Annotated in this window: 65 protein-coding genes and 1 tRNA gene (2 of these 66 running past the window's edge); 57 read left to right on the top strand and 9 right to left on the bottom strand. The window is 59.0% G+C overall.

Features of this window, described 5'->3' with window-relative positions; all coding sequences use genetic code 11:
- The 35 genes from rpoC to bfr all read left to right on the top strand — a co-directional run.
- Positions 1–2891: the 3' portion of a DNA-directed RNA polymerase subunit beta' gene (gene rpoC / locus IAE38_RS08140; protein ID WP_028633701.1), read on the top strand. 1309 nt of this gene lie to the left of the window's left edge; the window shows 2891 of its 4200 coding nt (coding positions 1310–4200); its start codon lies beyond the left edge, outside the window; it ends in the stop codon at positions 2889–2891.
- 210 nt (positions 2892–3101) lie between these two features.
- Entirely contained in the window at positions 3102–3473 is a 372-nt protein-coding gene (rpsL, locus tag IAE38_RS08135; RefSeq protein ID WP_003255492.1) for a 30S ribosomal protein S12, read from the top strand.
- A gap of 106 nt (positions 3474–3579) precedes the next feature.
- On the top strand, positions 3580–4050 hold the full coding sequence (gene rpsG / locus IAE38_RS08130; protein ID WP_003246741.1) for a 30S ribosomal protein S7: 471 nt from the start codon (positions 3580–3582) through the stop codon (positions 4048–4050).
- Positions 4051–4080: 30 nt separating this feature from the next.
- A complete protein-coding gene (gene fusA / locus IAE38_RS08125; protein ID WP_028695406.1) occupies positions 4081–6225 on the top strand; it encodes an elongation factor G in 2145 nt (714 codons plus the stop codon).
- A 27-nt stretch (positions 6226–6252) separates the two neighbouring features.
- Positions 6253–7446: an elongation factor Tu gene (gene tuf / locus IAE38_RS08120; protein ID WP_038411791.1), complete on the top strand. Its 1194-nt coding sequence runs from the start codon at positions 6253–6255 to the stop codon at positions 7444–7446.
- A 141-nt stretch (positions 7447–7587) separates the two neighbouring features.
- On the top strand, positions 7588–7899 hold the full coding sequence (gene rpsJ, locus IAE38_RS08115) for a 30S ribosomal protein S10 (RefSeq protein WP_003186070.1): 312 nt from the start codon (positions 7588–7590) through the stop codon (positions 7897–7899).
- Between the two features lie 80 nt (positions 7900–7979).
- Positions 7980–8615: a 50S ribosomal protein L3 gene (gene rplC / locus IAE38_RS08110; RefSeq protein ID WP_028633080.1), complete on the top strand. Its 636-nt coding sequence runs from the start codon at positions 7980–7982 to the stop codon at positions 8613–8615.
- Positions 8616–8627: 12 nt separating this feature from the next.
- Complete coding sequence (gene rplD, locus IAE38_RS08105) at positions 8628–9230, top strand: 50S ribosomal protein L4 (protein WP_003255485.1); 603 nt, start codon at positions 8628–8630, stop codon at positions 9228–9230.
- Positions 9227–9526: a 50S ribosomal protein L23 gene (gene rplW / locus IAE38_RS08100; protein WP_003255484.1), complete on the top strand. Its 300-nt coding sequence runs from the start codon at positions 9227–9229 to the stop codon at positions 9524–9526. The genes rplD and rplW overlap by 4 nt, the downstream gene beginning before the upstream one ends.
- Positions 9527–9540: 14 nt before the next feature.
- Positions 9541–10365 (top strand): 50S ribosomal protein L2, encoded by an 825-nt coding sequence (rplB, locus tag IAE38_RS08095; protein ID WP_027915105.1) that lies wholly within the window; start codon positions 9541–9543, stop codon positions 10363–10365.
- Between the two features lie 16 nt (positions 10366–10381).
- A complete protein-coding gene (gene rpsS / locus IAE38_RS08090; protein WP_010486981.1) occupies positions 10382–10657 on the top strand; it encodes a 30S ribosomal protein S19 in 276 nt (91 codons plus the stop codon).
- 11 nt (positions 10658–10668) lie between these two features.
- Entirely contained in the window at positions 10669–11001 is a 333-nt protein-coding gene (rplV, locus tag IAE38_RS08085; protein ID WP_003103908.1) for a 50S ribosomal protein L22, read from the top strand.
- A 13-nt stretch (positions 11002–11014) separates the two neighbouring features.
- Positions 11015–11701 (top strand): 30S ribosomal protein S3, encoded by a 687-nt coding sequence (gene rpsC / locus IAE38_RS08080; RefSeq protein ID WP_023535026.1) that lies wholly within the window; start codon positions 11015–11017, stop codon positions 11699–11701.
- Positions 11702–11713: 12 nt separating this feature from the next.
- Positions 11714–12127 (top strand): 50S ribosomal protein L16, encoded by a 414-nt coding sequence (gene rplP, locus IAE38_RS08075; RefSeq protein WP_003255479.1) that lies wholly within the window; start codon positions 11714–11716, stop codon positions 12125–12127.
- The gene (rpmC, locus tag IAE38_RS08070; protein ID WP_002555481.1) at positions 12127–12318 is read left to right on the top strand and encodes a 50S ribosomal protein L29; all 192 of its coding nucleotides are present in this window, start codon (positions 12127–12129) and stop codon (positions 12316–12318) included. The genes rplP and rpmC overlap by 1 nt, the downstream gene beginning before the upstream one ends.
- A gap of 2 nt (positions 12319–12320) precedes the next feature.
- Complete coding sequence (rpsQ, locus tag IAE38_RS08065; protein ID WP_023534981.1) at positions 12321–12587, top strand: 30S ribosomal protein S17; 267 nt, start codon at positions 12321–12323, stop codon at positions 12585–12587.
- A 23-nt stretch (positions 12588–12610) separates the two neighbouring features.
- On the top strand, positions 12611–12979 hold the full coding sequence (gene rplN, locus IAE38_RS08060; protein WP_002555479.1) for a 50S ribosomal protein L14: 369 nt from the start codon (positions 12611–12613) through the stop codon (positions 12977–12979).
- Positions 12980–12990: 11 nt separating this feature from the next.
- A complete protein-coding gene (gene rplX / locus IAE38_RS08055; RefSeq protein WP_003255476.1) occupies positions 12991–13305 on the top strand; it encodes a 50S ribosomal protein L24 in 315 nt (104 codons plus the stop codon).
- 20 nt (positions 13306–13325) lie between these two features.
- Positions 13326–13865 carry a 50S ribosomal protein L5 gene (rplE, locus tag IAE38_RS08050; RefSeq protein WP_003255474.1) on the top strand — a complete coding sequence of 180 codons (540 nt, stop codon included), beginning with the start codon at positions 13326–13328 and terminating at the stop codon, positions 13863–13865.
- 13 nt (positions 13866–13878) lie between these two features.
- Positions 13879–14184, top strand: coding sequence for a 30S ribosomal protein S14 (rpsN, locus tag IAE38_RS08045; protein WP_009397499.1), 306 nt, complete (start codon positions 13879–13881; stop codon positions 14182–14184).
- Positions 14185–14393: 209 nt separating this feature from the next.
- Positions 14394–14786, top strand: a complete 393-nt coding sequence (rpsH, locus tag IAE38_RS08040; protein WP_008089805.1) for a 30S ribosomal protein S8 — start codon at positions 14394–14396, stop codon at positions 14784–14786.
- 12 nt (positions 14787–14798) lie between these two features.
- Positions 14799–15332: a 50S ribosomal protein L6 gene (gene rplF, locus IAE38_RS08035; protein ID WP_003255469.1), complete on the top strand. Its 534-nt coding sequence runs from the start codon at positions 14799–14801 to the stop codon at positions 15330–15332.
- Positions 15333–15342: 10 nt separating this feature from the next.
- A complete protein-coding gene (rplR, locus tag IAE38_RS08030) occupies positions 15343–15693 on the top strand; it encodes a 50S ribosomal protein L18 (protein ID WP_009397496.1) in 351 nt (116 codons plus the stop codon).
- 3 nt (positions 15694–15696) lie between these two features.
- On the top strand, positions 15697–16197 hold the full coding sequence (gene rpsE, locus IAE38_RS08025; protein WP_003255465.1) for a 30S ribosomal protein S5: 501 nt from the start codon (positions 15697–15699) through the stop codon (positions 16195–16197).
- A gap of 2 nt (positions 16198–16199) precedes the next feature.
- A complete protein-coding gene (rpmD, locus tag IAE38_RS08020) occupies positions 16200–16376 on the top strand; it encodes a 50S ribosomal protein L30 (RefSeq protein WP_023535007.1) in 177 nt (58 codons plus the stop codon).
- A gap of 3 nt (positions 16377–16379) precedes the next feature.
- A complete protein-coding gene (rplO, locus tag IAE38_RS08015) occupies positions 16380–16814 on the top strand; it encodes a 50S ribosomal protein L15 (RefSeq protein WP_028633079.1) in 435 nt (144 codons plus the stop codon).
- On the top strand, positions 16815–18146 hold the full coding sequence (gene secY / locus IAE38_RS08010) for a preprotein translocase subunit SecY (RefSeq protein WP_003257108.1): 1332 nt from the start codon (positions 16815–16817) through the stop codon (positions 18144–18146).
- Between the two features lie 28 nt (positions 18147–18174).
- Positions 18175–18291, top strand: coding sequence for a 50S ribosomal protein L36 (gene rpmJ / locus IAE38_RS08005; protein WP_201162780.1), 117 nt, complete (start codon positions 18175–18177; stop codon positions 18289–18291).
- A 131-nt stretch (positions 18292–18422) separates the two neighbouring features.
- On the top strand, positions 18423–18779 hold the full coding sequence (gene rpsM, locus IAE38_RS08000) for a 30S ribosomal protein S13 (RefSeq protein WP_003257112.1): 357 nt from the start codon (positions 18423–18425) through the stop codon (positions 18777–18779).
- A gap of 18 nt (positions 18780–18797) precedes the next feature.
- On the top strand, positions 18798–19187 hold the full coding sequence (gene rpsK / locus IAE38_RS07995) for a 30S ribosomal protein S11 (protein ID WP_003255454.1): 390 nt from the start codon (positions 18798–18800) through the stop codon (positions 19185–19187).
- Between the two features lie 15 nt (positions 19188–19202).
- Complete coding sequence (gene rpsD, locus IAE38_RS07990) at positions 19203–19823, top strand: 30S ribosomal protein S4 (protein WP_201162781.1); 621 nt, start codon at positions 19203–19205, stop codon at positions 19821–19823.
- A 22-nt stretch (positions 19824–19845) separates the two neighbouring features.
- Entirely contained in the window at positions 19846–20847 is a 1002-nt protein-coding gene (locus IAE38_RS07985; RefSeq protein ID WP_028633078.1) for a DNA-directed RNA polymerase subunit alpha, read from the top strand.
- Positions 20848–20889: 42 nt separating this feature from the next.
- On the top strand, positions 20890–21276 hold the full coding sequence (gene rplQ, locus IAE38_RS07980; protein WP_003255451.1) for a 50S ribosomal protein L17: 387 nt from the start codon (positions 20890–20892) through the stop codon (positions 21274–21276).
- A gap of 171 nt (positions 21277–21447) precedes the next feature.
- A complete protein-coding gene (locus IAE38_RS07975; protein ID WP_201216944.1) occupies positions 21448–22887 on the top strand; it encodes a catalase in 1440 nt (479 codons plus the stop codon).
- 163 nt (positions 22888–23050) lie between these two features.
- On the top strand, positions 23051–23515 hold the full coding sequence (bfr, locus tag IAE38_RS07970) for a bacterioferritin (RefSeq protein ID WP_028633076.1): 465 nt from the start codon (positions 23051–23053) through the stop codon (positions 23513–23515).
- Positions 23516–23545: 30 nt separating this feature from the next.
- On the opposite strand, the gene uvrA is transcribed toward bfr, so the two are convergent.
- Positions 23546–26380, bottom strand: coding sequence for an excinuclease ABC subunit UvrA (gene uvrA, locus IAE38_RS07965; protein ID WP_028633075.1), 2835 nt, complete (start codon positions 26378–26380; stop codon positions 23546–23548).
- A gap of 129 nt (positions 26381–26509) precedes the next feature.
- On the opposite strand from uvrA, the gene IAE38_RS07960 reads away from it, so the two are divergent.
- The 18 genes from IAE38_RS07960 (at position 26510) to IAE38_RS07875 (ending at position 46321) form a co-directional block, all read left to right on the top strand.
- Positions 26510–27904 carry an MFS transporter gene (locus IAE38_RS07960; RefSeq protein WP_201216941.1) on the top strand — a complete coding sequence of 465 codons (1395 nt, stop codon included), beginning with the start codon at positions 26510–26512 and terminating at the stop codon, positions 27902–27904.
- Positions 27905–27913: 9 nt separating this feature from the next.
- Entirely contained in the window at positions 27914–28465 is a 552-nt protein-coding gene (locus IAE38_RS07955) for a single-stranded DNA-binding protein (RefSeq protein WP_028633073.1), read from the top strand.
- 951 nt (positions 28466–29416) lie between these two features.
- Positions 29417–30172 carry a HalD/BesD family halogenase gene (locus IAE38_RS07950; RefSeq protein ID WP_201216938.1) on the top strand — a complete coding sequence of 252 codons (756 nt, stop codon included), beginning with the start codon at positions 29417–29419 and terminating at the stop codon, positions 30170–30172.
- Between the two features lie 12 nt (positions 30173–30184).
- Complete coding sequence (locus IAE38_RS07945) at positions 30185–30643, top strand: VOC family protein (RefSeq protein WP_201162787.1); 459 nt, start codon at positions 30185–30187, stop codon at positions 30641–30643.
- Positions 30640–31086, top strand: a complete 447-nt coding sequence (locus tag IAE38_RS07940; RefSeq protein WP_201162788.1) for a DUF3291 domain-containing protein — start codon at positions 30640–30642, stop codon at positions 31084–31086. Before IAE38_RS07945 ends, IAE38_RS07940 begins: the two co-directional genes overlap by 4 nt.
- A 10-nt stretch (positions 31087–31096) precedes the next feature.
- Entirely contained in the window at positions 31097–31972 is an 876-nt protein-coding gene (locus IAE38_RS07935) for an iron-containing redox enzyme family protein (RefSeq protein ID WP_201162789.1), read from the top strand.
- Positions 31969–33201 (top strand): ATP-grasp domain-containing protein, encoded by a 1233-nt coding sequence (locus IAE38_RS07930; protein ID WP_201162790.1) that lies wholly within the window; start codon positions 31969–31971, stop codon positions 33199–33201. Before IAE38_RS07935 ends, IAE38_RS07930 begins: the two co-directional genes overlap by 4 nt.
- A 40-nt stretch (positions 33202–33241) precedes the next feature.
- Positions 33242–34492, top strand: coding sequence for a cation:proton antiporter (locus tag IAE38_RS07925; protein WP_201216935.1), 1251 nt, complete (start codon positions 33242–33244; stop codon positions 34490–34492).
- A gap of 66 nt (positions 34493–34558) precedes the next feature.
- Positions 34559–35428, top strand: coding sequence for a DMT family transporter (locus IAE38_RS07920; RefSeq protein WP_201162792.1), 870 nt, complete (start codon positions 34559–34561; stop codon positions 35426–35428).
- A gap of 85 nt (positions 35429–35513) precedes the next feature.
- Positions 35514–36494, top strand: coding sequence for a LysR family transcriptional regulator (locus tag IAE38_RS07915; RefSeq protein WP_201162793.1), 981 nt, complete (start codon positions 35514–35516; stop codon positions 36492–36494).
- 2 nt (positions 36495–36496) lie between these two features.
- Entirely contained in the window at positions 36497–36706 is a 210-nt protein-coding gene (locus tag IAE38_RS07910) for a rubredoxin (RefSeq protein ID WP_201162794.1), read from the top strand.
- A gap of 426 nt (positions 36707–37132) precedes the next feature.
- A complete protein-coding gene (fdnG, locus tag IAE38_RS07905) occupies positions 37133–40201 on the top strand; it encodes a formate dehydrogenase-N subunit alpha (protein WP_201162795.1) in 3069 nt (1022 codons plus the stop codon).
- Positions 40201–41151, top strand: coding sequence for a formate dehydrogenase subunit beta (gene fdxH / locus IAE38_RS07900; protein ID WP_201216933.1), 951 nt, complete (start codon positions 40201–40203; stop codon positions 41149–41151). Before fdnG ends, fdxH begins: the two co-directional genes overlap by 1 nt.
- Positions 41148–41804, top strand: coding sequence for a formate dehydrogenase subunit gamma (locus IAE38_RS07895; RefSeq protein WP_201162797.1), 657 nt, complete (start codon positions 41148–41150; stop codon positions 41802–41804). Before fdxH ends, IAE38_RS07895 begins: the two co-directional genes overlap by 4 nt.
- A 4-nt stretch (positions 41805–41808) precedes the next feature.
- Entirely contained in the window at positions 41809–42735 is a 927-nt protein-coding gene (fdhE, locus tag IAE38_RS07890; protein ID WP_201216930.1) for a formate dehydrogenase accessory protein FdhE, read from the top strand.
- Between the two features lie 137 nt (positions 42736–42872).
- Positions 42873–44300: an L-seryl-tRNA(Sec) selenium transferase gene (gene selA, locus IAE38_RS07885; RefSeq protein WP_201216927.1), complete on the top strand. Its 1428-nt coding sequence runs from the start codon at positions 42873–42875 to the stop codon at positions 44298–44300.
- Positions 44297–46219 (top strand): selenocysteine-specific translation elongation factor, encoded by a 1923-nt coding sequence (gene selB / locus IAE38_RS07880; protein ID WP_201216952.1) that lies wholly within the window; start codon positions 44297–44299, stop codon positions 46217–46219. The genes selA and selB overlap by 4 nt, the downstream gene beginning before the upstream one ends.
- 6 nt (positions 46220–46225) lie before the next feature.
- Positions 46226–46321, top strand: a tRNA-Sec gene (locus IAE38_RS07875).
- A gap of 3 nt (positions 46322–46324) precedes the next feature.
- Here IAE38_RS07875 and IAE38_RS07870 read toward each other — a convergent pair.
- Both IAE38_RS07870 and IAE38_RS07865 read right to left on the bottom strand, forming a co-directional pair.
- Positions 46325–47311, bottom strand: coding sequence for an asparaginase (locus IAE38_RS07870; RefSeq protein ID WP_201216924.1), 987 nt, complete (start codon positions 47309–47311; stop codon positions 46325–46327).
- A gap of 72 nt (positions 47312–47383) precedes the next feature.
- Positions 47384–48826 (bottom strand): alanine/glycine:cation symporter family protein, encoded by a 1443-nt coding sequence (locus IAE38_RS07865; protein WP_060482347.1) that lies wholly within the window; start codon positions 48824–48826, stop codon positions 47384–47386.
- Between the two features lie 178 nt (positions 48827–49004).
- On the opposite strand from IAE38_RS07865, the gene IAE38_RS07860 reads away from it, so the two are divergent.
- From IAE38_RS07860 to IAE38_RS07850, 3 genes are all read left to right on the top strand, one after another.
- Complete coding sequence (locus tag IAE38_RS07860) at positions 49005–49814, top strand: helix-turn-helix domain-containing protein (RefSeq protein WP_201216921.1); 810 nt, start codon at positions 49005–49007, stop codon at positions 49812–49814.
- 138 nt (positions 49815–49952) lie between these two features.
- Positions 49953–50837, top strand: coding sequence for a sugar nucleotide-binding protein (locus tag IAE38_RS07855; protein ID WP_201216918.1), 885 nt, complete (start codon positions 49953–49955; stop codon positions 50835–50837).
- Positions 50830–51774, top strand: coding sequence for an NAD-dependent epimerase/dehydratase family protein (locus tag IAE38_RS07850; RefSeq protein ID WP_201216915.1), 945 nt, complete (start codon positions 50830–50832; stop codon positions 51772–51774). The genes IAE38_RS07855 and IAE38_RS07850 overlap by 8 nt, the downstream gene beginning before the upstream one ends.
- Before the next feature lie 53 nt (positions 51775–51827).
- Here IAE38_RS07850 and IAE38_RS07845 read toward each other — a convergent pair whose 3' ends face one another.
- The 5 genes from IAE38_RS07845 to IAE38_RS07825 form a co-directional block, all read right to left on the bottom strand.
- A complete protein-coding gene (locus IAE38_RS07845; protein ID WP_028633060.1) occupies positions 51828–52511 on the bottom strand; it encodes an OmpW/AlkL family protein in 684 nt (227 codons plus the stop codon).
- A gap of 109 nt (positions 52512–52620) precedes the next feature.
- Positions 52621–53133, bottom strand: a complete 513-nt coding sequence (locus IAE38_RS07840; RefSeq protein WP_201162845.1) for a DUF3299 domain-containing protein — start codon at positions 53131–53133, stop codon at positions 52621–52623.
- A gap of 65 nt (positions 53134–53198) precedes the next feature.
- Positions 53199–54464 carry an ABC transporter permease gene (locus IAE38_RS07835; protein ID WP_201162804.1) on the bottom strand — a complete coding sequence of 422 codons (1266 nt, stop codon included), beginning with the start codon at positions 54462–54464 and terminating at the stop codon, positions 53199–53201.
- On the bottom strand, positions 54464–55174 hold the full coding sequence (locus IAE38_RS07830) for an ABC transporter ATP-binding protein (protein ID WP_201162805.1): 711 nt from the start codon (positions 55172–55174) through the stop codon (positions 54464–54466). The genes IAE38_RS07835 and IAE38_RS07830 overlap by 1 nt, the downstream gene beginning before the upstream one ends.
- Positions 55175–55756 carry a DUF2796 domain-containing protein gene (locus IAE38_RS07825; RefSeq protein WP_201216912.1) on the bottom strand — a complete coding sequence of 194 codons (582 nt, stop codon included), beginning with the start codon at positions 55754–55756 and terminating at the stop codon, positions 55175–55177.
- Between the two features lie 132 nt (positions 55757–55888).
- Between IAE38_RS07825 and IAE38_RS07820 the strand changes: the two genes are divergently transcribed.
- The gene (locus tag IAE38_RS07820) at positions 55889–56233 is read left to right on the top strand and encodes a hypothetical protein (RefSeq protein WP_201216910.1); all 345 of its coding nucleotides are present in this window, start codon (positions 55889–55891) and stop codon (positions 56231–56233) included.
- Between the two features lie 42 nt (positions 56234–56275).
- On the opposite strand, the gene trxA is transcribed toward IAE38_RS07820, so the two are convergent.
- Positions 56276–56323, bottom strand: partial view of a thioredoxin gene (gene trxA, locus IAE38_RS07815; protein ID WP_201162808.1) — the end only. Its footprint extends 825 nt past the window's final position; 48 of the gene's 873 nt are visible here — the last part of the coding sequence; its start codon lies off the right edge, out of view; it ends in the stop codon at positions 56276–56278.

Raw genomic sequence — 56323 nt, 5'->3', positions numbered from 1 at the left:
TCGAGCCGGTTCTGATCGAAGGCAAGGCCATTCAGCTGCACCCGCTGGTGTGTGCGGCGTACAACGCCGACTTCGACGGTGATCAGATGGCCGTTCACGTGCCGCTGACGCTGGAAGCCCAGCTCGAAGCGCGCGCACTGATGATGTCGACCAACAACATTCTGTCGCCAGCCAACGGTGAGCCAATCATCGTTCCGTCGCAGGACGTTGTACTGGGTCTGTACTACATGACCCGTGAAGCCATCAACGCCAAGGGCGAAGGTCGCGTATTCGCCGACCTGCAGGAAGTCGACCGCGTATTCCGCGCCGGCGAAGCCGCCCTGCACGCGAAAATCAAGGTTCGTATCAACGAAACCGTGAAAGACCGCGATGGCAGCGTGACCAAGAATACCCGTATCGTCGATACCACCGTCGGCCGAGCGCTGTTGTTCCAGGTTGTTCCGGCAGGCCTGCCGTACGACGTGGTCAACCAGCCGATGAAGAAAAAGGCGATCTCCAAACTGATCAACCAGTGCTACCGCGTGGTGGGTCTGAAAGAGACCGTTATCTTCGCTGACCAGCTGATGTACACCGGTTTCGCTTATTCGACCATCTCCGGTGTTTCCATCGGTGTGAACGACTTTGTCATCCCGGATGAGAAAGCCCGCATCATCGGTAACGCTACCGATGAAGTGAAAGAGATCGAGAGCCAGTATGCGTCCGGCCTGGTAACCCAGGGCGAGAAGTACAACAAGGTCATCGACTTGTGGTCCAAGGCGAACGACGAAGTGTCCAAGGCGATGATGGCCAACCTCTCGAAAGAGAAGGTCATCGACCGTGAGGGCAATGAAGTCGATCAGGAGTCCTTCAACTCCATGTACATGATGGCTGACTCCGGTGCGCGGGGTTCCGCTGCCCAGATCCGTCAGCTGGCCGGTATGCGTGGCCTGATGGCCAAGCCTGACGGCTCCATCATCGAGACGCCAATCACGGCGAACTTCCGTGAAGGCCTGAGCGTACTTCAGTACTTCATCTCGACGCACGGTGCTCGTAAGGGTCTGGCGGATACCGCACTGAAGACCGCGAACTCGGGTTACCTGACCCGTCGTCTGGTAGACGTTGCGCAGGACCTGGTGGTAACCGAGATCGATTGCGGTACCGACCAAGGCCTGGTGATGACGCCGCACATCGAAGGTGGCGACGTTGTAGAGCCGCTGGGTGAGCGCGTACTGGGCCGTGTCATTGCCCGTGACGTGTTCAAGCCAGGCACCGAGGATGTAATCGTGCCGGCCGGTACGCTGGTCGACGAGCAGTGGGTCGAGTTCATCGAGCTGAACAGCATCGACGAAGTGATCGTGCGTTCGCCGATCAACTGCGAAACCCGCTACGGCATCTGCGCCAAGTGCTACGGCCGTGACCTGGCTCGCGGTCACCAGGTGAACATCGGTGAAGCTGTCGGCGTTATCGCTGCACAGTCGATCGGTGAGCCGGGTACCCAGCTGACCATGCGTACGTTCCACATCGGTGGTGCTGCAAGCCGTACCTCGGCTGCCGACAGCGTCCAGGTGAAGAACGGCGGTATGGTTCGTCTGCACAACCTGAAGCAGGTCGAGCGCGCTGACGGTAACCTGGTTGCCGTATCCCGTTCGGGCGAACTGGCGATTGCCGATGAGTTCGGCCGTGAGCGTGAGCGTTACAAGCTGCCTTACGGTGCGGTAATTTCGGTCAAGGAAGGTGACAAGGTCGAAGCTGGCGCAATCGTCGCCAAGTGGGACCCGCACACCCACCCGATCGTGACCGAGCTGAAAGGTACCGTGACCTTCGTGGGCATGGAAGAAAACATTACCATCAAGCGCCAGACCGACGAGCTGACCGGCCTGACCAACATCGAAGTCCTGGACGTCAAGGATCGCCCTGCCGCTGGCAAGGAAATCCGTCCGGCGATCAAGATGGTCGATGCCAACGGCAAGGATCTGTACCTGCCAGGTACTGACGTACCGGCGCAGTACTTCCTGCCTGCCAACGCCTTGGTGGGTGTTGCTGACGGTGCGCAGATCGGTGTGGGTGACGTTATTGCGCGTATTCCGCAAGAAACGTCCAAGACCCGTGACATCACCGGTGGTCTGCCGCGCGTTGCCGACCTGTTCGAAGCGCGCCGTCCGAAAGAAGCCTCGATTCTGGCTGAAGTCAGCGGCACCATCGCGTTCGGTAAAGAAACCAAGGGCAAGCGTCGCCTGGTCATTACCCCGACCGACGGCAGCGATCCGTACGAAGAGCTGATTCCGAAGTGGCGCCACCTGAACGTCTTCGAAGGCGAACAGGTAAACCGCGGCGAAGTTATCTCCGACGGCCCGAGCGATCCGCACGACATCCTGCGTTTGCTGGGTGTGAGCGCGCTGGCGAAGTACATCGTCAACGAGATCCAGGACGTTTACCGTCTGCAGGGCGTGAAGATCAACGACAAGCACATCGAGACCATCCTGCGTCAGATGCTGCGCAAGGTCGAGATCTCCGAGTCGGGCGATTCCAGCTTCATCAAGGGCGACCAGATGGAACTGACTCAGGTGCTGGTAGAGAACGAGCGCCTGGCTGGCGACGACAAGTTCGTCTCCAAGTTCACCCGTGTGCTGCTGGGTATCACCAAGGCGTCGCTGTCGACCGAGTCGTTCATCTCCGCGGCTTCCTTCCAGGAAACCACCCGCGTGCTGACCGAAGCGGCGGTAACCGGCAAGCGCGATTACCTGCGCGGCCTGAAAGAGAACGTGGTCGTGGGTCGTCTGATCCCGGCCGGTACCGGTCTGGCCTACCACAGCGAGCGCAAGCGTCGCCGTGAAGCAGACAAGCCGCTGCGTGTGAGCGCCAGTGAGGTTGAAGCCGCACTGACCGAAGCACTGAACTCCAGCGGTAACTGAGTACAGGGCAGGGCCCCGGCAGCCTCGAACGACCATCGCTGACATGAAATGTTGCCGATGATCGGGCGAGGACGGCCGGGGCTTCGTCTTGACTGGGTGCAAGATCCTCTTTAGACTTTTGTACCCTTAAATTTGGTGAGGCTCCGTCTCGCCAATTTTTGGCTTTCTTGCAAGACAATAGCGTCGCAAGACAATCAGTGGAGCTAGTAGATGGCAACTATCAACCAGCTGGTACGTCAGCCGCGTAAGCGTTCGGTCGAAAAGTCCGACGTTCCTGCGCTGCAGAACTGCCCGCAACGTCGTGGCGTGTGCACCCGTGTGTACACCACCACGCCGAAAAAACCTAACTCGGCACTGCGTAAAGTATGCCGTGTGCGTCTGACCAACGGTTTCGAGGTTTCCTCGTACATCGGTGGTGAAGGCCACAACCTGCAAGAGCACAGCGTCGTCCTGATCCGTGGCGGCCGTGTAAAAGACTTGCCAGGTGTTCGTTACCACACCGTTCGCGGCTCTCTGGATACTTCGGGCGTTAAAGGCCGTAACCAGGGTCGTTCGAAGTACGGTACCAAGCGTCCGAAGTAATCGGCCGTTTGCAGACATCCATTTTTTTGAGTCGATAAGAGTAAGGTCGGGCAGGGGTCGCAGACCCACGTCCCGGGCTAACCTGAAGACCGTTTGAGGGCTTATCATGCCAAGACGTCGTGTAGCAGCAAAACGTGAGATTCTCGACGATCCTAAGTACGGATCGCAGATTCTCGCCAAGTTCATGAACCACGTGATGGAAAGCGGCAAGAAGGCCGTAGCCGAGCGCATCGTTTACGGTGCCCTGGATACTGTCAAAGCGCGCAAGAACAGCGACCCCCTGGAAATCTTCGAGAAAGCTCTCGACGCCATCGCTCCGCTGGTCGAAGTTAAGTCCCGTCGTGTCGGCGGTGCTACTTACCAGGTTCCGGTTGAAGTTCGTCCCTCCCGTCGTAACGCTCTGGCAATGCGCTGGCTCGTAGACTACGCCCGCAAGCGCGGCGAGAAGTCGATGGCTCTGCGCCTGGCCGGCGAGCTGCTGGATGCTGCTGAAGGCAAGGGTGCTGCAGTCAAGAAGCGTGAAGACGTGCACCGTATGGCCGAGGCCAACAAAGCGTTCTCGCACTACCGCTTCTAATTCAAGCATCAATCATTTTGCGAGGGCTTTATGGCTCGTACTACAGCAATTAACCGCTACCGCAACATTGGTATTTGCGCCCACGTTGACGCGGGCAAAACTACCACTACCGAGCGGATCCTGTTCTACACAGGTTTGAGCCACAAAATGGGCGAGGTGCACGACGGCGCCGCGACCACCGACTGGATGGTGCAGGAGCAGGAGCGGGGTATTACCATTACCTCCGCTGCCGTTACCACCTTCTGGAAAGGTTCTGTTGGTCAGTATGACAACTACCGCGTTAACGTCATCGATACCCCCGGCCACGTTGACTTCACCATTGAAGTAGAACGTTCGCTGCGCGTACTCGACGGCGCGGTCGTCGTGTTCTGCGGTACCTCCGGCGTTGAGCCGCAGTCCGAAACCGTATGGCGTCAGGCCAACAAATACGGTGTTCCACGTATCGTCTACGTGAACAAGATGGACCGTGCCGGTGCCAACTTCCTGCGCGTCGTAGGCCAGATCAAGAACCGCCTGGGTCACACCCCGGTTCCGATCCAGCTGGCCATCGGTTCGGAAGATAACTTCCAGGGTCAGGTCGACCTGATCAAGATGAAGGCTATCTACTGGAACGAAGACGACAAAGGCACCACCTATCGCGAGGAAGAGATTCCTGCCGATATGCTGGAGCTGGCTGAAGAGTGGCGCAACAACATGGTTGAAGCCGCCGCCGAAGCCAACGAAGAACTGATGAACAAGTACCTTGAAGAAGGTGAGCTGACCGTCGAAGAGATCAAGGCAGGCCTGCGCGCGCGCACCCTGGCCAGCGAAATCGTTCCGGCTGTCTGCGGTTCGTCGTTCAAGAACAAGGGCGTTCCCCTGGTTCTCGACGCCGTCATCGAGTTCCTGCCTGCTCCGACCGAGATCCCTGCAATCCAGGGTATCAACCCGGACGACAAGGACCTGGACAAAGAAGACCCGGCTGTCCGCAAGGACGAGCGTCACGCTGACGACGACGAGCCGTTCTCGGCCCTGGCGTTCAAGATCGCGACTGACCCGTTCGTGGGTACGCTGACCTTCGTCCGCGTTTACTCGGGCGTTCTGAGCTCCGGTGACTCGGTCATCAACTCGGTCAAAGGCAAGAAAGAGCGCGTTGGCCGTATGGTGCAGATGCACGCCAACCAGCGTGAAGAGATCAAAGAAGTTCGCGCTGGTGACATCGCGGCGCTGATCGGCATGAAAGACGTAACCACGGGCGAAACCCTGTGCAACGCCGACAAGCCAATCATTCTCGAGCGTATGGACTTCCCTGAGCCGGTTATCTCGCTCTCCGTAGAGCCGAAAACCAAGGCTGACCAGGAGAAGATGGGCATCGCACTGGGCAAGCTGGCCCAGGAAGACCCGTCGTTCCGCGTCAAGACCGACGAAGAGACTGGCCAGACCATCATCTCCGGTATGGGTGAGCTGCACCTGGACATCCTCGTTGACCGCATGAAGCGCGAATTCAACGTCGAAGCCAACATCGGCAAGCCGCAGGTTTCGTACCGCGAGAAGATCACCAAGTCCAACGTTGAGATCGAAGGCAAATTCGTTCGTCAGTCGGGTGGTCGTGGTCAGTTCGGTCACTGCTGGATCCGTTTCTCGGAGCCGGAAGTTGACGCGAAGGGCAACATCACCGAAGGTCTGGAATTCAAGAACGAAGTCGTGGGTGGTGTAATTCCGAAGGAATTCATTGCCCCGATCCAGAAGGGTATCGAAGAGCAGATGAAAAACGGCGTCGTTGCCGGTTATCCTCTGATCGGCCTCAAGGCCACGGTATTCGACGGTTCGTACCACGACGTCGACTCCAACGAAATGGCGTTCAAAATCGCTGCTTCGATGGCAACCAAGCAACTGGCCCAGAAGGGCGGTGGCGTGGTTCTCGAGCCGATCATGAAAGTCGAAGTTGTAACCCCGGAAGACTACCTGGGTGACGTGATGGGTGACCTGAACCGTCGTCGTGGTCTGGTACAGGGTATGGATGAATCGGTCTCCGGCCGCGTCGTCCGCGCTGAAGTTCCGCTCGGAGAGATGTTCGGTTACGCGACCGACGTTCGTTCCATGTCTCAGGGTCGCGCAAGCTACTCCATGGAATTCTCCAAATACGCCGAAGCTCCGTCGAACATCGTCGAAGCACTCGTTAAAAAACAAGGCTAATCCCCTTTAGGCAAGAGGTTCACTGTCGTGGCTAAAGAAAAATTTGATCGTTCCCTTCCCCACGTTAACGTCGGCACTATCGGCCACGTTGACCACGGTAAGACCACTCTGACCGCAGCTCTGACTCGCGTCTGCTCCGAAGTATTCGGTTCGGCAGTCGTTGAGTTCGACAAGATCGACTCGGCTCCAGAAGAAAAAGCGCGCGGTATCACCATCAACACCGCTCACGTTGAGTACAACTCGACCATTCGTCACTACGCTCACGTTGACTGCCCAGGTCACGCTGACTACGTGAAGAACATGATCACCGGTGCTGCCCAGATGGACGGCGCGATCCTGGTTTGCTCGGCCGCCGATGGTCCGATGCCACAAACCCGTGAGCACATCCTGCTGTCCCGTCAGGTTGGCGTTCCGTACATCGTGGTCTTCCTGAACAAGGCTGACCTGGTAGACGACGCTGAGCTGCTGGAACTGGTCGAGATGGAAGTTCGCGACCTGCTGTCCACCTACGACTTCCCAGGCGACGACACCCCGATCATCATCGGTTCGGCTCGTATGGCGCTGGAAGGCAAAGACGACAACGAAATGGGCACTACCGCTGTCAAGAAGCTGGTAGAGACTCTGGACAGCTACATTCCTGAGCCAGTTCGTGCCATCGACCAGCCATTCCTGATGCCGATCGAAGACGTATTCTCGATCTCGGGCCGTGGTACCGTTGTAACTGGCCGTATCGAGCGTGGCATCGTCCGCGTTCAGGATCCGCTGGAAATCGTTGGTCTGCGTGACACCACCACCACCACCTGCACCGGTGTTGAGATGTTCCGCAAGCTGCTGGACGAAGGCCGTGCTGGCGAGAACTGCGGCGTTCTGCTGCGTGGTACCAAGCGTGACGACGTTGAGCGTGGCCAGGTTCTGGTCAAGCCAGGTTCGGTCAAGCCGCACACCAAGTTCACCGCAGAAGTCTACGTCCTGTCGAAGGAAGAAGGCGGCCGTCACACGCCGTTCTTCAAAGGCTACCGTCCTCAGTTCTACTTCCGTACCACTGACGTGACCGGTAACTGCGAACTGCCGGAAGGCGTTGAAATGGTAATGCCAGGTGACAACATTCAGATGACTGTCACCCTGATCAAAACCATCGCAATGGAAGACGGTCTGCGCTTCGCTATCCGTGAAGGCGGTCGTACCGTCGGCGCCGGCGTTGTGGCCAAAATCATCGAGTAATCACTCGACCGATTGAAAAAACCCCCGCTCAGCGGGGGTTTTTTTTATTGGGTTGACACTAATTGGGGGCGTCTATAGAATCACGCCTCCTTTTAGCGGGCGTAGTGCGTCCGTTGGGAACAGCCTGGAGTCTGAAATCCAATGCAAAATCAGCAAATCCGAATCAGGTTGAAGGCTTTCGACCATCGCCTGATCGACCAATCCACCCAGGAAATCGTGGAAACCGCGAAACGTACTGGTGCACAAGTGCGTGGTCCAATTCCACTGCCTACCCGCAAAGAGCGTTTCACCGTTCTGGTCTCCCCGCACGTCAACAAAGACGCGCGTGACCAGTACGAGATCCGCACTCATAAGCGTGTTCTGGACATCGTCCAGCCAACGGATAAAACCGTTGATGCGCTGATGAAGCTTGATCTGGCGGCAGGTGTGGAAGTACAGATCAGCCTCGGCTAAGACTTCGGTCTAGTCGTGTAACGCTCTGAAATGGGCGGCCATAGCGGGTGAAAGCCCCGTACACTCATGAGGTTTACAACATGACTATTGGTGTAATCGGTCGCAAGTGCGGTATGACCCGCATTTTCACCGAAGAAGGTGTCTCCATTCCGGTCACGGTCATCGAGATCGAGCCGAATCGTGTCACCCAGTTCAAAACTGAAGAAACCGATGGCTACCGTGCAGTGCAAGTCACTGTCGGCGAGCGTCGTGCTTCGCGTGTGACTGCCGCTCAGGCAGGCCACTTCGCCAAGGCCAACGTTGCCGCTGGTCGCGGTGTTTGGGAGTTCCGTCTTGAAGAAGGCGATTTCCAGGCTGGCGATCTGATCAAAGCTGAACTCTTCGCTGCAGGCCAGCTGGTAGACGTTACTGGTCAGTCCAAAGGTAAAGGCTTCGCCGGTACCATCAAGCGCTGGAACTTCCGTGGCCAGGACAACACCCACGGTAACTCCGTGTCGCACCGTGTCCCAGGTTCCATCGGCCAGTGCCAGACTCCTGGTCGTGTGTTCAAGGGCAAGAAAATGTCCGGTCACATGGGCGCCGAGCGCGTGACTGTGCAGTCCCTGGAAGTTGTTCGCGTAGACGCTGAGCGCAACCTGCTGCTCGTCAAAGGTGCCGTTCCAGGCGCTACTGGCGGCGACGTGGTTGTACGTCCAGCTGTCAAGGCTCGCGGTTAAGGGGAAACTGACATGCAACTTAATGTAAATGACGCTCAGGCGATCGAAGTTTCCGAACTGACTTTCGGTGGCGAATTCAACGAGACGCTGGTTCACCAAGCAGTCGTGGCCTACATGGCCGGCGGCCGTCAGGGCACCAAGCAGCAAAAGACCCGTTCCGACGTGGCTGGTGGCGGTAAGCGCCCATGGCGTCAGAAGGGTACTGGCCGTGCTCGTGCTGGTACCACTCGTGGTCCGATCTGGCGTGGCGGTGGTGTTACCTTCGCAGCTCGCCCTCAAGATCACTCGCAGAAGCTCAACAAGAAGATGTATCGCGCTGCCCTGCGCTCCATCCTCGCTGAGCTGGTGCGTAGCGACCGTCTGGTCGTGGTTCAGGACTTCGCTGTTGAAGCGCCGAAAACCAAAGATCTGCTGAACAAGCTGAACGGCATGGGTCTGAGCGATGTGTTGATCGTTTCCGACGCTGTTGATCAGAACCTGTACCTGGCTGCTCGTAACCTGCCGCACGTCGATGTACGTGACGTACAAGGTTCCGACCCGGTCAGTCTGATCGCATACGAGAAAGTGTTGATCACTGTCTCGGCCGTGAAGAAATTCGAGGAGCTGCTGGGATGAACCAGGAACGCGTATTTAAAGTCCTCCTTGGCCCGCACGTTTCCGAGAAGGCTACCGTTCTGGCTGAGAAGAAAGGCCAGTTCGTATTCAAGGTTGCTACCGATGCAACCAAGCTGGAAATCAAGAAAGCTGTCGAAGGCCTGTTCAACGTAAAAGTTGAAAACGTGTCGACTGTTAACGTTCTGGGTAAAACCAAGCGTACCGCACGTGGTCTGGGCAAGCGTAATGACTGGAAGAAGGCGATCGTCTCCCTTCAGCCAGGCCAAGATCTCGATTTCAGCAGCAGTGCTGAGTAAGGAAGGGGTGCATCATGGCAATCGTTAAATGCAAACCGACTTCCCCTGGCCGCCGTTTCGTGGTCAAGGTGGTCAACAAGGAGCTGCACAAAGGCGCTCCTCACGCACCGCTGCTCGAGAAGAAATCGAAGTCTGGTGGTCGTAACAACAATGGCCGTATTACCACGCGTCACGTAGGTGGTGGTCATAAGCAGCATTACCGTCTGGTCGACTTCCGTCGCAACGACAAAGATGGCATCCCCGCCACTGTCGAGCGTATCGAATACGATCCAAACCGTACTGCTCACATCGCCCTGCTGTGCTACGCAGACGGTGAGCGTCGCTACATCATCGCCCCTAAAGGCGTGAGCGCTGGCGACCAGCTGATCGCAGGTGCACTGGCCCCAATCAAGGCCGGTAACTCCCTGCAGCTGCGCAACATTCCAGTAGGTAGCACCATTCACGGCATCGAACTGAAGCCGGGTAAAGGTGCACAGATCGCTCGTTCCGCTGGTGCCTCGGCTCAGCTGATCGCTCGCGAAGGTGTCTACGTGACCCTGCGTCTGCGCTCTGGTGAAATGCGTAAAGTCCTGGCTGAGTGCCGTGCGACACTGGGCGAAGTCTCGAACTCCGAGCACAGCCTGCGTTCGCTGGGTAAAGCTGGTGCCAAACGCTGGCGCGGCGTTCGCCCAACCGTTCGTGGTGTTGCCATGAACCCGGTTGACCACCCACATGGTGGTGGTGAAGGTCGTACCTCCGGTGGTCGTCATCCGGTATCGCCATGGGGCTTCCCAACCAAGGGTGCTAAAACCCGTGGTAATAAGCGTACCGACAACATGATCGTCCGTCGTCGCAAGTAACTAGAGGGATACGACAGTGCCACGTTCTCTGAAAAAAGGTCCTTTTATCGATCTTCACCTCTTGAAGAAGATCGAAGTGGCGGTGGAGAAGAACGATCGCAAGCCAGTTAAAACCTGGTCGCGCCGTTCGATGATCCTGCCACAAATGGTCGGTCTGACCATCGCCGTACACAACGGTCGTCAACACGTCCCCGTTCTGGTGAACGAAGACATGGTCGGCCACAAACTGGGCGAGTTCGCCGGTACCCGCACCTACCGCGGGCACGTGGCTGACAAGAAAGCCAAGCGTTAAGGGGTAAGGAAATGGAAGTAGCCGCTAAGTTGTCGGGCGCTCGCATCTCCGCCCAGAAAGCCCGCTTGGTCGCCGACCAGATCCGCGGGAAGAAGGTGGGCGAAGCGCTCAACCTGTTGGCCTTCAGCAGCAAAAAAGCCGCTGAAATCATGAAGAAAGTCCTCGAGTCGGCCGTAGCCAACGCCGAACACAACGAAGGCGCAGACGTTGATGACCTGAAGGTCTCCACCGTTTTCGTCAACGAAGGGCGTTCGCTGAAGCGCATCATGCCACGTGCCAAAGGCCGTGCTGATCGCATCGTCAAGCGGTCTTGCCATATCACTGTCAAGGTTGCGGACAAGTAACGGAGTCGATCAGATGGGTCAGAAAGTACATCCCACTGGCATTCGCCTGGGAATCGTCAAGGAGCACACCTCCGTCTGGTACGCAGACGGTGCTACTTACGCAGATTACCTGTTGAAGGATCTGAAAACGCGTGAGTACCTCCACGACAAACTAAAAAGCGCGTCCGTAAGCCGTATCGATATTCATCGTCCGGCTCAAACTGCACGCATCACCATCCACACCGCTCGTCCCGGTATCGTTATCGGCAAGAAGGGTGAGGATGTCGAGAAGCTGCGTCAGGACCTGACCAAGCAGATGGGTGTGCCTGTGCACATCAACATCGAAGAGATCCGCAAGCCGGAACTCGACGCCATGCTGGTTGCGCAAAGCGTAGCTCAGCAGCTGGAACGCCGCGTAATGTTCCGTCGCGCCATGAAGCGCGCCGTGCAGAACGCCATGCGTATTGGTGCCAAGGGCATCAAGATCCAGGTGAGCGGTCGTCTCGGCGGCGCTGAGATTGCTCGTACCGAGTGGTATCGCGAAGGTCGTGTGCCTCTGCACACCCTGCGTGCCGATATCGACTACAACACCTACGAAGCTCACACCACTTACGGTGTGATCGGTGTGAAGGTTTGGATCTTCAAAGGCGAAGTAATTGGTGGTCGCCAAGAAGAACTGAAACCACAAGCACCAGCGCCTCGTAAAAAAGCTGCTAAGTAAGGGGTACGCCAAATGTTGCAACCAAAGCGTACAAAATTCCGCAAGCAGATGACTGGCCACAACCGTGGTCTGGCGCTGCGCGGTAGCAAAGTCAGCTTCGGCGAATTCGCCCTGAAAGCTGTTGCTCGCGGTCGCCTCACCGCTCGCCAGATCGAGTCCGCACGTCGTGCGCTGACCCGTCACGTAAAACGTGGCGGCAAGATCTGGATCCGTGTGTTCCCGGACAAGCCGATCTCCAAAAAGCCTCTTGAGGTTCGTATGGGTAAAGGTAAGGGTTCCGTGGAGTACTGGGTTGCCCAGATCCAGCCAGGTAAAGTCCTGTACGAGATCGAGGGTGTTTCTGAAGAGCTGGCGCGCGAAGCTTTCGCCCTGGCTGCTGCAAAGCTGCCTCTCGCCACCTCCTTTGTTAAGCGGACGGTGATGTGATGAAAGCGAATGAACTTCGTGAAAAATCGGCACAGCAGCTGAACGAGCAACTGCTCGGCTTGCTGCGCGACCAGTTCAATCTGCGCATGCAGAAAGCAACTGGCCAGTTGGGGCAGTCGCACCTGCTCTCGCAAGTTAAGCGTGACATCGCTCGCGTGAAAACTGTGCTCAACCAGCAGGCAGGTAAGTGATCATGGCTGAAGCTGAAAAAACCGTCCGTACGCTGACTGGCCGTGTCGTCAGCGACAAAATGGACAAGACCATCACCGTTCTGATCGAGCGTCGCGTCAAGCACCCGATCTACGGTAAATACGTTAAGCGTTCGACTAAGCTGCACGCGCACGACGAAACCAACCAGTGCAAAATCGGCGACAAGGTTTCCATTACCGAAACCCGTCCGCTGGCCAAGACCAAGTCCTGGGCACTGGTTGAAGTCCTCGAACGCGCTGTTGAAGTCTAAGGGCTAGGGGTCGGAGAAATTTTATGATTCAGACTCAATCCATGCTCGATGTGGCCGATAACAGCGGCGCTCGTCGCGTCATGTGCATCAAGGTGCTCGGCGGTTCGCACCGTCGTTACGCCGGCATCGGTGACATCATCAAAGTTACCGTCAAGGAAGCGATTCCGCGCGGTAAGGTCAAAAAAGGCCAGGTGATGACCGCTGTTGTTGTGCGCACCCGTCACGGTGTTCGTCGCGCCGACGGTTCCATCATTCGTTTCGACGGCAACGCTGCTGTTCTGCTGAACAACAAGCAAGAGCCGATCGGCACTCGCATCTTCGGGCCAGTGACCCGTGAACTTCGTACCGAGAAGTTCATGAAGATCGTCTCGCTCGCCCCTGAAGTGCTGTAAGGAGATCCGACATGCAAAAGATTCGTCGTGACGACGAGATCATCGTGATCGCCGGCAAAGACAAAGGTAAGCGCGGTAAGGTGCTGAAGGTTCTCGCTGACGACCGTCTGGTCATCGGTGGCGTGAACCTGGTCAAGCGTCATACCAAGCCTAACCCGATGGCGGGCGTTCAGGGCGGTATCGTCGAGAAAGAAGCGCCTCTGCACGCTTCCAACGTTGCCATCTTCAACGGTGAAACCAACAAGGCTGACCGCGTTGGTTTCAAAGTAGAAGACGGTAAGAAAATTCGTGTCTTCAAGTCGACCCAAAAAGCGGTTGATGCTTGAACACTGCTAGGTAGAAGACCATGGCACGACTGAAAGAGATTTACCGGAACGAAATCGCTCCTAAGCTTAAGGAAGAACTTAAGCTGTCGAACGTGATGGAAGTTCCGCGCGTTACCAAAATCACCCTGAACATGGGTCTGGGCGAAGCCATCGGTGACAAGAAAGTCATCGAGCACGCTGTTGCCGACCTGGAAAAGATCACCGGTCAAAAGCCGGTTGTGACCTTCGCTCGCAAATCCATCGCTGGCTTCAAAGTCCGCGAAGGCTGGCCGATCGGTGTCAAGGTGACCCTGCGTAGCGACAAGATGTACGAATTCCTGGACCGCCTGCTGGCGATCTCCCTGCCTCGGGTTCGCGACTTCCGCGGCCTGAATGCCAAGTCCTTCGATGGCCGTGGCAACTACAGCATGGGCGTGAAAGAGCAGATCATCTTCCCGGAAATCGATTACGACAAGATCGATGCTCTGCGCGGTTTGGACATCACCCTGACCACCACTGCTCGTTCGGACGACGAAGGCCGCGCTCTGCTGCGTGCTTTCAAGTTCCCGTTCCGCAACTGATTGGAGTAGGAAAATGGCCAAGAAGAGCATGAAAAACCGCGAGCTGAAGCGTCAGCTCACGGTAGCCAAGTACGCTAAAAAGCGTGCCGAGCTGAAAGCGACCATCGTCAACCTGAACGCTTCTCCTGAAGAGCGTTTCGCTGCCGTTGTCGCGCTGCAGAAGCAACCGCGTGATGCCAGCGCTGCCCGCCTGCGCAACCGTTGCCGCCTGACCGGTCGTCCTCACGGTGTATACCGTAAGTTCGGCCTGGGCCGTAACATGCTGCGTCAAGCTGCAATGCGTGGTGACGTACCAGGTCTGGTCAAGGCCTCCTGGTAAGCACTGCTGGTGTGATCCCGGTGGAAGGGGAGCAATCTTCCGACCGCCGGTGACCTCGCCCACAAACAAGCCCCTCTATGGGGCTTGTTTCGTTTCTGCGTTGTGTCTAGAATGACCGGCTCACCTGGGCCTGGGTACTTTACCCTGCCTGCTCAGGTGGTTGTGATAGCCGCAAGGCTAATAATTCTTGTATCAGGAGCATCTAGCCCATGAGTATGCAGGACCCGTTAGCGGACATGCTAACTCGCATCCGTAATGCCCAGATGGCTGAAAAGTCCGTCGTAAGCATGCCTTCTTCTACCCTGAAGGTCGCGGTTGCCAAAGTTCTGAAGGACGAAGGTTACATCGCCGGCTACCAGGTAACTGGTGAGGCCAAGCCTTCCTTGTCGATCGAACTGAAGTACTTCGAAGGCCGTCCGGTCATCGAGGAACTGAAGCGCTCCAGCCGTCCAGGCCTGCGCCAGTACAAGTCCGTCACAGACCTGCCGAAAGTACGTGGCGGTTTGGGCGTGTCTATCGTCTCCACCAACAAAGGTGTGATGACTGATCGCGCTGCGCGCGCTGCCGGTGTCGGCGGCGAAGTTCTGTGCACAGTGTTCTAAGGGGAGATAGGCATGTCTCGCGTCGCTAAGAACCCCGTTAAGCTGCCATCAGGCGTCGAAGTCAAATTCGCCGGCCAGCAGCTTTCGGTGAAGGGTGCCAAGGGCACTCTCGAACTGAACGTTCACTCGTCTGTTGAAGTTACCGAAGAGTCTGGCGAGCTGCGTTTCGTCGCTCGCAACGGTGATCAGCAAGCTCGCGCCATGGCCGGTACCACCCGCGCTCTGGTGAACAACATGGTCCAGGGCGTAAGCCAAGGCTTCGAGCGCAAGCTCCAGCTGGTCGGTGTTGGTTACAAGGCACAGGCAAAGGGCACCGTCCTGAACTTGGCTCTGGGCTTCTCGCATCCAGTGGACTACGAACTGCCAGCCGGTATCACCGCTGAAACCCCAAGCCAGACCGACATCCTGATCAAGGGTATCGACAAGCAGCTGGTGGGTCAGGTGGCCGCTGAAATCCGCGATTTCCGTCCGCCAGAGCCTTACAAAGGTAAAGGTGTGCGTTACGCGGACGAAGTAGTCCGTCGTAAAGAAGCCAAGAAGAAGTAGGGCCTAGCAAATGACCGACAAAAAAGTTACTCGACTGCGTCGCGCTCGCAAAGCACGCCTCAAGATGCACGAACTCGAAGTCGTGCGCCTGTGCGTGTTCCGCTCCTCGCAGCACATCTATGCCCAGGTCATTTCGGCCGACGGCAGCAAGGTTCTGGCAAGTGCCTCGACCTTGGACAAAGAACTGCGTGATGGCGCCACTGGCAACATCGACGCGGCCACTAAGGTTGGCAAGCTGGTAGCTGAGCGTGCGAAAGCCGCCGGTGTATCTCAAGTTGCCTTTGACCGTTCCGGCTTCAAGTACCATGGCCGCGTCAAAGCGCTGGCTGATGCTGCTCGTGAAGGCGGGCTGGAGTTCTAAGTTATGGCAAATAACGATCAAAAGCGCGACGAAGGCTACATCGAGAAGCTGGTTCAAGTTAACCGCGTTGCCAAAACCGTAAAAGGCGGCCGTATCTTCACCTTCACCGCGCTGACCGTGGTAGGTGATGGTAAAGGTCGTGTTGGCTTCGGCCGTGGCAAATCGCGCGAAGTACCTGCTGCGATCCAGAAAGCCATGGAAGCTGCTCGCCGCAACATGATCCAGGTTGACCTGAAGGGCACCACCCTGCAGTACGCCACCAAGGCTGCCCACGGCGCCTCGAAGGTTTACATGCAGCCTGCTTCGGAAGGTACCGGTATCATCGCCGGTGGCGCAATGCGTGCTGTCCTGGAAGTTGCTGGTGTTCAGAACGTTCTGGCCAAGTGCTACGGTTCGACCAACCCAGTGAACGTGGTTTACGCCACCTTCAAGGGTCTGAAAGCCATGCAATCTCCTGAATCCATTGCTGCCAAGCGCGGCAAGAGCGTCGAGGAGATCTTCTGATCATGGCAACCGTAAAAGTAACGCTGATCAAGAGCACCGCCGGCCGCCTGCCTAACCACATCCTGTGTGTTAAAGGCCTGGGCCTGCGTCGCATCGGTCACACTGTAGAGGTCCAGGATACTCCCGAGAACCGCGGGATGATCAATAAGGCTTACTACATGCTGAAGGTCGAGGGTTAATCGATGAAACTCAATGATCTGAGTCCAGCGCCGGGTTCCCGTCGCGAGAAGCATCGTCCGGGTCGTGGTATCGGTAGCGGTTTGGGCAAGACTGGTGGCCGTGGTCACAAAGGTCAGACCTCCCGTTCCGGTGGCACCATCGCTCCGGGCTTCGAAGGCGGTCAACAGCCGCTGCACCGTCGTCTGCCGAAATTCGGCTTCGTTTCCCTGAAAGCCATGGACCGCGCAGAAGTGCGTCTGTCCGAGCTGGCCAAGGTGGAAGGCGACGTGGTTTCCGTGCAGTCCCTGAAGGATGCCAACGTGATCGGCCAGAACGTTCAGCGTGTGAAAATCATGCTGTCTGGCGAAGTCACTCGCGCAGTTACCATCAAGGGCATCGCAGCCACCAAGGGTGCGCGTGCGGCTATCGAAGCAGCTGGCGGCAAGTTCGAGGAATAAATGGCTAAGCAAGGTGCTCTCTCTTCGCTCGGTAAGGGCGGGATGTCGGAACTCTGGGCTCGTCTGCGCTTTCTGTTCATGGCGATCATCGTCTATCGGATAGGTGCGCATATCCCGGTTCCTGGCATCAATCCAGACCGGCTGGCGGATCTGTTTCGGCAGAATGAGGGGACCATTCTTAGCTTGTTCAACATGTTTTCCGGTGGCGCGCTTGAGCGCATGAGCATCTTTGCACTGGGGATCATGCCGTACATTTCGGCATCGATCATCATGCAGCTGATGACTGCGGTCAGCCCGCAACTGGAGCAGTTGAAGAAGGAAGGTGAAGCTGGCCGTCGCAAGATCAGCCAGTACACCCGCTACGGCACCGTTATCCTGGCGCTGGTACAAGCCATTGGCATGTCCATTGGCCTGGCCAACCAGGGCGTGGCGTTTTCTGTAGGCCTGGGCTTCCATGTCGTCGCCGTCTCCACGTTTGTGGCGGGCGCGATGTTCATGATGTGGCTGGGCGAGCAGATCACCGAGCGCGGTGTGGGCAACGGTATCTCGATGTTGATCTTCGCAGGTATCGTTGCCGGTCTTCCGAGAGCAATCGGGCAGTCTTTCGAGTCTGCGCGCACAGGCGATATCAACATCTTCGCCCTGGTCGCTATCGGTTTGCTGGCAGTAGCGATTATCGGTTTCGTGGTGTTCATTGAGCGTGGTCAGCGGCGCATCGCCGTTCATTACGCCAAGCGTCAGCAGGGCCGCAAGGTCTTCGCTGCGCAGACCAGCCACTTGCCGCTGAAAGTGAACATGGCGGGGGTTATCCCGGCCATCTTCGCGAGCAGCATTCTGCTGTTCCCGGCTTCGCTGGGTGCCTGGTTCGGTCAGTCCGAAGGTATGGGCTGGCTGCAGGACATCTCGCAGTCGATCGCTCCTGGTCAGCCGTTGAACATTTTGCTGTTTAGTGCAGGGATCATTTTCTTCTGCTTCTTCTACACAGCGCTGATGTTCAACCCGAAAGACGTAGCGGAAAACCTGAAGAAGTCCGGTGCCTTTATTCCGGGTATCCGTCCTGGTGAGCAGTCGGCGCGCTACATTGATGGCGTTCTGACCCGTTTGACCATGTTCGGTGCTCTTTACATGATGGCCGTCTGCCTTCTGCCCCAGTTCCTGGTGGTGGCAGCAAATGTGCCGTTCTACCTTGGCGGGACCTCGTTGCTGATTGTGGTAGTGGTTGTGATGGACTTCATGTCCCAAGTACAATCGCACCTCGTTTCGCACCAGTACGAATCCCTGATGAAGAAAGCCAACCTGAAAGGCTACGGTGGCAGCGGTTTGCTGCGCTGATACGCCCCTAAGGTTCGAGGAGTCGGTAATGAAAGTTCGTGCATCGGTGAAAAAGCTGTGCCGCAACTGCAAGATCATCCGTCGCGCAGGCGTCGTACGAGTGATCTGCAGCGCAGAACCGCGTCACAAACAGCGCCAAGGCTGAGTGTGACCTGTGCTTCAAACCCAGCAGCTAGTGTGCTGCTGGGTTGATTATTCGTTTCTACAGCGATATTATCTCGCGCCCTATTTCTTGGCTTCCGGGGCGTAGGTAGCTGTCAATTGGAGTCCCACTGAATGGCCCGTATTGCAGGCGTTAACATTCCAGATAACAAGCATGCTGTTATCTCGCTGACCTACATCTATGGTGTTGGTCGCACCACTGCACAGAAAATCTGTGCAGACGCTGGCGTAAACCCAGCCGCAAAGATCAAGGATCTGAGCGACGAGCAAATCGAAACCCTGCGTGGCGAAGTTGCGAAGTTCACCACCGAAGGTGACCTGCGTCGTGACATCAACATGAAGATCAAGCGCTTGATGGACCTGGGTTGCTACCGCGGCCTGCGTCATCGTAAAGGTCTGCCGGTTCGCGGTCAGCGCACCAAGACCAACGCACGCACCCGTAAGGGCCCGCGTAAGCCGATCCGCAAGTAATCGCCCAGGAATATAGACATGGCAAAACCTGCTGCTCGTCCTCGTAAGAAAGTCAAAAAGACAGTGGTTGATGGCATCGCCCACATCCATGCGTCTTTCAACAACACCATCGTGACCATCACCGACCGTCAGGGCAATGCTTTGTCCTGGGCGACCTCCGGTGGTTCGGGTTTCCGTGGTTCGCGCAAATCCACCCCGTTCGCAGCTCAGATTGCTGCCGAGCGTGCTGGTCAAGCTGCGCTGGAATACGGTCTGAAGAACCTCGACGTTAACGTCAAGGGTCCAGGTCCAGGTCGTGAGTCCGCCGTTCGTGCACTGAACAGCTGCGGCTACAAGATCGCCAGCATCACCGACGTGACGCCAATCCCGCATAACGGGTGCCGTCCGCCGAAGAAGCGTCGCGTGTAATCAGGAGACAGATAAATGGCACGTTACATTGGTCCAAAATGCAAACTGTCTCGCCGTGAAGGCACTGACCTTTTCCTGAAGAGCGGCGTTCGCGCTCTGGAATCGAAGTGCAACATCGAAGCAGCCCCAGGTATCCACGGCCAGCGCCGTGGCCGTCAGTCCGACTACGGTACCCAGCTGCGCGAGAAACAGAAAGTTCGTCGTATCTACGGTGTACTGGAGCGTCAGTTCCGCGGTTACTACCAGGCTGCAGCCTCGAAAAAAGGCGCAACCGGTGAGAACCTGCTGCAACTGCTCGAGTGCCGCCTGGATAACGTCGTTTACCGTATGGGCTTCGGCTCGACTCGTTCCGAGTCCCGTCAGCTGGTTTCGCACAAAGCGATCACCGTCAACGGTAAAACTGTAAACATTCCATCCTACCAAGTTCGTCCGGGTGACGTGGTCGCGGTTCGTGAGAAGTCGCTGAACCAGCTGCGCATTGTTCAAGCCCTTGAACTGTGCGCCCAGCGTGGCCGCGTTGAGTGGGTTGATGTGGATGCTGCTAAAAAGTCGGGCGTTTTCAAGAACGTTCCTGCTCGCAGCGACCTGTCTGCCGACATCAACGAAAACCTGATTGTCGAGCTCTACTCCAAGTAAGGGCTAGAAAATAGGTGCATCCATGCAGATTTCGGTAAATGAGTTCCTGACTCCCCGCCATATTGATGTGCAGGTAGTCAGTCCGACCCGCGCCAAGATCACGCTCGAGCCTCTCGAGCGTGGCTTCGGCCATACCCTGGGCAACGCGCTGCGCCGCATCCTGTTGTCCTCCATGCCTGGCTGTGCAGTAGTCGAGGCCGAGATCGATGGCGTACTCCATGAGTACTCCGCGATCGAAGGTGTACAGGAAGATGTCATTGAAATCCTGTTGAACCTGAAAGGCCTGGCTCTCAAACTGCACGGTCGTGACGAAGTTACGCTGACCTTGTCGAAAAAGGGTTCGGGGGTGGTTACCGCTGCCGATATTCAGCTGGATCACGATGTCGAGATCGTCAACCCCGATCACGTAATCGCGAACCTGGCGTCTAATGGCGCCCTGAACATGAAGCTCACTGTAGCTCGTGGTCGCGGTTACGAGCCGGCCGACTCCCGTCAGACCGACGAAGACGAAAGCCGTAGCATTGGCCGTCTGCAGTTGGACGCCTCCTTCAGCCCGGTGCGTCGTATCGCCTATGTGGTCGAGAACGCCCGTGTTGAACAGCGTACCAACCTGGACAAGCTGGTCATTGATCTGGAAACCAACGGCACCCTGGATCCTGAAGAGGCTATCCGCCGCGCTGCGACCATCCTGCAACAGCAGCTGGCCGCGTTCGTCGACCTCAAGGGTGACAGCGAGCCTGTCGTAGTCGAGCAGGAAGACGAGATCGATCCGATCCTGCTGCGTCCGGTTGACGACCTGGAACTGACTGTACGTTCGGCCAACTGCCTGAAGGCGGAGAACATCTACTACATCGGCGACCTGATTCAGCGTACCGAAGTAGAGCTGTTGAAAACTCCTAACCTCGGCAAGAAGTCCCTGACCGAAATCAAGGACGTCCTGGCCTCTCGTGGTCTGTCTCTCGGCATGCGCCTCGACAACTGGCCGCCTGCAAGTCTTAAGAAAGACGACAAGGCGACCGCCTGATCGTCGTAATCACCGAACGTAGTGTTTGGTAAGGAATGAATCATGCGTCATCGTAAAAGTGGACGTCACCTGAGCCGTACCAGCTCTCACCGCAAGGCTATGTTCCAGAACATGGCAGTGTCGCTGATCGAGCACGAGCTGATCAAAACCACCCTGCCGAAAGCCAAGGAACTGCGTCGCGTTGCCGAGCCGCTGATCACCCTGGCCAAGGAAGACAGCGTTGCTAACCGTCGTCTGGCCTTCGACCGTACCCGTTCGAAGTCCGCTGTTGGCAAACTGTTCAACGATCTGGGCAAGCGCTATGCCACCCGTCAGGGCGGCTACCTGCGCATCCTGAAGTGCGGTTTCCGCGCTGGCGACAACGCGCCTATGGCGTACGTCGAGCTGGTTGATCGTCCAGTCGGTGGTGCTGTAGAAGCTGCCGAGTAAGACGTTCTGTCTGCTACAAGAAACCGGGCCTAGTGCCCGGTTTTTTGTGCTCGCTAAAATTGTCTTTTTCTATTGATATGAATCAGTTAATGAATTTGGTTTAAGGCTGCCGCTCGTCGATACTCTCCCTCAAGCCGATCCAACGGTACCGAATGTTGATAAGGAGAGCCCATGAGCAAGATTCTCACCACCGCAAGCGGCGCACCTGTAGCCGATAACCAGAACTCCAGATCTGCCGGCCCCCGCGGCCCGTTGCTGCTCGACGACTTCCACCTCATCGAGAAGCTCGCCCATTTCAACCGTGAAAACATTCCGGAGCGCCGTGTCCACGCCAAGGGCTCGGGCGCTTACGGCACCTTCACGGTTACCCGTGACATCACTCAATACACCAGCGCCAAACTGTTCAATCAAGTCGGCAAGCAGACCGAGACGTTCCTGCGTTTCTCCACCGTGGGGGGTGAGCGCGGCTCGGCTGATACCGAGCGCGACCCGCGCGGGTTCGCCGTGAAGTTTTACACCGAAGAAGGCAACTGGGACATTGTTGGCAACAACACCCCGGTGTTCTTCATTCGCGACCCGCTGAAATTCCCCGACTTCATCCATACCCAGAAGCGTCACCCGCAGACCAACCTGAAGAATGCCCAGATGATGTGGGACTTCTGGTCGCACTCGCCTGAGGCGCTGCACCAGGTCACCATCTTGTTCTCCGACCGGGGTATCCCGGATGGCTACCGGCACATGCATGGTTTTGGCAGCCACACCTACAGCCTGATCAGTGCACAAGGTGAGCGCACCTGGGTGAAATGGCACTTCAAGACTCAGCAGGGCATCAAGAACCTCGCACCTGCCGATGCCGCCCGCCTGGCAGGCACTGACCCCGACTACGCTCAGCGCGACCTTTTCGAAGCGATCGAACGCGGTGAGTATCCGCGCTGGACGGTGTGCATCCAGGTGATGAGCGAAGCTGAGGCAGCCAACCGTGCCGAGAACCCGTTCGACGTCACCAAGACCTGGTCTCAGAGAGACTACCCACTGATCGAAGTGGGTGTGCTGGAGCTCAACCGCAACCCGCTCAACTACTTTGCTGAAGTTGAACAGGCCGCATTTGGCCCCAGCAACATGGTGCCGGGCGTCGGCCTGTCGCCCGACCGCATGCTGCAAGGCCGCGTATTCGCCTACGCCGACGCGCATCGCTACCGGGTAGGCACCAACCACCAGCACCTGCCAGTAAACGCGCCGCGCTGCGCCGTAAACAGCTATCAGCGTGATGGTTCCATGGCCACGGGCAGTTATGGCGGTGCCCCCAACTACGAGCCCAATAGCTACGCTGACGCCCCCAAGCAGTCGCCAGCCCACGCTGAACCGGCCTTGGCCCTCAGTGGCGCAGCAGACCGCCACGACCACCGTGTGGACAACGACTATTACAGCCACGCCGGGGCGCTGTTCCGTCTGATGAGCGAAGCCCAACGGTCGCTGCTGATCAACAATATTGCCGGCACTATGGCGGGTGTCAGTGAAGATGTCATCCAGCGCCAGTTGCAGTACTTCTTCAACGCTGACCCGGCGTACGGAGAGGGCATTGCCAAAGCGTTGGGCGTGAACCTCGCCTAAGTCGAAGTGATAAGAAGAACCGCCCTCATTTGGGCGGTTTTTCAATGAATATCACTACTGTTTGCCCGATTTTTTGCATCGAATTGCGCATTTCTCAGTGACCGTGGCGCAAAGCTGGTTCACACTATGTGCCATAGACGTTTTCATATGGAGAAGCAGGGCGATGCAAGGCCACCCGGACGTAATCAATTACCTCGTCACGTTGCTGAAGGGCGAACTGGCAGCGCGCGACCAGTACTTCATTCACTCGCGGATGTATGAAGACTGGGGCCTGTCCAAGCTCTATGAACGTATCAACCACGAGATGGAAGAGGAAACCCAGCACGCCGACGCGTTGATGCGCCGCATCCTCATGCTCGAGGGCACGCCAGACATGCGTGCGGACGATCTGGAAGTGGGTACCACGGTGCCAGAGATGATCGAAGCCGACCTGAAGCTGGAATACAAGGTGCGCGGCGCGCTGTGCAAAGGCATCGAACTGTGCGAGCTGCACAAGGACTATGTCAGCCGTGACATTCTGCGAGCCCAGTTGGCCGATACGGAAGAAGATCACACCTACTGGCTGGAGAAGCAGCAGGGTTTGATCAAAGCCATTGGCCTGCAGAATTACTTGCAGTCGCAGATGTAATGGAAGGGGCCGCTTAGCGGCCCCTTTTGCTTATGCCTTGTCCCGCTCCAACAGCGGTTTGAGGTAGTGCCCTGTATAAGACTGCTTCATCTTGCTCAGCTCTTCGGGCGTTCCGCAGGCAATGATCTGCCCACCTTTGGAACCGCCTTCCGGCCCCAGGTCCACCAGCCAGTCTGCCGTCTTGATCACATCCAGGTTGTGTTCAATCACCACCACGGTGTTGCCGTGGTCGCGCAGCCGGTGCAATACATCCAGCAACTGCTGAATATCCGCAAAGTGCAGCCCTGTGGTCGGCTCGTCAAGAATGTACAAGGTCTTGCCGGTATCACGTTTGGACAGCTCACGTGACAGCTTCACACGCTGCGCTTCACCGCCCGACAACGTGGTCGCCGACTGGCCCAGCTTGATGTAGGAAAGGCCGACGTCCATCAGCGTCTGCAGCTTGCGCGCCAGTGCCGGTACGGCATCGAAGAACTCGCGAGCGTCTTCAATGGTCATTTCCAGCACTTCGTGGATGTTCTTGCCCTTGTACTTGATCTCCAGCGTTTCGCGGTTGTAGCGCTTGCTCTTGCACACATCGCAAGGCACGTAGATGTCCGGAAGGAAGTGCATCTCCACCTTGATCAGGCCGTCGCCCTGGCACGCTTCGCAGCGCCCGCCTTTCACGTTGAACGAGAACCGGCCAGGGCCATAGCCCCGTGAACGTGACTCCGGCACGCCGGAAAACAACTCGCGGATCGGCGTGAAGATACCGGTGTAGGTGGCCGGGTTGGAGCGGGGCGTCCGGCCAATGGGGCTCTGGTCGATGTCTACCACTTTGTCCAGGTGCTGCAGGCCGTCCATGCTGGCGTGTGGCGCTGCTTCCTGCGTACTGGCGCCATTCAGCGCGGTAGCAGCCAAAGGGAACAGGGTGTTGTTGATCAGTGTCGATTTGCCCGACCCGGATACACCTGTCACGCAGGTCAGCAGGCCGATCGGGATTTCCAGGTCGACGTTCTGCAAGTTGTTGCCACGCGCGCCTTTGAGCTTGAGCTGCAGCTTCTTGTTGCGCGGTGTGCGCTTGGCCGGCACGACGATTTTCTTGCGCCCCGACAGGTATTTGCCGGTCAGCGAATCAGGGTGGTCCATGACCTCCTGCGGCGTCCCCTCAGCCACGATCTGCCCGCCATGCACACCGGCACCCGGGCCGATGTCCACCACGTAGTCAGCCAGGCGGATGGCGTCTTCGTCGTGTTCAACCACGATCACGGTGTTGCCCAAGTCGCGCAGGTGGTTGAGCGTGGCCAGCAGGCGGTCGTTGTCCCGTTGATGAAGGCCGATGGACGGCTCATCGAGGATGTACATCACCCCCACCAGGCCTGCGCCGATCTGGCTGGCCAGGCGAATACGCTGCGCCTCGCCACCGGACAAGGTTTCCGCGCTGCGGTCCAGGGTCAGGTAGTCGAGCCCGACGTTCACCAGGAACTGCAGGCGCTCACAAATCTCCTTGAGAATCTTCGATGCAATTTCACCGCGCCGGCCGGTCAGGGTCAGTTCACTGAAATAGCCACTGGCATCGCCAATGGGCATGTTGGCAACAGCCGGCAGGGTTTTCTCGCCCACCCAGACATGGCGCGCTTCACGGCGCAGGCGGGTGCCGCGGCAGTCCGGGCAGGGCTGGGTGCCGAGGAACTTGGCCAGTTCTTCGCGCACGGTAGCCGACTCGGTTTCGCGATAACGGCGCTCCAGGTTCGGCACGATGCCCTCGAACGGGTGCGAGCGCTTGACGATGTCGCCCCGGTCATTCAGGTACTTGAAGTCGACGCTCTGCTTGCCACTGCCCTGCAGGATCACCTTCTGGTGTTCAGGGGCCAGCTCGCCGAACGGCTCGTCCAGGCTAAAGCCATAGTGCGCGGCCAGTGACCCGAGCATCTGGAAGTAGTAGACGTTGCGCCGGTCCCAGCCGCGTATCGCCCCCTCTGCAAGCGTCAACTCGGCGTTGACCAGGCGCTTGGTGTCGAAGAACTGCTTTACCCCCAGGCCATCACAGGTGGGGCAGGCGCCGGCCGGGTTGTTGAAGGAAAACAGCTTGGGTTCCAGCTCGCTGATGGCGTGGCCGCAAATGGGGCAGGCGAAGCGCGCCGAGAAAATCGTCTCTTCACCGGGTTCATCGTCCATCGGCGCGACCAGCGCGATACCATCGGCCAGCTTGAGGGCAGTCTCGAACGACTCTGCAAGGCGCTGCTGCAGGTCGGCACGCACCTTGAAACGGTCCACGACCACATCGATGCTGTGCTTTTTCTGCTTGTCCAGCTTGGGCAGCTCGTCCAGCTCATACAGCTTGCCATTGACCCGGGCCCGCACGAAGCCTTGTGCGCGCAGCTCGTCGAACACGGCAAGGTGCTCGCCTTTGCGCTCGCGTATCACCGGGGCCAGCAGCATCAGCTTGCTGCCCTCAGGGCGCTCCAGCACCAGGTCCACCATCTGGCTGACCGTTTGCGCTTCCAGCGGAATGTCGTGGTCCGGGCAGCGGGGGGTGCCGACCCTGGCATACAGCAAGCGCAGGTAGTCGTAGATCTCGGTAATGGTCCCCACGGTGGAGCGCGGGTTGTGCGAGGTGGACTTCTGCTCGATGGAGATGGCCGGTGACAGGCCTTCGATGGTGTCGACGTCTGGCTTTTCCATCATCGACAGGAACTGCCGGGCGTAGGCCGACAGCGATTCCACGTAACGACGCTGGCCCTCGGCATACAGGGTATCGAAGGCCAGGGATGACTTGCCCGACCCGGACAGGCCGGTGATGACGATGAGCTTGTCCCGGGGCAGGGTCAGGTCGATGTTCTTCAGGTTGTGGGTACGTGCCCCACGAATCAGGATCTTGTCCACTGCGGCCTCGCTCGGCGGGCATAAACGAAGAATTATACGGCGCCCTGCCAGTACGCGGCAAAGCGTCGCGTAGATGCCGTCAAGCTGTCGGACTGATAGAATCGCCGCCGGTTCATACGAGATTAATCCATGCACGACACCCACAACGAGCGCATGAGCAGCAGCGAAACCCGCGCCGCTGGCGGCCTGGCCTTGGTCTTTGCCTTTCGTATGCTGGGCATGTTCATGGTTTTGCCGGTGCTTGCCACCTACGGGATGGACCTGGCAGGCGCAACGCCGGCGCTGATCGGCCTGGCCATCGGTGCCTATGGCCTGACCCAGGCGGTGTTGCAGATCCCGTTTGGCATGGTGTCCGACCGTATCGGCCGGCGCCCGGTGATCTACCTCGGGCTGGTGGTGTTCGCCCTGGGCAGTGTGCTGGCGGCCCAGGCGGATTCGATCTGGGGCGTAATCGCCGGGCGCATCCTGCAGGGCGCCGGGGCTATTTCTGCCGCCGTCATGGCGCTGCTGTCCGACCTCACCCGCGAACAGCACCGCACCAAGGCCATGGCCATGATCGGCATGAGCATCGGTTTGTCCTTCGCCGTGGCGATGGTCGTCGGGCCACTGCTGACAAGTGCCTTCGGGTTGTCAGGTTTGTTCCTTGCCACTGCAGGTCTTGCCTTGGTCGGGATCGCCCTCATCGCGTTCGTGGTGCCGGCCACCCACACCCTGTTGCAGCACCGCGAATCCGGCGTGGCACGCCAGGCCATCGGGCCAACCCTGCGCCACCCGGACCTTTTGCGCCTGGACGCGAGCATCTTCATCCTGCACGCCATCCTCATGGCAAGCTTTGTCGCACTGCCGTTGGCGTTCGTCGAGCGTGGCGGCCTGCCGAAGGAGCAGCACTGGTGGGTATACCTGACCGCGTTGTTCGTCTCATTTTTTGCAATGGTGCCGTTCATCATCTACGGCGAGAAAAAGCGCAAGATGAAACGCGTGCTGGCCGGGGCGGTCAGTGTGCTGCTGCTGGTGGAGGTGTTCTTCTGGCAGTGGGCTGACGGTTTGCGCGGACTGGTGATCGGCACCGTGGTATTCTTCACTGCATTCAACCTGCTGGAGGCATCGCTGCCTTCGCTGGTGAGCAAGGTGTCACCCGCCGGTGGCAAAGGGACGGCGATGGGGGTTTACTCCACCAGTCAGTTTCTCGGTGCGGCCTTGGGCGGCATCATGGGCGGCTGGTTGTTCCAGCACGGCGGGCTGAACCTGGTGTTCCTCGGTTGCGCAATACTGTGTGCCGTCTGGCTGGTCGTTGCCTTGAGCATGAACGAGCCGCCGTATGTAACCAGCCTGCGCATGCCTTTGACGCCTGAGGCCGCAAACGAGGCCGGCTTGGCCACGCGGCTGATGGCCGTGCCTGGCGTGAGCGACGCCGTGGTGGTGGCAGAGGAAGCAGCCGTCTACATCAAACTGGATACGAAAATTTTGGACCGCACGACCCTGGAGCGCCTGGTAAACCCAGCCTCAGCGGCGTGCGAAGCCTAGGAGAACGTTATGGCCCGTGGGGTTAACAAAGTCATTCTGGTCGGCACCTGTGGCCAGGATCCCGAAGTCCGCTACCTGCCCAACGGTAACGCCGTGACCAACCTGAGCCTGGCTACCAGCGAGCAGTGGACCGACAAGCAGTCGGGCCAGAAGGTCGAGCGTACCGAGTGGCACCGTGTGTCGCTGTTCGGCAAGGTTGCCGAGATTGCCGGCGAATACCTGCGCAAAGGCTCGCAGTGCTACATCGAAGGCAAGCTGCAGACCCGCGAGTGGGAAAAGGACGGCATCAAGCGTTACACCACCGAAATCATTGTCGACATCAACGGCACCATGCAACTGCTCGGCGGTCGCCCGCAGAACCAGCAGCAAGGCGGTGATCCGTACAATCAGGGTGGTGGCAACTATGGTGGCGGCCAGCCGCAGCAGCAATACAACCAGGCCCCCCGCCAGCAGGCCCCGCGCCCGCAGCCGCAACAGCAGCAACGCCCGGCACCGCAGCAGCAGCCAGCACAGCAGCCGGCCGCAGACTTCGACAGCTTTGATGACGATATTCCGTTCTGATCGAACGGTAAGCGTTTAGCGAGACCAGAAACCCAGGGCAGTTGCTCTGGGTTTTTTTTTGGCGCCAGGAATGGTGCGTTACGCGTAAGCGCAACCCGTTTGGCGCGTAGGGCCTGATGGTGAACGTCGTCAACATATGGAGCAAAGGAAAGTGTCAGCCGTAGGGGCGCGGGCGGGTGACTGCGAATCTGACGCAGCCCGAGGAAAATGCTGGCTTGACGAACAGTAAGAGGAGGGAGGTGGCACACCTGGGGAGGTAGCGCAAATCGCGAGAGCCTGAAACTTGCTCGGAACGTTGTGGCTTAGAACTTAGGGTATAAGCAGGAAAGTCATTGCAGCAACAGACCACGCCAATCTTGGATTCATTGAGTTCAGACAGCAGATATGGCTTTCGTCCGGGCAGTCGCGACCATCAAGCCGCCGATAGGGGCCGAGTCCACGTAACGGCAGGCCCTGGCGGGTGGGTAGCGCTTGATCTGTGAAAGTTCTCCAACCGTATCAGCATCTACATCATGATGGCCTGTGTTGAACGCCGGGTGGTAAGGCGCTCAGGTTAATCCGCCGGTATCTCGAAGCGGAGGTAACGTCGGATGGTGGCGCCCGCCGAATGTAGGAGGGTGCGCCCTAAGTTTGACCGCTGTCGGACAATCCTGCTCGACAAACTCGACCACCCGCTGTAGCGACGAGTTCATCGCTCCATCCGCCATGCGGATAATTCAGAAATTATGTGCGTAACTGTCGCGCTGGCGAACAGCCGATCAATAGGGTTGAGCGCCGTATGAATCTGAACTTGAGGTGCTCAACGGAGCGGGTTAGCAATGGCGTTTTTTGATTCCTATTATGCGATCCGAGGAATTATTGAAAATCCACCGGCTAGGTATATCCGAGCGCTATAAAAAGTTAGGGTGTTTATGTGCTGGCAAGCACATAAAATCTTAATGAGTTCGGAGGATGTATATGTCAGGGCAGTCTGCTGTTGAGAAAAGTGTTGCACATGATAACTCTGTATTAGAGTCGGATCCCTTCGAGGGCAGGGATTTTTTCTGGGAGCAGCATCGGTTCGCTAGAGATGGTTATTTGAAGATCAATCATCTGATTGATCCCTCGGTTCGTCAAGAAATTTCTACAGATGTGAAATATCTGCTGGAGAATTATGCAAAGCGCCGTGACTTTCTCATTGAGTCTACAGGCAATACACCGCGGTATTTGAGCAATGTTCCCCAGGAAAGTATAGAAGTTCATGGTCGCTACATTCCGCAGGCTTACAAGTCTCGCTATTTGATGAGCCTGATCAGCCATATCGTTAAAGAGGAAATCATTCCGACGCCATGGAAATGGGATAACTTTATCATCAATAGTCAACACAAGCTTGGTGATACGCATGGCTGGCATTGGGGAGATTATCCCTACACGATAATATGGGTGGTTGAAGCTCCGAAGCTTGAGTCGGGTGGCTTGTTGGAGTGCGTACCCCACACAAATTGGGATAAACAAAATCCACGGGTTGAGAATCTGTTGGTAGAGAACAAGATTGACTCTTATTTTCATGTGACGGGAGATGTTTATCTGTTGAAGGCCGACACCACGCTGCACCGTGTTAAACCACTTACAGAAGATGCCACTCGCATCATTCTCAATACTACTTGGGAAAGAGCGCGTGACAAGGATCGGCAGGTTGAGCATGAAACTTTCGTGTTTCGTGACTAGTAGGGGGTGAGTATGGCTGAAGTAAAATATGCACACACTAATCTGGTTACTAGAGACTGGAAGAAGTCAGCCAAGTTTTATATTGAAGTTTTCGGCTGCATTCCCATTGGCCCCGTGCGCAGACTTTCAGGGCAGTCGGTCGCGAAAGGTACAGGGTTAATCGATCCAGAAATTGAAGGTATCCATCTTAGGTTGCCCGGGTTCGAAGAAGACGGTCCGACACTGGAGGTATTTCAGTACGCTGAAGCTGATGAACAACCGGAAAAGGTGGCGAACTCAAATGGCTTTACACACATTGCATTTGAGGTTTCAAATCTGGAAGCCGTTTGCGCAAAAGTTGTCAGTGCCGGCGGATCGATGCTTGGAACATTGGCGAAGCAGTCAGTTGTTCCGCTGGGCGTCTGTACATTTGCCTACGTGCGTGATCCCGATCGGAACATCATTGAAATCCAGCGTTGGGAGGCGATATGAAACGCAGACTCGCGCAGTTCGATCTGGTGAAGCCGAAATTTCCCAAAGGGCACGCGAAAATGAAGGACTTCTACAGTTCGACAGCTTATGTAAACGACTTGGCGGAGCAGCACCCCGGATTCATATGGCGTGACACTGCTGAGGAGCAGCTATTGCTGGATGACTTATGGGGCAAGGGCTATCTCTACACCCTCTCGCTGTGGCGGGATGTCGAATCACTGAAAGACTTTCTCTATAACACGCCGCACAAAAAATTTATACAGCGTGGCGGGGAATGGTTTGATCCAATTTCATGGCCCCGGGTGGTTTTGTGGTGGGTCGAGTCTAGCCATGTTCCCACCCTACGCGAGGCTCATGATCGCCTCACCAAGTTATACGAGATCGGTCCGTCCCATGACGCTTTCGACCTGCGCTCCAGTGAATTCCCAACGGTATTGTACTGAGGAAAGAAATATGACTCAAATGGATCGAAATATACAACAGCAACTAGCAGACTATTATCGCTGTTTTCTCGGAGATCCTGCACAGCTTGTGGCCGCACGACGATCAGTCAGGTTATCCCGGGATGCAGTGGAATGTTTTGAGGATGAATGGATTGCTGCCGAAGAGTGCCGTATTGATCTCCGGGAACTGCCATCAACGCAAAGGGCGTTTCTGCAGTGGTATTTGGTATACGAGACGAGGATCAATGAGGATATTCGCTTCTTTATCGATTTCATACGCCACGACGCAAGTGCGGAGCAGATAGCTTATTATATCTGTATGGAAGAAATGGTGGACGGTTCTTTTGATGACCTCATGGCAATGGCCCAACTTGGAATGCCTATTCGTTGCAAGATGGTTGCCGGGGAAAACTACTGGGATGAAATGGGGAATGGGGATTTTGCCGCCGTGCATAGCACGATGTTCCGGACTTCATCCAACTACATGCGTGACCTGCTGAGGAAGTCAGGAATCAGTCTAGATGCTTCCCCTCTTGAATGCTTGATGAACGGCAACATTCTGCTGATGTGGGCAGTACGTCGTGAATACAATATGCGCCTTATCGGAGCAATGGGATTGGTAGAGGGATCTGCGCCGGTGCGTTTTGGGGCCACTACCGCGGGGATGGAGCGTCTGGGCCTGCCGAAGGACGTAATTGCTTATCACAAGGCTCACATCGGTATTGACACCCGACACAGTGCATCTTGGTACGAAACGGTGCTGCAGCACTATTCAGCTTGTGGCGAGGATGTGGTGCGTGAGCTCTCGCTGGGCGTAATGACTCGCTACAACATCGCGCTGCGTTATTACCATTACATGTACAAAGCGATGCGGAGTCTGACATGAGTATTCAGCGAAAGACGGTAGTGGTCGTTGATCCGATCAGTTCAGGCCGACGATATGGACAGGATATCCGTCGTAAGGGATATCACGCAATGGCGCTGGTCACCTGTAGTCGATTTCCAGGGCGCCTTCAGAGGTTGCATTCTGTTAGTGAATTTGACGAGGTAGTGCATATTGAAAGCCTGGAGCAAGCGAAAGCGTGTATGGCCGACAAGGCAGTGATTGCAGTTATCCCAGGCTCCGATTCAGCATTGCGTATCTGTGACCGGTTAGCCGCTCATTTTGGGGTGGTCGGCAATCCGCTAGAAACGTGCATGGCGAGGTTGAACAAGTTTGAAATGAAGCGTCGTTTGCACCAGGAAGGTGTTCCGGTCACTTCTTCGCTCAGGCTGTCCATGGATGTTTTGATCAACGGGCATAATCCAGTTATTGCTTTCCCTGTTGTTGTGAAGCCGAGCCAGGGCACGGGCGCGAAGAATGTTAAGGTCTGTCATTCCAATCGTGATCTCTACAAGGCCATCTCTACCATTGAAAGCAATGGCGAGACCAGCTGGGAGGAGGAGAAACATACCCTGGTAGAGGCTTTTGTGGAGGGTCCTGAGTACTTCATCGTTACAGCAAATCTTGGAGCGGCAGGGCGGCAAATACTCTGCTTTGCCGAGTACGAAAAAATCCAAATTGATGGGTACCCTAGTATTTATCGCACTATTCGATCCCTTTCGCCCATAAGCGTCCAGGCGCAACAGGCTTTTACCTACGTAATGCAGGTCAACTCAGCCATTGAAGCCAACTTCGGCATCAACGATGTCGAGTTCAAGTTCAATTCAGCAGGTCATTTCATCATCGAGCAAAACGGGCGCATGCCTGGAGCAAATGTGCCCTCCTTAATAGAGCTGTGCACAGGGCTGAACTGCTACGACCTAAATATAGATATCCACCTAGGCCAAGCGCCGCTCAACTTGCCGGTGCCCTGCTACAACAAGCACTTCTGCATCTGTTGTCTGATCTCTGAACAAAGCGGTGCCGTTACAGGGTTTGAGGGCGTAACGCTGATTGAGCAGCTTGAGTCGTTCCATGAGCTTAGTTTTCTTGTGGAGGTGGGTGAGGTTATAGAGGTGACGCGAGACTTTCTGTCGTCCTGGGGCGTTGTCTACCTCATTCATGAGGATTGCGAGGTACTTCGCAGGGAGGCCGAGATCGTTCATGAGCGCCTGAAGCTTAGGCTTGCATAGTGTCAGTCATCACTGACAAGTCGAGACGGAGGGAGGGTTAATGTCAAATTGGATAGCGGTGATATGTTTGATCTTGCTTGCCTGTGCGATCTGCGGGCGTGTTGCAGCGATGTTTGGTCAGAGTCGAGTGGTTGGGGAAATTATCGCCGGTGTCTTGCTAGGGCCTGCCGTGTTAGGTGCAGGGTTTCCCACAGTATCTTCGGTGGTGTTGGCGCCCGACTCTATGGAGGTGGTGCGGGCGCTTGGTGAACTTGGATTGATCATACTGATGGTCGAAGTGCCCTGGCATACCAACGGTTGTGGGCTGCGGCAGGGAGAGCGGCGTGCTTCCTTCTTGATCGCAGCTCTCGGAATAGCCCTGTCTTTTACTCTAGGGTGCCTCATTGGGGGTTGGTCGAAGGCGTCGATCGCCCCGGCCGAGCCGTATTGGTCCTACGTTGTGTTTAGTGGCATCGCGATGTCTGTCACTGCGTTGCCTGTGTTGGTGAGGATTATCCAAGAGCATAGGGGCATGGATGGACCGGTTGGCAAATTGGCACTATCAGCGGCGGTACACACCGATGTGTTTGCTTGGTGTGCTTTGGCGTTGGTGTTAACGCTGCAGCTAGGGGGAGCTGCCAGTATCTTCGAAAGCCTGCTCAGGCTCGCCGGTCTTGCGGTCTATGCCGCGATGACCCTCTTGGTGCTTCGTCCATGGCTGAAAAAGCATACCCGCATTACGTTTTTGGGGGAGCGGTCCCGCGTTACGATTGCGCTTCTATACTGTCTGGCTTCGGCGCAGCTCACCGCCATGCTCGGTTTTCATGAGGCGATTGGCGCACTTATGGCGGCGTACGTTTTTCACGACTACTGCTCAATGGAGCAGGCATGGCGTCGATGGATCGGGAGGTTCGGGCATCTCTTTCTTACGCCGATCTTTTTTGCAGGCTCTGGCATCCAGGTTTCCCTAAATTCGTTCAGTGAGCCAAGTCTCTGGTTATGGCTGCTGATGTATTTGCTAGCGGGGACCCTCGGCAAGGTGTTGGGTTCGTATACTGGGGCCCGATTGTCAGGTTTGACTCCAATTCATTCGCTGGAAGTTGGTGTTTTGATGAATACCAAAGGCCTTGTGGAATTGGTGATACTCGGTGTAGGACTACAGGCTGGTGTCTTGTCTGAAAGTTCTTACAGTATATTCTTGCTGCTTGCCATTGTTTCTACGATATTAACTAATCCGTTAATGGCGCTGCTAGGCTGGTGGGCTTACAGAAATGCGTCAGTCTGTAAGGATTCGACCAAAATAGGTGTTTGATTTCTGACATAATCCCGATTACTGTCTAGCGCGGTGCAGGAAAAATCATAATAAAGGACCGTTATTTTGGACGTACTAATGGGGTTGTCGGCTGCGGTGTTCTGGGGGGCTACAGACTTTTTGGTCGGCGTGAACGCAAGATCTGTAGGAGTCAGGCGAGCGGTCTTTTGCGGTCAGCTATTAGGGCTGCTGTTGATGGTCATGATTATTCTAGTTGCAGCCTCTGAGTGGCGTAAGTTCACCTCTGCGCCTTGGTTTGCAATAGAGATGGGGTTAATCGCCTCTCTATGTACCGTAACGGGTGCGCTGGCGCTTTCAAAAGCTTTCGCTATTGGCAAGACTGCTGTTGTGGCACCACTCGTTACTTCGTATGGTGTTTTTACCACGCTGTTGGCGTGGCTAGGTGGTGACGCACTCTCCGCCTGGCAGGTGAGTGGTATTCTTGTCTGCTTCTTGGGAGTGGTATTGGCCAGCTGCAGCGATACGGGCATCCGCCTAGATCGCAAGGCCACGAGTGCGGTCTCTGTGGCGTTTGCCTTGTTGGCTGCCCTGCTTTACGGCATCAGCTTCTGGATTCAGGGCAAATTCGCCTTGCCGGTGCTGGGGCCGGTAAACATGCTAGCGCTTGGTTATGCGGTGGGGGTGTTGTTCCTGATCCCTGAAGGCTCAAGATTTCTGCGGGATCATAGGTCGATAACGCTTCAGACCTACGGTTCTCTATGCGGAGCCAGCCTTTTCAATTTGGGAGGGTTTGCTGCGTTCTCTTGGGGTGCACTGAATGGCTCGGTTTCCGTTGTCACCGTTATCAGCACTCTCTCAGGTGGTGTTGCCGCGGTCTTGGGATACTTTTTTTTTCGTGAACGATTGTCAGTCGTCCAGATCAGCGGTGTCAGCTTGGTACTGCTTGGGGCTTTGCTCCTGCACCTCTATGGATGACTTTCTCGGTAAAAAACAAAATTTCTTAGGGCTTTTGCCAATGGCGTAACTCTTCGCTGTAGGCTAGTAGAGACGAGTGCTCATAATGGACTATCAAAGCTATCTTGCGAAAAGTCAGGTTGATATGTTGCCGTGCATGGCCGCGTTTGCGGTGGTGGTTGAAGCAGGAAGTTTTGTAGACGCGTCTACCCGGCTAGGCTTGACCGCGTCCGCAGTCAGCAAGCAAGTATCGAAGCTCGAAAATGCGTTGTCGATCCGGTTGCTTGAGCGAAGCACGCGGCAGCTGAGAGTTAGTGCTGAGGGAGCGCAAGTCTACTCGCACTGCAAGGAACTGCTTGAGTCATCGGCCAATGTGTTTCGATTCAAGGAGCAGTTTCTCGAAACGCCGCAAGGGCTTATTCGTGTCGTGGTTCCGCGCTCGTTGTATTCTATGTGCCATCAACTTGTTCCTGAGTTTCTTCAGCGTTACCCTGGGTTAAATGTTCAACTTATTTCGAAGGATGGGGCGGTAGACTTCATCGGCGAGGGCGTTGACGTTGTTATACGAGTCACCGATAGTCCGCCGTTGGAGTTGGTGGCACGCAAGTTGTTTCCTGTCGAATTTATTGTCTGTGCATCGGGCAGCTACCTTGAAAAACATGGCAACCCCATTCACCCCTCAATATTGACGGAACACAGTTGCATCTCGTTATCAGAGGTTGCCGAGAAGAAGAGTTGGAAATTCACTTCGGCAGAGGGAGGCTGCGAAGTCTGTGTCTCAGGTCGCTACGTTTCGGACAGTCTGGAAGCCGTCTTAAATGCCACTGTCTCGGGGCTGGGAATTTCCTGCTTACCTGTCAGGCTGGCTGCCGAATCGATTGCGTCCAATACACTGGTGGAAGTTTTGCCTGAATGGAAATACGCGGGTCCATTACAGGGAATGGCATGGATTCTCTACCAGCCAGGACGGCATGCATCACAGAGGGTGAAGGTGATGGTCGAATATCTAGTCGGCGCGTTACGCCGGACTGGCGGGGTGGATGGTTGGATAAATCAGGCGCCGCAAATAGATCGGATAAGGAGCTAGAGATGCCGACCCTTCGTACTGAATACTACTGTGATAAATGTTGGTATGTTTACGATCCCTCACAGGGTGACACCGAGCATGGCGTTGAGCCAGGTACCGCGTTCATTGATATTCCACGGGAATGGAAGTGCCCCGATTGCGGACTAGGCAAAGAGGCCTTCGTCCCGCGGAAGGATGAGAGATTGACGGGCGAAGCAATAACACGTTTCTAGAGAAACGCGCCAATGTTGAGTTTGTCAGCGAAACCGGTGCTCATACGCTAAGGCGTTGGTGGTGAGTGCAGCACTGCACCTTGCTGCTCAACAACCCAGCCGAGACTCCGGCAGATGCAGCAGCTGGAGAACTCGGTCACGGCACGCCCCAGTTCCTGGCGGCTGAGTAACGCCAGGTACGTGCGTCTGCAACAGCTGGCGTTGCTGTGCCAGCCCACTCGCTATTGTCGCTCAAGACACCATCCTCCCCAACCAAGCCTACAAGCGCCTATCGAAAAGGCTCCTACCTGCCCATCCCACCACCAGCCCTATCGCACTTCAGAGATTGTTCGCTAGTCTATGGGTATGCGGCTTTGCCAAGCCGTTACCGTGAAGTCTAGAGACGCCGGGTACGCCCAAGCGTCCAAACCTGATCAGGAGTGCACGATGGATCTCAACCGTCGGCAATTCTTCAAGGTCGCCGCCGTCGGCCTTGGAGGCTCGAGTCTCGCGGCGTTGGGTATGGCCCCGACGCCTGCGTTTGCCGAGCAGGTGCGTCATTTCAAACTGACGCACACCAAAGAAACCCGTAACACCTGCCCCTACTGTTCGGTCGGCTGCGGCCTGATCATGTACAGCCAGGGTGATGCGGGCAAGAACGTCAAGCAGAGCATCATCCACATCGAAGGCGATGCCGATCACCCGGTAAACCGCGGCACCCTGTGCCCCAAAGGCGCGGGCCTGCTGGACTTCATCCACAGCGAGAGCCGTCTCAAGTACCCCGAGGTCCGCAAGCCGGGCAGCAATGAATGGGTACGGGTCAGCTGGGATGAAGCGCTCGACCGGGTCGCTGGCCTGATGAAAGAAGACCGCGACGCCAACTTCATCGAAAAGAACGCCCAGGGGCAAACGGTCAACCGTTGGCTAACCACCGGCTTTCTCGCTGCATCGGCCGCCTCCAGCGAGGCTGGCTACCTGACCCACAAGGTCGTCCGCGCAACAGGCATGTTGGGGTTCGATAACCAAGCACGTGTCTGACATGGCCCGACGGTGGCAAGTCTTGCCCCGACGTACGGCCGTGGCGCCATGACCAACCATTGGTCGGATATCGCCAACGCGAATCTGGTCCTGGTGATGGGTGGCAACGCAGCAGAAGCGCATCCTTGCGGCTTCAAATGGGTGACCGAGGCCAAAGCGCACAACAAGGCGCGGCTGATCGTGGTCGACCCAAGGTTTACCCGTACCGCTTCGGTAGCCGATTACTATGCGCCGATCCGTACCGGTACCGACATCGCGTTCATGGGCGGGTTGATCAACTACCTGCTTAGCAACGACAAGATTCAGCACGAGTACGTGCGCAACTACACCGACGTGTCGTTCATCGTCAAAGATACCTATGGCTTCGAAGACGGGCTGTTCAGCGGCTACGACGAAAGCAAGCGTATCTATGCCGACAAATCCGGCTGGGGTTACGAACTGGGTGACGACGGTTTTGCCAAGGTCGACCCGACCCTGCAGCACCCACGTTGCGTGTTCCAGCTGATGAAGCAGCACTACAGCCGCTACACCCCTGAACTGGCGAGCATGACCTGTGGCATGCCCCAGGACGCGATGATGAAGGTATGGGAAGAAATTGCCACGTGCTCGGCACCCGGCAAGACCATGACCATCCTCTACGCATTGGGCTGGACGCAGCATTCGATTGGTGCGCAGATCATCCGCAGTGCGGCCATGGTGCAACTGCTGCTGGGTAACGTGGGCATGCCGGGGGGCGGGGTCAACGCGCTGCGTGGCCACTCCAACATCCAGGGGCTGACTGACCTGGGGCTGCTGTCCAACTCGCTGCCCGGTTACCTCACCCTGGCTGGCGATGCCGAACAGGACTACACCGCGTACATCGACAAGCGCGCGTCCAAGCCGCTGCGCCCTGGGCAACTGTCGTACTGGCAGAACTACGGCAAATTCCACGTCAGCCTGATGAAGGCCTGGTATGGCCCGAATGCCACCGCCGAGAACAACTGGGGCTACGACTGGCTGCCCAAGCTCGACGTGCCGGCCTACGACGTGCTGCGCATGTTCGAGATGATGAGCCAGGGCAAGGTCAACGGCTACATGTGCCAGGGCTTCAACCCGATCGCCGCGCTGCCGGACAAGAACCGCGTCACCGCCGCACTGGCCAAGCTCAAGTGGCTGGTAGTGATGGACCCGCTGGCGACCGAGACGTCCGAGTTCTGGCGCAACGCGGGGCCGTACAATGACGTGGACACGGCCAACATCCAGACCGAAGTGATCCGCCTGCCCACCACCTGCTTCGCCGAGGAAGACGGCTCGCTGGTCAACAGCAGCCGCTGGTTGCAGTGGCACTGGAAAGGCGCCGATGGCCCGGGCGAAACCCGCACCGATGTGCAGATCATGAGCGAGCTGTTCCTGCGCATGCGCCAGCGGTACCAGAAAGAGGGCGGGGCTTACCCCGACCCGCTGCTGAACATCCACTGGCCGTACAAGATCGCCGATGAACCCTCCCCCGAGGAACTGGCCAAGGAGATGAACGGCTGGGCAGTAACGGACCTTACCGACCCGACCGGCGCCGCCATCAAGGCTGGCCAGCAGCTCTCTGGTTTCGGCCAGCTCAAGGACGACGGCAGTACTGCGTCCGGCTGCTGGATCTTCGCCGGGTGCTGGACCGAGCAGGGCAACCAGATGGCTCGCCGCGACAACAGCGACCCCTACGGTATGCATCAGGTGCAGAACTGGGCGTGGGCGTGGCCTGCCAACCGCCGCATCCTCTATAACCGCGCCTCCAGCGACCCGCAGGGCAAGCCTTGGGATCCGGAGAAAAAGCGCCTGGTGTGGTGGAATGGCAAGGCCTGGGGCGGTACTGACGTGCCGGACTTCAAGGTGGACTCGCCGCCGGAGGCGGGCATGAACCCGTTCATCATGAACCCCGAGGGCGTGGCGCGTTTCTTTGCCATCGACAAGATGGCCGAAGGGCCGTTCCCTGAGCACTATGAACCGTTCGAGACGCCCATTGGCATCAACCCGCTGCACCCGAACAACAAGAAGGTGATCAGCAACCCTGCCGGGCGCATCTTCGATTCGGTGTGGGAAACCCTCGGTACCCACGACGAGTTCCCGTATGCGGCCACCACCTACCGGCTGACCGAGCACTTCCACTTCTGGAGCAAGCATTGCCGGCTCAACGCTATTGCCCAGCCCGAGCAGTTTGTCGAGATTGGCGAAGTACTGGCTAACGAGAAGGGCATCAAGGCCGGCGACCGGGTACGGGTGTCGAGCAAGCGCGGGCATATCGACGCGGTGGCGGTGGTGACCAAGCGGATACGCCCGTTGCAGGTGAACAACCAGACCGTGCACCAGATCGGTATCCCGTTGCACTGGGGCTTCACCGGGGCGACCCGCCACGGGTACCTGACCAACACCTTGGTGCCGTTCCTGGGCGATGGTAATACCCAGACACCAGAGTCCAAGTCGTTCCTCGTCAAAGTGGAGAAACTCTGATGGCCAGCCAAGACATCATTGCCCGCTCGGCCACCACCACCGTGCCGCCTTCGGTGCGCCAGCAGGAGCAGGTCGCCAAGCTGATCGACACCACCAAGTGCATCGGCTGCAAGGCCTGCCAGGTGGCGTGCTCGGAGTGGAACGAGCTGCGCGACGAGGTGGGGCACAACCACGGCACCTACGACAACCCCCAGGACCTCAGTGCCGAAACCTGGACGTTGATGCGCTTCACCGAGCATGAGCGCGACGATGGCAACCTGGAGTGGCTGATCCGCAAGGATGGCTGCATGCACTGTGCAGAGCCAGGCTGCCTGAAGGCGTGCCCCAGCCCGGGGGCGATCATCAAGCACGCCAACGGTATCGTCGACTTCAACCAGGACCATTGCATTGGCTGCGGCTACTGCATCACTGGCTGCCCGTTCAACATCCCGCGCATCTCGCAGAAGGACCACAAGGCCTACAAGTGCACCCTGTGTTCGGACCGCGTGAGCGTAGGGCTGGAACCTGCCTGCGTGAAAACATGCCCGACCGGTGCAATCGTGTTTGGCACCAAGGACGAGATGAAGGTGCATGCCGACGAGCGCATCGTCGACCTGAAGTCACGGGGTTACGACAAGGCCGGGCTGTACGACCCGGATGGCGTCGGCGGTACCCATGTGATGTACGTGCTGCACCACGCCGATACGCCCAAGCTGTATGCCGGCCTGCCGGACCAGCCGGTGATCAGCCCGCTGGTAGGGCTGTGGAAGGGCTTCACCAAGCCATTGGCACTGTTGGTCATGGGGGCTGCGGTGCTGGCCGGGTTCTTCCACTACGTGCGCATCGGGCCTCAGCGGGTGGAGGAGGATGAACACCCGACCCCGCCTGATGACAGCGTGCATCAGGTGGACCCGGCAGTGCATGTGTACGACCCGACCAAGCCCGGTGGGCAAGGGGAGCAGCGGCCATGAACCACAACAAACCCATCCTGCGCTACAACGCCAACGAGCGCACCAACCACTGGGTGGTGGCGATCCTGTTCTTCATGGCCGGGCTGTCCGGGCTGGCGCTGTTCCACCCGGCGCTGTTCTGGCTCAGCAACCTGTTCGGCGGGGGGCCGTGGACGCGTATCCTGCACCCGTTCCTGGGCGTCGCGATGTTCGTGTTCTTCCTTGGCCTGGTGATTCGCTTCTGGCGCGCCAACTTCATCACCGCCAACGACCGGCTGTGGTTGCGGCGCGTGGACCGGGTGATGCGCAACCAGGAGGATGGCGTGCCCCCGATCGGCAAGTACAACGCCGGCCAGAAGCTGCTGTTCTGGACGCTGCTGGTGTGCATGTTGATTCTGTTGGTCAGTGGCGTGGTGATCTGGCGTGCCTACTTCAGCCAGTATTTCGGCATTGGCGCCATACGCCTGGCTACCTTGCTGCATGCCCTGGCGGCCTTCGTGCTGGTGCTCAGCATCATCGTGCACATCTACGCAGGCATCTGGATCAAGGGCTCGATTGGCGCCATGCTGCACGGCTGGGTAAGCCGCGCCTGGGCGCGCAAGCACCACGAGTTGTGGTACCGCGAAGTGACGGGTGACAAGACGCCGTCCGATCACCGCAGAAAAGAAGGATGAACGCTTGAGCAGCATACTCGAACCCGGGCAGATCGAAGCGTCGGCGGTCATGCCGCCGTTTCTGCACGTGCCGCCGGCCAACCTGTTCGCCTTGCGCGCCGCCCGCCTGGAGCGCCTGGCTGAAGGCAACCCGCTGCGCCGCTACCTGCTGTTGGTGGCACGGCTGTGCCGCATTCAGCAGCAGCTTGTGGACAACCCACCCTCTGCATTGCCTGTTGCCGAGGACCGTCAGCGCTTGTGTATAAGCCACGGCCTGCCGCCCTTGGCGGCTGATAGCCTGGTCCGCGAAGGGGCATGGCTGGCATGGTTACAGGCGCTGTTGGGCCACTTCGATGAGCCTGCCGATAGCCCGCTGGGTGCAGCGGTGCAGCTGCTGCGCAGCAGTGATGACAACCAGCGCAAGGGCTGGGGCATCGCCTTGCTCTCGGGGCAGTACGATGCCGTGCCGGCGGCCTTGGTTCCGTTCATGGGGGCTGCCGTGCAAGCGGCGTGGTCCAGCTGGTTGCTGGCGTTGCCCGGCACCGAGCTCAAGCCTGCCGCCAGCCTGGCCCAGTGCCCGGCCTGTGGCTCGCCGGCCATGGCTGGGGTGGTGCGCAACCGCGGCAAGCACAATGGCCTGCGCTACCTGGCCTGCTCGCTGTGTGCCTGTGAATGGCACGTGGTGCGCGTCAAATGCGTTTATTGCGAGTCGAGCAAGGGCCTGCGCTACACCACCCTCGACGACGACCGCCACGCCCCGGGCAAGGCGCCGTTGCGCGCGGAGTGCTGCCCAGGCTGCAACAGTTACCTCAAACAGCATTACCTGGAAAACGACGCGGCGGCTGAGCCACTGGCTGACGACCTGGCAACGCTGGCGCTGGACATGTGCCTGGACCAGGAAGGCTTCCATCGCCTGGCGCCGAACCTGATGCTTGCCCCAGGTCAGGGGTAGAGTGTCTACACTGTAAGACCGAGTCGCCTGCATCGTCGGCAAGCCGGCTCCCACAGGGGTACAGAAAACGCCTGTGGGGCCGGCTTGCCGGCGACAAAGGCCAGTACCGCAAACGGACCAGCCCAGGGTAGTACCGCATGTCCCTCAGCTTAGCCAGCGACACCCCACGCCTGCCTTCCATCGATACACTGCTGCGTCACCCCGCCTGCCACCCGCTGATCGACCGCCACGGCCGCGACGCCGTCCTGGCCACCTTGCGGCAACTGCTCGACGACCTGCGCGAGCCGGCCCGCGCTGGCGAACTCAGCGCCCCCGAGCTGGCTGGCGAAGTGCTGCTGGGCCGTGCCGGCGAGCGGCTGGCCATCCAGCAACGCAGCCAGGTTCGCCGGGTGTTCAACCTCACAGGCACCGTGCTGCACACCAACCTCGGCCGGGCGTTGCTGCCTGAAGAGGCCATCGAGGCCATGCACACCGCGGCGCGCTACCCGCTGAACCTGGAGTTCGACCTGGCCACTGGCAAGCGCGGCGACCGTGATGACCTGATCGAGGGGCTGGTGCGCGAGCTGACCGGTGCCGAAGCCGTCACGGTGGTCAACAACAACGCGGCGGCGGTCATGCTGGCCCTGAACAGCCTGGGCGCGCGCAAGGAAGGCATTATCTCCCGGGGTGAACTGATCGAGATTGGTGGCGCCTTCCGCATCCCCGACATCATGGTCCGTGCCGGGGTCAAGCTGCACGAAATCGGTACCACCAACCGTACCCACGCCCGCGACTACGAGGCCGCTATCGGCCCGCGTACCGGTTTGCTGATGCGCGTGCATTGCAGCAACTACAGCATCCAGGGCTTCACGCACCAGGTGCCTACCGCAGAGCTGGCGCGCATCGCCCGTCAGCACCAACTGCCACTGCTCGAAGACCTGGGCAGCGGTAGCCTGCTGGACCTCACGCGCTGGGGCTTGCCGGCCGAGCCCACCGTTCGCCAGGCCCTGGCTGACGGCGCTGATATCGTTACCTTCAGTGGTGACAAACTGCTGGGCGGGCCACAAGCCGGCATTATCGTCGGCCGCAAGGACCTGATCGCCCGTATCAAGAAAAACCCGCTCAAGCGTGCCCTGCGTGTCGACAAGATCACCCTTGCCGCGCTCGAAGCAGTGCTGGCGCTGTACCGCAACCCCGACCGGTTGGCCGAACGCCTGCCCAGCCTGCAGTTGCTTACCCGTAGCCAGGCGGATATCCAGGCGCAGGCCGAACGCCTGGCACCCGAGCTGAAGGCCCGCCTGGGTGAACAGTGGGCCGTGAGCGTGCAACCTGCCTTGGGCATGATCGGCAGTGGCAGCCAGCCTGTGGCACGCCTGCCCAGCGCCGCGTTGTGCGTGCGCCCGCTGGTGCCCAAGCGGTTGCGCGGGCGCAGCCTGCATGCGCTGGAGCGTGCACTGCGCGAGCTGCCAGTGCCGGTCATTGGCCGCATTGACGATGACGCCTTGTGGCTCGACCTGCGCCAACTGGACGACGAGCCCCAGTGGCTGGCGCAGTTGCCCGGCCTGCACGTGGGGCCGGTGCAGTGATCGTTGGCACAGCCGGCCACATCGACCATGGCAAGACTGCCTTGCTGCAGGCGCTCACCGGCCAGGCCGGCGACCATCGCCAGGAAGAACGGGCACGGGGGATGACCATCGACCTCGGCTACCGCTATGCGGCGCTGGCGGAGGGCGCGCCGCTGACGGGCTTTATCGACGTGCCGGGTCACGAGCGTTTCATCCACAACATGCTGGCCGGTGCCCACGGCATCGACCTGGTGCTGTTGGTGGTGGCGGCAGACGACGGGGTAATGCCGCAGACCCGCGAGCACCTGGCGATCATCCAGCTGCTGGGCATCCCCCAGGCCCTGGTGGCGATCAGCAAAAGTGACCGTGTCGAACCTGAGCGCCTGGCGCAGGTGCAGCAGCAGGTCGGCGAGCTGCTGGCGCCAGGGCCCTATGCCGGCGCGCAGCAGTTTGCAGTGTCGAGTATCACCGGGGCAGGGGTGGAGGCGCTGCGTCAGGCCTTGGTGATGGCGGGGCGTGATGTACAACGCCGCAGTGTGGCCGGCGGTTTTCGCCTGGCGGTAGACCGCGCCTTCGCCGTCACCGGTGCCGGTGTGGTGGTAACCGGTACCGCATTGGCCGGGCAGGTAAGGGCTGGCGATACGCTGTTGCTGGGCAAGGCCGGCAAACCGGTACGCGTGCGCGGTTTACACGCGCAGAACCAGCCAGCGCTGGTGGCAGAAGCGGGGCAGCGGGTGGCGCTGAATATCGCTGCCGAGCGCCTGGCGGTGGAGCACGTGCGCCGGGGCGACTGGCTAGTGCCCCAGTGGCTGCATGCGCCCAGCGTAAGGGTAGACATCGAGCTGCACTTGCTACCGGGCGAGGGGCGGGTATTCGAACATTTCAATGCTGTGCACGTGCACCTGGGCACTCAGGATGTAACTGCCAGGGTTGCCCTGCTGGAAGGGCCAAGCCTTGCCCCAGGCCAGCGCATGTTCGCCCAGTTGCTGCTGAACGCCCCCCTGCAGGCCGTGCACGGCGACCGCCTGGTGCTACGTGACCAGCGCGCCCAGCACACCCTGGGCGGGGGCAGGGTGCTCGACCCGTTCGCGCCCAGCCGGCAGCGCCGCAGTGAACAGCGCCTGCAACAGTTGCAAGTGCTGCGTGATGCGCCAGGGCTCGAGCAGGCGCTGCCAGGGCTGCTGGCCAGTGCCGCCGGTGGCATCGACCCCCAGCGCCTGGAGCGGCAATTCAATCGCCTGCGCAATACCTGGGCATTACCCGAGGATGTCCAGGTGATCGCCACACGGCAGGGGCAGTTGTTGTTCGCCAACGCCCAATGGCAGGCACTGCGGCAAGAACTGCTCAGTCAGCTGGCGCTGTTTCACGTACAGGAGCCCGACCAGCTTGGCCCCGACCGCGACCGGTTAAGGCGCTTTGCAGCCATGCCCCTTGAGCGCCCGGCCTTCGTCAGCCTGGTGGATGAGCTATTGGCGCAGGGCGCCTTGGCCAGCAGCGGGGCCTGGCTGCACCTGCCGGATCACAAGGTTCAGCTGAGCGATGCAGACACGGCGTTATGGGCGCGCTTGCAGCCCCGGCTGCTGGCAGGGCTGTACGACCCGCCCTGGGTCAGAACACTGGCGAGTGAAGAAAACTGCGCCGAAGCCGACGTTCGCCTGCTGCTGCGCAAGCTGGCCCGGTTAGGGCTGGTGCACCAGGTAGTGCGTGACCTGTTCTACCCGCAAGCCACGCTGGAGCGCATGGCAGAGCTGTTGCAGAGCCACATCGATGCCACGCCGGTAGTGCAGGTTGCGGCGTTTCGCGATATGTTGGGCATCGGTCGCAAGCGCAGTGTGCAGATTCTGGAGTATTTCGACCGTATCGGCCTGACCCGCAGGGTGGCCGACCAGCGCCACATTCGCGCTGACAGCGCCCTGGCCCAGCAGCAGGCCAGGCACTGACTCAAAGGAAGGCAATCGCGCCCGGTGGCGCGGCCGGGCTTCAAACCCGGTTGGGGACGGCATCCGTTCCCGGGCAGGTTCGACTCCCGCTGCCTTCCGCCACTTCTACCGCTCCCCGCACAGCTCCAGGGCAAACCACTGCTCGGCCTCGTCGACGTTCAGGCCAGCGCCCAGCAGTGCGAACATCTTGGCCAGCGCAGCTTCGCGGGTCATGCCGCCGCCACTCACCAGCCCCGTACCACGCAGGCGATTACCCGCGGCGTAGGTGTCGAACACCACATCGCCTTCCGGGCACTGGCTGATGGCTGCCAGCAGCACGCCGCGCTGGCGCGCTTCACGCAAGGTGTCCAGTAGTGCCTGGTCATCCGACGGCCCGGTGCCGCTGCCGTAGCATTCCAGCAGAACGCCTTGCACGCCGCTGGCCAGCAACCCCTGCACGTGAGCGGCCTGCAGGCCTGGGAACACCGGTACCACCGCCAGGTTGACCGGCTGGCGAGGGTGGCGATAGGTCAATGCAGCGGGCAGTTCTGCTGCGCGCTCGCTGTGGCGATGACGGGGCAGCGCGGCGAACGCATCGAAGGCCTCGCTGCGCAGCTTCGAAGCGTGGCAACCGTGCAGCAGGCGGCCATGGAAGTAGAGCTGTACGCCGGCTTCAACGCCCTGTTCGAACTGTTGCAACGCACCGCACAGGTTACCCCAGGCATCACTGCCGGGGGCGCCTGCTGGCAGCATCGAGCCGGTCAGCAGCACCGGCACCGGCAGGCCCAGCAGCAGGAACGACAGCGCCGCAGCACTGTAGGCCAGGGTATCGGTGCCATGCAGCACCAACACACCATCATGGCCGGCCACTTCCACCGCCTGCACGATGGCATCGCGCATGGCCAGCCAGTTGTGTTGCTGCATGTTGGCGCTGTCGAGCAGCGGGTTCAGCTCCTGCAAGGTCCATTGGACCTTGGGCGCGTCGGCCATCAGGGCGAAGTGGTCACGCATGCGGGCATCGAAACCGCCAGCGGGGGCCAGGCCCTCGGGGGTTTCAAGCATGCCGATGGTGCCACCGGTGTAGAGCACGAGGAGGTTCTTGACTGCACGCATGGAGAGCATCCGTAGCGGTGAGCGGAGAAAGAAAAGCCGCCCGCGAACGGGGCGGCTTGGCACGGCAGGGTATCAGCGCTGCAGTTCGGCCTGGCCGACTGCTTTGTCAGAAGCTGTGTCCACCTGCGGGTTGGCAGGCCATGCGTTGCGGTCCAGGTCCAGGTCGGCGAACTTGGCCGAGTCGAACACTGGCTGCTTGATACCCGCCTTGCGCTGGGTATCGTAGTCGCGCATTACGCGCAGGCCGACCTTGAACAGCAGGGCCAGGGCCATCAGGTTGACGAAGGCCAGGCAGGTCATGGTGATGTCGGCGAAGGCAAACACGGTCGACAGGTCCTGCATCGAACCCCATACCACCAGGGCCAGTACCAGTACCCGGAATACCATCAGCACTGCGCGGTTGCGGCTCAGGAACTGCAGGCTGTTTTCGCCCAGGTAGTAGTTGTAGAGGATGCAGGTGAACACGAACAGCGACAGCGCCACGCTGACGAAGATGCGGCCCCAGTCACCGACCACGGCGGCCAGCGAGTTCTGGGTCAGCACGATACCGTCACCTTCGAAGCCCGGGGTGTAGAAACCCGACAGCAGAATCAGCAGGGCGGTGCAGGTGCAGATCACGAAGGTATCGAGGAACACGCTGAACGCCTGTACCACGCCTTGCGCACCTGGGTGCTTGACGGCAGCCACAGCGGCCACGTTAGGCGCACTGCCCAGGCCCGCCTCGTTGGCGAACACGCCGCGCTTCACGCCCATGACGATGGCGCTGCCCAGCAGGCCGCCAAAGGCAGGGTCGAGGCCGAAGGCGCTCTTGAAGATGGTTTCGAGCATGGCGGGCACGTGTTCGATCTGGGTGCCGATCACGTACAGGGTCACGCCGATGTAGGCCAGGGTCTTGATCGGTACCAGCAGGTCGGACACCGCCGCGATGCGCTTGATGCCACCGATGAAGGTGATGGCCAGCAGCACCGCCAGCACGATACCGGTGTGGCGCGGATCGAAGTTGAAGGCGTTCTGCAGCGAGTGGGTCACGGTGTACGACTGCAGCCCGATGAAGGCGAAGCCGTAGGTGACCAGCAGCAGGATCGAGAACACGATCGCCATGCCCTTGTATTTCAGACCATGCTGGATGTAGTAGGCCGGGCCACCGCGGTACAGGCCATCGCCATCGGCGCGCTTGTACACCTGGGCCAGGGTACATTCGAAGAAGCTGCTGGACATGCCCACCAGCGCGGTCACCCACATCCAGAACACGGCACCAGGGCCGCCCAGGGTTACAGCGATACCAACACCTGCAATGTTACCGGCGCCAACGCGGCCGGCGAGGCTCAGCATCAGGGCCTGGAAGGAGCTCAGTTGGCCTGCCTGGCCACGCAGCGATTCCTTGAACACACCGAACATGTGTGCAAAGTGGCGGAACTGGACGAATCGGGAACGGATGGTGAAGTAGCTACCCAGCCCCACGATCAGCACGATGAGAAGTTTCCCCGAGAGGAAATCGTTGATTACTTCGAGCATTGGAAAATGACCTCGATTCTTATTCTTCGTGTGGAAAGACCAGCGGACGGCAGGCGCACCGCTATTCGTTGGGGCGCATGGTTGGCCATGACAAGAGTGGTTACAATTTCGCGGGTTGCTCACACTTGATGCGACTTGATGCTACAATTGAGCCATTCGCGTCATCCGGGTTTTGCACATGAGCGATCATTTCGCTACCAATTTGAAGCTGGCTTGCAGCCACTACCGCTCTATTTCCGAAGTTTGCCGGCAGCTGTCGATCAATCGGGCCCAGTTCAACAAATACCTGAGCGGGCAGAGCCGTCCGACGGCTTACAACCTCAAGCGCATCGGTGACTTCTTCGGGGTCGAGGATTACGAGCTCAACCTGCCTGCCGAGCAGTTCTCACGCCTGATCGGTGCGCGTGTCTCAACCGTCGCCGAGCAACCTGACGACCCGATCAGCGAGTTGTTCCGGCCGCTGCATGAACACGCTGGCAACCTGTCGCGCTATTGCGGTTACTACTTCGAGTATTCCAACTGCATGTCGGTGCCGGGCACCATCCTGGTGTCGTTGGTGCACCTGTGGGAGGAGCGCGGGCGCTTTCTGTTCGAACGCCAGGAACGCCAGGAGCGCTCCACCGCCACCGACCAGCACGCCGAAGTGCGCTGCCGCTACCTGGGCGCCGCGTTCCAGTTGCAGGACCGGGTGTTTCTCATCGACTACGAGTCGCTGACCTACAACGAGATGAGCCAGACCATACTGATTCCCAGTTTCAAGAGCCGCATCACGCGCCTCAATGGGCTGAAGTCGGGCGTGTCCAGCGGAGACCGCCGCAACCCTGCGTGTACGCGGGTGGTGTGGGAGTATCTAGGGCAGGAGATCAATCGCATCAACGCCTATCGCCAGGTCAAACTGTACCGCCCGGACGACCCCCGTATAGATGACGATGTTCGGGAGCGGCTGAGTGTCGGCCCTCTGCGTAACAGTCTGTTTGAAATCGAGTAAACGGCCATCTGTACAGCGCGTTCTGTAGAGGTAAGTACAGCGGCCTAACGCTTGACAGAGCCTGTGGTTGGACTTCCCAGCCCGGAAACCGCAAAATGGCCGCTTTCCTTTACTAACCTCTCCGGATCTGCTGACTCTATGCGTATGCGCCTGATGCTGTTGGGTGGTGGCAATGCCCTTGGGCAAGCGCTGATTCGTCTTGGGGCCGAGGAGGACATCGCTTTCCTGGCCCCACGCCCCCCCGAGGATGGCTGGGCGCCGGCCAGCCTCACTCAGCTGCTTGACGATCATCGCCCCGACGCGGTGATCAACCTGGCCTATTACTTCGACTGGTTCCAGGCCGAATCGGTCAGCGAATCGCGTCTGGCCCAACAGGAACGTGCCGTGGAGCGGCTGGCCGAATTATGCCAGCACCATCAGATTACCCTGGTGCAGCCCTCGAGCTACCGGGTTTTCGATGGCTCAAGGGCGACCGCCTATAGCGAAAAGGACGAACCGCTGCCACTGGGCCTGCGTGGCCAGGCACTCTGGCGCATCGAGCAAAGCGTGCGGGCGGCGTGCCCCCAGCACGTATTGCTGCGCTTCGGCTGGCTGCTCGATGAAACCCTCGAGGGCTCCCTGGGGCGTTTCCTGACCCGTGCCGAGCAGCCGCATGAGCTGCTGTTGGCTGATGACCGGCGCGGCAACCCAACGCCAGTAGACGATGCGGCCAGGGTCATACTGTCTGTGCTCAAGCAGCTGGACTGCAGTTCACCCCTGTGGGGCACCTATCACTACGCCGGCAACGAGGCGACCACGCCGCTGGCGCTGGGCCAGGCCATCCTTGCCGAGGCGGGTAAACACCGCCAGCTGGCCGTGCAGACGCCTACCGCCCAAGCCCATGCCGCACGCCCGGATGCCAGCGAAGAGCCGCAGAACGCGGTGCTGGCCTGCAAGAAAATCCTTCACACCTTCGGCATCAAGCCGCGGGCCTGGCGTGCCGGCCTGCCGGCCTTACTGGACCGGTTCTACCGTCATGTCTGATTCCCCAATCCTGATCACCGGCGGTGCCGGCTTCATCGGCTCGCACCTGTGCGATGCATTGCTGGATAAAGGCTATGCGGTACGCATTGTCGATGACCTGTCCACGGGCAAGCGCAACAACTTGCAACTGCAGCACCCTCGGCTCGAACTGATCGAGGGTGATATTGCTGATGCCGCACTTGTTCAGCGGGCGGTTGAAGGTTGCCAGGCGGTTGTGCACTTGGCTGCTGTGGCCTCGGTCCAGGCCTCGGTGGACGACCCGGTGCGCACGCACCAAAGCAACTTCATCGGCACCCTCAATGTGTGCGAGGCCATGCGCGTGCACGGTGTGCGCCGTGTGCTGTTCGCTTCCAGTGCTGCGGTGTACGGCAACAACGGCGAGGGCCAGGCAATTGCCGAGGATACCCCGAAGGCACCGCTGACCCCGTATGCGGTCGACAAGCTGGCCAGCGAGCAATACCTGGACTTTTACCGTCGCCAGCACGGCCTGGAGCCGGTGGTGTTCCGTTTCTTCAATATTTTCGGCCCGCGGCAAGACCCGTCCTCGCCCTATTCCGGCGTTATCAGCATTTTCAGCGAACGTGCGTTGCAGGGGTTGCCGATCACGGTGTTCGGCGATGGCGAGCAGACCCGTGACTTCCTCTATGTCGGCGACCTGGTGCGGGTGATGGTGCAGGCGCTTGAGCAAGCGCAGGTAGGGGAGGGCGCAGTGAACATCGGCCTGAACCAGGCGACTTCACTGAACCAGCTGCTGGCGGCGTTGCAGCAGGTGATAGGCAGCCTGCCGGCCATCAACCATGCCGCGCCGCGTGCGGGTGACATTCGCCATTCCCGGGCGGATAACCAGCGCTTGCTGGCACGCTTCGAATTCCCCCAGGCCACTTCACTGACCGAAGGGTTGGCACAGCTGTTGAGCAACCCCGCTACATCTCGGTAGAAATAGGGCTGCAATGAAACGGGGCCGCGATGCGGCCCCGGTAACGGGTTCGATCAGAATTTGTAGCCCAGGCCCACCATGTACACCCATGGGTCCACGTCCACATTGACCTTGGTCTTGCTGTAGCCCAATGCGCTTGGGCCGTTGACGCTCGCCTTGGTGTCGATGTCCACGTACCACACGGCGGCGTTGACCAGCAGGTTGTCGGTGAGCATGTAGTCCATGCCCAGCTGGCCGGCGAAGCCAATGGAGTCTTGCAGTTTCAGGTTGCTGAAGCCCTGTTGTTTACGGTTGCTGCTCAGGTCTTCGTCGAAGAACAGGGTGTAGTTGATACCCACGCCAGCGTAGGGCTGGAACTTTGACGCGGCGTCCATCGGGTAGTACTGCAGCGACAGGGTCGGTGGCAGTTGCTTGATGTCTGCCAGTTTGCCGTCCAGGCCGCCACCCAGGCCTTTAACGCCCACGGTGTGCTGGAACGGGGTTGCAGCCAGCAACTCCAGGCCGACGTGGTCAGTGAGCATGTAGGCAAATGCCAGGCCCAGCTGAGTGTCGCTGTCCAGGGTCGCCTTGGTACCCGAAACCTTGTTGCCATCAAACTTCAGGTCGCTGCTGCTTTCATTGGGTGCGGTGGTGATGGCACCGGCACGGATGATGAAATCACCCGGTTGATAGGCGTGGGCGGCAGGGGCGGCGAGTGCCAGGGCCACGAGTGACGCACCGAGCAAGGACTTGTTCATGGAAGCTCCCAGAGGACGTTAATAATCATGTAGTCCAATGGTACGGATGCAACTAAACAGAAAGTTTGACCCAGCTCAACGAAGCGTCTTCACCCCCTGCAAACTGCGTTTACTTGAGGTCATAGGCGTAAATTTTTTCGGCTTCCATCTGGTAACCCGCATCGGCAAGTTCACTGCTGGTGGCTTTTACCTGCATTCGGCCCTCGATCCAGTAAGGCTGATAAAGGTCCTCCACCCGCACGCCCATCTCGCTGAAGATATGCACGATCTGGTTCGAAGGCGGCGGCGGCACATGGATGCACGCGCCGTAATACGGAACCAGCAGAAACTCGGTGGTGCGGCCTTCCTCGCTCACTTCCAGCGGCACAATGTACCCGGGCAATTTGACCTGCTGCCCGTCCAGGCTCTGCACCACAGGGGCATCCGGCGCTTGCTGGCGGGCAGCGGGGGCCGACTCGGCAGAAAGCGCATTGCTGAGCTGCGACATGTCGTGCAGCGGGGCGAGCTGCGGCGGGATGACCGGGGCGCCCTCGGGAATCAGGGCAGGCCAGTCGAGCTCCTTGGGCTCGGCGGCCCATGCTGGCACCGCGGCGAGCATCAGCAGGGCCAGTAACCAGCGCAGTGCCGGCTTTTTCGCGGGCAAGCCCACACTGCTGTCAAGTAGCTGTCTGATCATTGAACACGCACTCAAAGGTGGATCGACAAACCATCGGCCAACGACTGCCGATACGCTCGCCACGCCGGTACGCTACCCATCAGCAACGCCGCGCCAAGGATGATAGCCAGCAACGTCCACTCGTGGGGGCTCGGCAGCGCCAACGGCAGGAACAAGCCGTAGTTGGCCTGCACATACCCTTGCGCCAGCGCTATGCCCGCATACAGCAAGCCCAGCCCGGCGACGATGCCGACACCTGCCAGCGCCAGCGCCTCCAGTATCAGCAGCCCTGCAATATGCCACGGCCTGGCGCCTACCGAACGCAAGATCGCCATCTCCCGTCGCCGCTCATTGAGGCTGGTCAGAATCGCCGTGAGCATGCCGATCAAACCGGTCAGCACCACGAACAGCGACACCACAAACAGGGCCTGCTCAGCGGTGCCCATCAGGCTCCACAGTTCCTGCAGGGCCACCCCAGGCAAGATCGCCAGCAGCGGCTCGCTGCGGTACTCGTTGATTTCACGCTGCAGGCTGAAGGTGGCGATCTTGCTGTTGAGCCCCAGCATGAAGGCGGTAATGGCGGTTGGCTGCAGGTCCATGGTGCGCGCCTGCTCAGCACTGATGCGCCCCGCCCCCCGGGCTGGCACCCCGTTGTGCCAGTCAATGTGGATGGCTTCCATGCCGCCCAGGCTGATATGCAGGGTGCGATCTACCGGGGTGCCAGTGCGTTTGAGCACACCGACCACGGTAAACGGCTTGTCGTCGTGTTTCACCAGGCTGATGGCTGCCACCCCGTGGGCCAACACCAGCTTGTCGCCCAACGTGTAGTGCAGGGCTTCGGCCACTTCTGCCCCAAGCACCACCTCGAACGGGTCCGTGGCAAAGGCGCGGCCCTGGCTCAGCTCCAGGTGCTGACGCCGGCCATACTGGTAACGCTCGAAGTACTCGCCGGTGGTCCCCATCACCCGATAACCGCGGTGCGAGTCGCCCAGCGAGATGGGGATGGCCCATTTCACCCGCGGGTCCTTGGCGTAGTGTTCGTAGCTGTCCCACCGAATGTTGTTGGTGGCGTTGCCGATGCGAAACACGGAATACAGCAGCAGGTTGACCGAGCCGGAACGTGCGCCGACGATCAGGTCGGTGCCGCTGATGGTACTGGCGAAGCTGGCGCGGGCTTCGGTGCGCACGCGTTCCACGGCCAACAGCAGGCAGACCGACAGGGCAATGGCAAACGCGGTGAGAAAGGCGGTAAAGCGCCGGTTGGCCAGGCTGGCCAGAGCAAGGCGAAACAGGTACATCAGACCTCCCGGGGCTTGGCGGCGCGGTTGAGTTCGGCCAGGGAAAGGTGGCGGTCGAACAGGGGCGCCAGGCTCTGGTCGTGGCTCACGAACAGCAGGCTGGCACCCGCCGCGCGGCACTCGGCGAACAGCAGGCTGATGAACGCCTCGCGGGTATCGGCATCCAGGGCCGATGTCGGCTCGTCGGCGATCACCAGTTCGGGCTGGCCGATCAGCGCACGCGCAGCGGCAACCCGCTGCTGCTGGCCAATCGAAAGGCTGTCTGCGCGCCGGGCCTGCAATGCACTGTCATCCAGGCCCAGGTGGGCCAGCAAGGTTTGCGCCGCTTGGGCGACACTGCCGTGGCGCTGCTCGGCCCGCGTCTTGCGGCTGGCCGAGAAGCGGCACGGCAGTTCGACGTTTTCCCGTACCGACAGAAACGGCAGCAGGTTGAACTGCTGGAAGATATAGCCGGTGTGGTCCACCCGGAAGCGATCCCGGGCGCCTTGCCCCAGGCCGGCCAGGTCCTGACCCAGCAACCGAATGTGGCCCCGCTCGGGCACGGTCACGCCGCCAAGCAACCCCAGCAACGTGGTTTTGCCACTGCCGCTGGGGCCTTTTAGAAACACGGCCTCACCGGCATCCAGCTGGAATGCCGGCACATCCAGCAGCGGCGCCTGGCCAGGCCAGGCGAACACCAGGTCTTGCAGTTGTATCAGCGGCTGGCCCATTCAGAACGTAACCACGGCCTTGGCCGGTGTGGTTTCCAGCCCTTTCTGGCCGTTGGGGCCGATCAGTTGCACGTTGACTTTCTGGGTGGCCGGGAAGGCCTTGAACAGCGGTGCCAGGTCTACCTGGGCGAGCTTGCCCGGGTTGCTGCAGGTGAGCTGGTAATGGGCCCCGATATCACTGTGCTGGTGGCTATGTTCATGGGCGTCACCGTCGTTGTCAGCCTTGGCGGCATCGCCGAACAAAGGGCTTTCCAGCGCTTGCTGGTCTTCCTTGCAGCCGGCGGCGGCGGCAAGGCCGAACAGCGTGAGGGGTTGTTCGAGCTGTTTGCGCACCGCCGCCACCTTGGCCTTGTCGGCATCGGTGCTGGCGGCGTGCTCGAAGCCCACCAGGTTCATCGCCGGGCTGTCCAGTTCCAGCTCCAGGCTGTTGCCATCGAGTACGGCGTTGAGCTTGGCCACCCCGTGTTCATGGGCGCCGAGTGTGCCATGGGCATGGTCGTGATCATGGTCATCGTCATCATGGGCGTGGGCCACGGCCAGTGGCAGCAAGGCGAAGGGCAGGGCGAGCAGCAGACGACGCATGGAATGCTCCAGAACAGGTTATGGATGTTGCGGTTATGTTATAACGAATTCTCCGGCGGCTGCCAGCCTGTGTGGCGCAGGTTTCATGTTGCGGTAGCATGCAACGCATCAACCCGCTTCAAGGAATGCACTGTGAGAATACGTGGACAGATTGGCCAATGGCCTGTGGACCTGACAATCGAACTGGCCCCCGAAGAGTGGGCCCAGCTCGGCCGGCAGGCTGAGCTGCCGGTTGCCCCGCAGCCTGTCCAGCATCCAGCCCCAGCGGCGCCCCGCCAGGACGACGGCCACTGGGCTGCGGCCCGCGACGTGTTGCGCGTGGCGGGGCACATGAGCGGGCCGGAATTGCTCGACCGCCTGGAGGGCCTGGCCGGGAGCACCGCCGCAGGCAAGCGCCTGTTGGTGCGCTTGCGGCACTGCAGCGAGGTGAAGGTGGCAAGTGGCGAGGATGCGCCGGTGTATCACTGGGTAGGCTGAGAGGCCTCGAACACAGGGGCCGGCAGGCGGCCCCTGGAATGGCTAGAACATGGCCGCCGACAGCTTGCGCCGGTAAACCCCCACCAGCGG

This window comes from Pseudomonas sp. S32 (assembly GCF_016648095.1).
Taxonomy (GTDB): domain Bacteria; phylum Pseudomonadota; class Gammaproteobacteria; order Pseudomonadales; family Pseudomonadaceae; genus Aquipseudomonas; species Aquipseudomonas parafulva.
Note: the sequence above shows the minus strand (reverse complement) of the source record. Positions and strands in the feature narration are given on the sequence as shown.

Coding starts and splice junctions, on each gene's coding strand:
- rplN (WP_002555479.1), top strand. CDS start 12,611: ATGATTCAGACTCAATCCATGCTCGATGTGGCCGATAACAGCGGCGCT.
- rplW (WP_003255484.1), top strand. CDS start 9,227: ATGAACCAGGAACGCGTATTTAAAGTCCTCCTTGGCCCGCACGTTTCC.
- IAE38_RS07855 (WP_201216918.1), top strand. CDS start 49,953: ATGCGTATGCGCCTGATGCTGTTGGGTGGTGGCAATGCCCTTGGGCAA.
- IAE38_RS07955 (WP_028633073.1), top strand. CDS start 27,914: ATGGCCCGTGGGGTTAACAAAGTCATTCTGGTCGGCACCTGTGGCCAG.
- rpmC (WP_002555481.1), top strand. CDS start 12,127: ATGAAAGCGAATGAACTTCGTGAAAAATCGGCACAGCAGCTGAACGAG.
- IAE38_RS07915 (WP_201162793.1), top strand. CDS start 35,514: ATGGACTATCAAAGCTATCTTGCGAAAAGTCAGGTTGATATGTTGCCG.
- rpsK (WP_003255454.1), top strand. CDS start 18,798: ATGGCAAAACCTGCTGCTCGTCCTCGTAAGAAAGTCAAAAAGACAGTG.
- rplB (WP_027915105.1), top strand. CDS start 9,541: ATGGCAATCGTTAAATGCAAACCGACTTCCCCTGGCCGCCGTTTCGTG.
- fdxH (WP_201216933.1), top strand. CDS start 40,201: ATGGCCAGCCAAGACATCATTGCCCGCTCGGCCACCACCACCGTGCCG.
- IAE38_RS07945 (WP_201162787.1), top strand. CDS start 30,185: ATGGCTGAAGTAAAATATGCACACACTAATCTGGTTACTAGAGACTGG.
- IAE38_RS07950 (WP_201216938.1), top strand. CDS start 29,417: ATGTATATGTCAGGGCAGTCTGCTGTTGAGAAAAGTGTTGCACATGAT.
- IAE38_RS07975 (WP_201216944.1), top strand. CDS start 21,448: ATGAGCAAGATTCTCACCACCGCAAGCGGCGCACCTGTAGCCGATAAC.
- selA (WP_201216927.1), top strand. CDS start 42,873: ATGTCCCTCAGCTTAGCCAGCGACACCCCACGCCTGCCTTCCATCGAT.
- IAE38_RS07825 (WP_201216912.1), bottom strand. CDS start 55,756: ATGCGTCGTCTGCTGCTCGCCCTGCCCTTCGCCTTGCTGCCACTGGCC.
- IAE38_RS07960 (WP_201216941.1), top strand. CDS start 26,510: ATGCACGACACCCACAACGAGCGCATGAGCAGCAGCGAAACCCGCGCC.
- rplC (WP_028633080.1), top strand. CDS start 7,980: ATGACTATTGGTGTAATCGGTCGCAAGTGCGGTATGACCCGCATTTTC.
- IAE38_RS07860 (WP_201216921.1), top strand. CDS start 49,005: ATGAGCGATCATTTCGCTACCAATTTGAAGCTGGCTTGCAGCCACTAC.
- IAE38_RS07865 (WP_060482347.1), bottom strand. CDS start 48,826: ATGCTCGAAGTAATCAACGATTTCCTCTCGGGGAAACTTCTCATCGTG.
- rpsN (WP_009397499.1), top strand. CDS start 13,879: ATGGCCAAGAAGAGCATGAAAAACCGCGAGCTGAAGCGTCAGCTCACG.
- IAE38_RS07870 (WP_201216924.1), bottom strand. CDS start 47,311: ATGCGTGCAGTCAAGAACCTCCTCGTGCTCTACACCGGTGGCACCATC.
- rplO (WP_028633079.1), top strand. CDS start 16,380: ATGAAACTCAATGATCTGAGTCCAGCGCCGGGTTCCCGTCGCGAGAAG.
- rplV (WP_003103908.1), top strand. CDS start 10,669: ATGGAAGTAGCCGCTAAGTTGTCGGGCGCTCGCATCTCCGCCCAGAAA.
- IAE38_RS07835 (WP_201162804.1), bottom strand. CDS start 54,464: ATGTACCTGTTTCGCCTTGCTCTGGCCAGCCTGGCCAACCGGCGCTTT.
- IAE38_RS07845 (WP_028633060.1), bottom strand. CDS start 52,511: ATGAACAAGTCCTTGCTCGGTGCGTCACTCGTGGCCCTGGCACTCGCC.
- rpsM (WP_003257112.1), top strand. CDS start 18,423: ATGGCCCGTATTGCAGGCGTTAACATTCCAGATAACAAGCATGCTGTT.
- rpsQ (WP_023534981.1), top strand. CDS start 12,321: ATGGCTGAAGCTGAAAAAACCGTCCGTACGCTGACTGGCCGTGTCGTC.
- rpsL (WP_003255492.1), top strand. CDS start 3,102: ATGGCAACTATCAACCAGCTGGTACGTCAGCCGCGTAAGCGTTCGGTC.
- rplP (WP_003255479.1), top strand. CDS start 11,714: ATGTTGCAACCAAAGCGTACAAAATTCCGCAAGCAGATGACTGGCCAC.
- rpsG (WP_003246741.1), top strand. CDS start 3,580: ATGCCAAGACGTCGTGTAGCAGCAAAACGTGAGATTCTCGACGATCCT.
- rpsE (WP_003255465.1), top strand. CDS start 15,697: ATGGCAAATAACGATCAAAAGCGCGACGAAGGCTACATCGAGAAGCTG.
- rpsJ (WP_003186070.1), top strand. CDS start 7,588: ATGCAAAATCAGCAAATCCGAATCAGGTTGAAGGCTTTCGACCATCGC.
- rplE (WP_003255474.1), top strand. CDS start 13,326: ATGGCACGACTGAAAGAGATTTACCGGAACGAAATCGCTCCTAAGCTT.
- secY (WP_003257108.1), top strand. CDS start 16,815: ATGGCTAAGCAAGGTGCTCTCTCTTCGCTCGGTAAGGGCGGGATGTCG.
- IAE38_RS07985 (WP_028633078.1), top strand. CDS start 19,846: ATGCAGATTTCGGTAAATGAGTTCCTGACTCCCCGCCATATTGATGTG.
- bfr (WP_028633076.1), top strand. CDS start 23,051: ATGCAAGGCCACCCGGACGTAATCAATTACCTCGTCACGTTGCTGAAG.
- rpsC (WP_023535026.1), top strand. CDS start 11,015: ATGGGTCAGAAAGTACATCCCACTGGCATTCGCCTGGGAATCGTCAAG.
- fusA (WP_028695406.1), top strand. CDS start 4,081: ATGGCTCGTACTACAGCAATTAACCGCTACCGCAACATTGGTATTTGC.
- IAE38_RS07925 (WP_201216935.1), top strand. CDS start 33,242: ATGTCAAATTGGATAGCGGTGATATGTTTGATCTTGCTTGCCTGTGCG.
- rplF (WP_003255469.1), top strand. CDS start 14,799: ATGTCTCGCGTCGCTAAGAACCCCGTTAAGCTGCCATCAGGCGTCGAA.
- IAE38_RS07935 (WP_201162789.1), top strand. CDS start 31,097: ATGACTCAAATGGATCGAAATATACAACAGCAACTAGCAGACTATTAT.
- rplX (WP_003255476.1), top strand. CDS start 12,991: ATGCAAAAGATTCGTCGTGACGACGAGATCATCGTGATCGCCGGCAAA.
- rpmJ (WP_201162780.1), top strand. CDS start 18,175: ATGAAAGTTCGTGCATCGGTGAAAAAGCTGTGCCGCAACTGCAAGATC.
- rplQ (WP_003255451.1), top strand. CDS start 20,890: ATGCGTCATCGTAAAAGTGGACGTCACCTGAGCCGTACCAGCTCTCAC.
- rpsD (WP_201162781.1), top strand. CDS start 19,203: ATGGCACGTTACATTGGTCCAAAATGCAAACTGTCTCGCCGTGAAGGC.
- rpmD (WP_023535007.1), top strand. CDS start 16,200: ATGGCAACCGTAAAAGTAACGCTGATCAAGAGCACCGCCGGCCGCCTG.
- IAE38_RS07930 (WP_201162790.1), top strand. CDS start 31,969: ATGAGTATTCAGCGAAAGACGGTAGTGGTCGTTGATCCGATCAGTTCA.
- IAE38_RS07910 (WP_201162794.1), top strand. CDS start 36,497: ATGCCGACCCTTCGTACTGAATACTACTGTGATAAATGTTGGTATGTT.
- IAE38_RS07940 (WP_201162788.1), top strand. CDS start 30,640: ATGAAACGCAGACTCGCGCAGTTCGATCTGGTGAAGCCGAAATTTCCC.
- rpsH (WP_008089805.1), top strand. CDS start 14,394: ATGAGTATGCAGGACCCGTTAGCGGACATGCTAACTCGCATCCGTAAT.
- IAE38_RS07850 (WP_201216915.1), top strand. CDS start 50,830: ATGTCTGATTCCCCAATCCTGATCACCGGCGGTGCCGGCTTCATCGGC.
- rplD (WP_003255485.1), top strand. CDS start 8,628: ATGCAACTTAATGTAAATGACGCTCAGGCGATCGAAGTTTCCGAACTG.
- IAE38_RS07830 (WP_201162805.1), bottom strand. CDS start 55,174: ATGGGCCAGCCGCTGATACAACTGCAAGACCTGGTGTTCGCCTGGCCT.
- rplR (WP_009397496.1), top strand. CDS start 15,343: ATGACCGACAAAAAAGTTACTCGACTGCGTCGCGCTCGCAAAGCACGC.
- IAE38_RS07895 (WP_201162797.1), top strand. CDS start 41,148: ATGAACCACAACAAACCCATCCTGCGCTACAACGCCAACGAGCGCACC.